This window comes from Microcystis sp. 49638_E5 (assembly GCF_021300285.1).
Taxonomy (GTDB): Bacteria; Cyanobacteriota; Cyanobacteriia; order Cyanobacteriales; family Microcystaceae; genus Microcystis; species Microcystis aeruginosa_C.
The window spans coordinates 1-48,775 of the sequence record NZ_JAJTDH010000060.1; the positions used below are offsets into that span (position 1 = coordinate 1).

Below are 48,775 nucleotides of genomic sequence, written 5' to 3' on the forward strand. Positions count from 1 at the left end.
ATTTTGGGATTATGAAGAAGATATTTAATCTTTTAATCAACCTTAAACTATTTACTTTTCCTAATCTCCACAATTACGATGCTTTTTCATGTCTTATTTGAAAACGCTATATAGGGTTTTTGAGCAAAGATAAGAGAGAAAAAAATAGACTCCAAAATCGGGTTGAGTAGGAAGAGGATAAAGGTATGAAGACAGAAAATTTCTCTCCCCGACAAGCATTAAACAAAGCATTCCTGAGTAGGGATAATTCATGAATTATCCCTACGGAATTATCCCTACGGAATTATCCCTACGGAATTATCCCTAAGAGGTGATTATAAAATCGGCTCGATTTTTTTTCTAAAAACCCTTGACAAATGGCAAGACTTGCTTTAGACTTTTTAGATAATGGGAATCCGTGCGCAAATATATATAGGGTTTTTGAGCGAAGATAAGAGAGAAAAAAATAGACTCCAAAACCGGGTTGAGTAGGAAGAGGATAAAGGTATGAAGACGGAAAATTTCTCTCCCCGACAAGCATTAAAGAAAGCATTCCTGAGTAGGGATAATTCATGAATTATCCCTACGGAATTATCCCTACGGAATTATCCCTACGGAATTATCCCTACGGAATTATCCCTACGGAATTATCCTTACGATCTGAATTGTTGTTACGGTGATTATAAAATCGGCTCGATTTTTTTCTAAAAACCCTTGACAAATGGCGAGACTTGCTTTAGACTTTTTAGATAATGGGAATCCGTGCGCAAATATATATATAGTTTTTGAGCGAAGATAAGAGAGAAAAAAATAGACCCCAAAACCGGGTTGAGTAGGAATAGGGATAAAGGTATGAAGACAGAAAATTTCTCTCCCCGACAAGCATTAAACAAAGCATTCCTGAGTAGGGATAATTCATGAATTATCCCTACTAAATTGTTGTTACGGTGATTTTTTCTGAAAACCCTTGACAAATGGCGAGACTTGCTTTAGACTTTTTAGATAATGGGAATCCGTGCGCAAATATATATAGGGTTTTTGAGCAAAGATAAGAAAGAAAAAAATAGACCCCAAAATCGGGTTGAGTAGGAAGAGGATATAAGGTATGAAGACAGAAAATTTCTCTCCCCGACAAGCATTAAACAAAGCATTCCTAAGAGTCAAACCGAGTCGTAGTCAGGTGGAGAAGTTTCAAACCCACCTAGAACAACTTTTGGGGAGTATAAACGAGACAGAATCAGAGGAGTTCCATAAAAACCTGCTTGCAGACTTTCTCAAACACAGCTACTATAGTCCCCAACATTTCATCAACACCAAGGGAAGGAATGATTTAGTCATCCATAATGGGAAAGAGTCGCGGGATTCCGTGGGGGTAATACTGGAAGTCAAGAAACCCAGCAATAAAAGCGAGATGCTGCGGAGAGACAAACTCAACTGTAAAGCATTACAAGAATTACTCCTCTACTTCCTTCGGGAAAGGATAACCGAGAAAAACCTAGAGATAAAACACCTGATTGCTACCAATATATATGAGTGGTTTATCTTCGATGGGAATATCTTCGAGAGACTATTCGCACAAAATCAGGAACTTGTCAGACAGTTTAATGACTTTGAGACGGGGAGACTAACGGGAAAAACCACCGACTTCTTCTATAAACAGATAGGAGAACCCTTCCTTAACTCCATACTCGATTCCCTGACATACACCTATTTTGACTTGCGGGAATACTCCCAAACCATCCTGGAGGACGAACATAACCTTATCAGTCTCTATAAAATCTTTTCTCCCGAACACCTGTTAAAACTCCCCTTTGCGAACGATAGCAACAGTCTCGACAAAAACTTTTATAGTGAACTGCTGCATATCATCGGATTGACAGAGAGAAAAGAGGGAGGAACAAAACTCATCCGACATCTGCAACCGGCAGCGCGACAACCCGGTTCGCTGCTAGAGAACGCTATCAGTCAAGTGGAGAGTTTAGATAAAATCTCTCGTTTACCCAATCCCGAGGAATTTGGGGAGACGGAAGAGGAGAGACTATTTAATATCGGTTTAGAGTTGGGGATAACCTGGATAAATAGAATCCTCTTCCTCAAACTATTAGAAGCGCAGATAATTAGGTATCATCGGGGGGATAAATCCCTAGGGTTTCTCAATTTAGGCAAAATTGCCAACTATGACGACTTAAATCGCTTATTTTTCAGCGTTTTGGCCAAAAAACAGACAGAAAGAAGCAAAGACATCCAGAATACCCATACTCAGGTTCCCTATCTCAACAGTTCCCTATTTGAACCGACGGAATTAGAACAATCAACCATAGTTATCAGTAACCTGCGTTCGGAGAATATAGAGATTTTTGCAGGAACAGTCTTAAAGGATAGTCAGGGGAAAAAGCGAACAGGAGAAATCAACGCTTTAGCATACCTATTTGAGTTTCTCAATGCCTACGATTTTAGCAGCGAAGGTGGGGAAGCGATACAGGAGGATAATAAGACTCTTATCAATGCGTCAGTGTTGGGATTAATCTTCGAGAAAATCAACGGATATAAGGATGGTTCCTTTTTCACCCCCGGTTTCATCACTATGTATATGTGTCGGGAAACGATTCGACGCGCAGTAATAGAGAAATTTAACCAGAGTCAGGGATGGGATTGTCAGACAATCGAGGATGTGTATAACCGCATCAAAGATAAAACGGCAGCCAATGCTATTATCAATAGTCTCAAAATTTGTGATCCTGCGGTGGGTTCGGGACATTTTCTTGTTTCTGCTTTGAACGAGATAATCGCGATTAAGAGTGAGTTACAGATTTTAGTGGATAAAGAGGGTAAAACTCTCAGGGATTATCGGGTTGAGGTGGTGAACGATGAGTTAATCGTCACCGATGATGACGGTAATCTGTTTGAATATAATCCCCGCAACCGAGAAAGTCAGCGAGTACAGGAGACTTTATTTCAGGAAAAACAGCGTCTGATTGAGGGGTGTCTCTTTGGAGTTGATATCAATCCCAACTCGGTGAAAATCTGTCGGTTGCGTTTATGGATTGAGTTACTCAAGAATGCTTACTACAAAGCAGATAATGAGTTAGAGACGTTACCGAATATCGATATTAATATCAAGGTTGGCAATTCTCTGATTAGTCGCTTTGGGTTATCCAATGATTTACAAGTCTTTTCCCGCAAAAATCGTTTAAGTATCGAGAGTTATAAGGATGCGGTGAGAGTCTATCGCAACGCGGAGGATAAATCGCAAAAGCGCGAGATGGAGAGATTGATAAGTGAGATTAAGAGTAGTTTTCGTCAGACTTTACAGGGAGATAATCCTCTGAAAAAGCGCTTGCGGGGTTTGGAAACGGATTTATATAGTCTAGAGAATCAAATTTTGTTATTTGAGGAGTCACCCAAGGAAAAGAAAGCGCGGGAAAGGAAGATTAGTCAGTTAAGGAATGAGATTGATAAGTTACGTCCGCAACTAGAGGAGATTGAAAGCGGTAAGATTTATCATAATGCTTTTGAATGGCGCTTCGAGTTCCCCGAAGTCCTAGATGATAAGGGGAATTTTATCGGTTTTGATGTGGTAATTGGCAATCCTCCTTGGGGAGCAAAAATAGATAATAAACATCTAACCAAAATAAAAGAGAAAAATTCCGATATTATCGTGAGAATGATAGATTCTTTCATGTTTTTTGTTAATTTGACATTCTCCATTAAATCGCAATATGGTCTTATCTGTCAAATTATCCCCGATGTTATTCTCTATCAAGTTGATAATGAAAAATTACGAGAGAAAATTTTTAAAACCCATCAATTAGAGATAGCTTTTAATCTGGGAGATAGAATTTTTGAAGATGTTGCTAGACCATGTTGTATTATACTTCTGACATCGAAATTTACTAATATATCTTGGGTGGGAGAATATCAAAAATCTTCTGATGATAGTGTTAATAGTCTCAGTCACAATTTATTAATACCAATAGAGACATCTTTTTTTAAAACAATTCCTAATCAAGTCATTACTACTAAAAACCTAATTGGATACAAAATTATCAATAGATATAATAAAATTAAACTTAGAGACTTAATAGATCAAGATGGAATTCAAAGAGGAGTCAGTCCTGATTTAAAAGAAGCTTTTATTGTTGATAAAAAAAATATCGATAAATTCCATCTGGAGCAAAATTTTATTTTTCCTACTATTACTGGTGGGAGGGATTTAAATAAATACTTGATCTCAGATATTGATAAAAAGATTATCTATACTAAAAAAACGGATGATCCTCAATTAATACCGCAAATAATTGAGTATTTAAAATCTTTTAAAGAGCGAATAACTTGTGTAGAAGTTAAAGAAAATAAACATCCTTTTTGGTCTTTGCACCGTCCCAGAAACCAAGAAATTTTTCTAAAACCAGAAAAAATTATTGGTGTGATTACTGGAGATAAAATTATTGTTGCTTTGGATAACAATCAAATATTTCCAACGGATGGACTATACTTAATGTCCAGTAGCGGAAGATTATCCAATAAATTTTTATTAGGAGTTTTAAACTCAAAAATCATTACTTATTTTTATCGATTATTGTCAATGGAAGTTAATCGTACTTTAGCTCAAATAAAGCCAACAATTTTAGAAGAAGTACCGATTGAAACACATCCTGAAACCTTAGTAAAAAAAATTGAAATTAAAGTCGATCAAATTCTCACGGCTAAAAAATCTAATCCCAAAGCTGACACCAGCGAGTTAGAAAAAGAGATTGACAAAATAGTGTATGAATTGTATGGATTAAGTGAGGAAGAAATCGGGATAATAGAGGGGGAAATAAAATAGCATCCCAACGCACCCAAAAGCATCCCAAAGGACTAAAAAAAATTTGATCCCCCTAAATCCCCCTTAAAAAATTTGATCCCCCTAAATCCCCCTTAAAAAGGGGGACTTAAATTTGATACATTAGTTCTGATGATAAATTCTGTTTTTAATAGTATGATGAACTCCCAATCGAACTTTAAAACCCATCTCCCCACTTCCCCATACCTATTACCTAGAATTATTAGTATTCTATAATACCAATGCTTAGGAAACTATAAAGAAAATCCCAAGATTGAGCGAGTACCTTGGCGAAAAACGCTATAATAGAATAAAATGCCTAATTTTTTCGACAAAATTGTTATGATAGTTACCAATAGACAAGAGCTAGAAGAACTGATACAACAGGTAAAAAAAGCTCAACAACAATTTGCCAACTATAACCAAGAACAAGTAGATCTTATCTTCAAAAAAGCCGCATTAGCAGCCAACAACGCGCGCATTCCTTTGGCTAAAATGGCAGTACAAGAGACAGGGATGGGAGTAATAGAAGATAAAGTGATTAAAAACCATTTTGCCTCAGAAATCATCTACAACAAATATAAACACAGCAAAACCTGCGGCATTATCGAAGAAGATAAATCCTTTGGATTGCAAAAAATCGCCGAACCAGTGGGCATTTTAGCGGGGATCGTACCCACCACAAATCCCACCTCCACAGCCATTTTTAAAGCCCTAATTGCCCTGAAAACCCGCAACGGCATCATTTTTTCCCCCCATCCGCGAGCCAAAGACTGCACCATCGCAGCGGCCAAAATAGTCTTAGAAGCGGCCGTCAAAGCGGGCGCACCGGCCGGTATTATTGGTTGGATAGATCAGCCATCGGTGGAACTTTCCCAAGCATTAATGCAACATCCCAGCATTAATTTAATCCTTGCTACCGGCGGCCCCGGTATGGTAAAAGCGGCCTATTCTTCCGGAAGACCTTCCCTAGGAGTCGGTGCCGGCAATACCCCCGCTTTAGTGGACGAAACTGCTCACATAAAAATGGCCGTTTCCTCGATTATTCTCAGTAAAACCTTTGATAACGGCATGATTTGCGCCTCCGAACAATCGGTAATCGTTGTCGATAGCATCTATGAAGAAGTTCGACAGGAATTTATTGCTCGCGGGGCCTATCTTCTTTCCCCCGAAGAAAGGGAAAAAGTCGTCGGGATTCTCCTAAAAGATGGTCATATCAACCCCGATATCGTCGGACAACCGGTAGAAAAATTAGCCACCATGGCCGGAATTTCCGTTCCCGAAGATACCCGCTTACTAATCGGAGAAGTGGAAAATATTGGCTTAGAGGAACCATTTTCCTACGAAAAACTCTCGCCAATTTTAGCCATGTACCGGGCCAAAGACTTTGAAGATGGGGTCAAAAAAGCCGAAAAACTGGTCTTATTTGCCGGTCGAGGTCATACGGCCGTGCTTTATACCGCACCCTCCAATCGGGAACATATTAAGCACTTTCAAGACAACGTACAAACGGCCCGGGTATTAATTAATACCCCTTCCTCCCAGGGTGCGATTGGTGATATCTATAACTTCCGTCTCGATCCTAGTTTAACCCTCGGTTGTGGCACTTGGGGCGGTAATTCCATCAGCGAAAACGTCGAACCTACCCACCTATTAAATATTAAAACCGTAGCCGAGCGCCGGGAAAATATGCTTTGGTTCCGAGTACCACCAAAAGTATATTTTAAATACGGAGCATTACCCGTCGCTATTCGGGAATTAGCCGGCAAAAAACGGGCCTTTATTGTCACCGATAAACCTCTTTTTGACCTAGGAGTTACCGCAGCTTTAGAGGAAGTTTTAGAAGAAATCGGCATCACGATTAATATCTTTTATGATGTGGAACCCGATCCTTCCCTAGAAACCGTCGAACGGGGGTTAAATGTAATTAATACCTTCAATCCCGATGTAATTATCGCTATCGGTGGTGGTTCCCCCATGGATGCGGCTAAAATCATGTGGCTACTCTACGAGCATCCAGAGATAGAATTCGAGAGCTTGGCCATGCGTTTTATGGATATCCGCAAACGAGTCTATGAATTGCCCCCTTTAGGCGAAAAAGCTCTGATGGTGTGTATTCCCACCACTTCGGGAACAGGATCGGAAGTGACTCCCTTCGCCGTCGTGACCGATCGCCGTAATAATATTAAGTATCCTTTGGCAGATTATGCTCTAACTCCCAGCATGGCCATCGTCGATCCGGAATTAGTGCTGAATATGCCGAAAAAATTGACAGCCTACGGCGGAATTGACGCTTTAACTCACGCTCTTGAGGCCTACGTCTCGGTTTTAGCCTCAGAATATACTAATGCTCTTGCTCAAGATGCCATCCGACTGCTGTTTAAATACTTGCCCAGTTCCTATCATAACGGAGCTAAAGACCCGAAAGCGCGGGAAAAAGTCCATTATGCGGCGACAATGGCAGGAATGGCCTTCGCTAATGGCTTTTTAGGCATCTGTCACTCCATGGCCCACCAATTAGGGGCAATTTTCCACATTCCCCACGGTCTAGCCAATGCCTTGATGATTTCCCACGTCATCCTCTATAATGCCACCGATGCCCCCTTTAAACAGGCCACTTTCTCTCAGTACAAATATCCTAACGTGAAGTGGCGCTATGCCAGGATCGCTCATTCCTTGGGATTGGGAGGAGAAAGCGAGACCGAAAGTGTGGAAAGATTGGTATTAGCGATCGAATGTTTAAAACGGGAAATCGGTATTCCGGCCAGTATTAAAGAGGTAATTCCCGAAACTGAAGCCGAATTTATGGCCAAATTAGACCATTTAGCCGAACAAGCTTTCGATGATCAGTGTACCGGAGCCAATCCCCGTTATCCCCTGATTGAGGACTTAAAAACCCTGTTAATCCAAGCTTATCACGGCAATTTGCCCCTAGAGGTGGCGGTAAATGGTCACGGTGATGTCAGTCTTGCCGATTTGAAGTTAGAGCCGCAACCGTTGAGCTTGTAGGGATAGATTTTGCCTTTGATTCCCCCTACCCCCTAGTAGGGTTGATTCATGAATCAACCCTACACCCCACACCCCACACCCCACACCCTACCCCCACACCCCACACCCCACACCCTACCCCCCACACCCCACACCCCACACGGATTTGAGAGTTTTTAACACCTACCTACTCAGCCACTGCTTAAAAATTATCCTTTTTCCCCCGCAGCCGCGCAAACACTTGTACTGGTTCGCTGCTATCCATGGTCATGGCCAAAGCGGGACTATCCCAACGCAAAAAAGGATTAGTCAGCTTTTCCGTCCCCAAAATTGCCGGAATCGTGGGAATATCTTCAGCGCGATGTTTTTCCACTTCCCGATAACGCTGTTGCAAAGCAGCATTATTAGGGTCAACTGTCAAGGCAAACTTTAAATTATTTAACGTATATTCGTGAGCGCACCAAACCCTAGTCTGGTCAGGCAGCGATCGCAATTTAGTTAAAGAAGCCACCATTTGGCCCGGTGTTCCCTCAAATAAACGACCACAACCCCCAGAAAACAGGGTATCACCACAGAATAACTCACCGTAATCTCCGGGGTTAACCGGGGGAAAATAATAGGCAATATGGCCGCGAGTGTGGCCGGGGACAAAGAAAACCTCGGCCCAGCGACCGGCAAATTCCACCCGATCCCCCTCCTCTAAAAACAGCTGCTGGCCCGGAATGCGACCGCGATCCTCCTTTCCCCCATAAACACAAAGATGGGGATAACGATTAATTAAAGCCTGATTAGCCCCCACATGGTCGCCGTGGTGATGGGTATTAAAAATAGCGACTAAATCCACCTGTAAAGCCTCTAATCGCCTGAAAACCGGTTCAGGTTCGGCCGGATCTACCACGGCCGCGATTTTTTGCGCTCGATCGTAGAGGAGGAAAATATAATTATCGGAAAGGGCGTTAAGACGTTCGATCTCCATGGTAGAATCTTGGGCTAAGGTTTAACTCGATCATATAGTGCTAACCTAACTCCCCGCAGCACAGGAATCGGCAAAAATTACGCAGGGAATCCCCACATGATTAATGGGAACAATATCGGGTTCTGTGGGGGGAAATAAAGCGACAACGTGGGGAACGGGACGGGGAGTATAATGCACTTGCGACTGGCCCCGATAAGCGAGGGAGGTGCTTGCTCCTGAATCCAACATCACCGCGTCCCGAAAACCTGCCTGTACTAATAATTCTCCCAAAGCCATGGAATCGATCGGGTCTCGGGAAACCCCGATTACTGGCTGTCCTGCCTGATTAATCCCCCAAAAAGCCCGGTGACGCAGGGCATCAAAACCGTAAAGTGTACCAAAGGACTCTCGCGATTGTGGTTGTCCATCTTTGACTAACCAAGCGGCCGCGACAAAAGCATCCGTCACCTTGAGATCATCTCCAGCCTCCGCTGCGATTCCTTCTAGGGTATTATGACGGGCAGGATCAAAAGGAAGATAACGCACCCATCGCTCAGTAATGATTACTAAAGGACGACCCTCTAACTTGCCGATTTCCCCTTCATATCCCGGTATAAAGCCGCCATTTTGGCTTAAAACCGGCCCGATCATCTGATTTGAGTCCAATTCCTTGAGAGAGAAAAAACCGCCATCTACAGCCGCGATCGCTTCTGTGCCGGCGATAATTTCCTCCACTTGATAACGACTATCAGCGTGGATGGTTTTGGGAATGCCGCCACTAATTAATACAAGTGTATTAGTTGGGAATTCCACTTCCCGTTTTTGGATGGTGGTGGCAAAGTTAAAACCGCCATCGGTACGGGGTAAGGGATCACCTCCCCAAGCTTGCGGGACAACTTCTCGCGTGCGCGATTGCCCAAAGCGTCCAATAGTGAGTAAATCGGGGGATTGTCCAGCAAAATGCTCATCGAGGTCATTCATCGATAAAGCCGCCCGATAACCCGCTTTTTTGACGAATTCCTTCACTCGATCGTCCGCCTTCCCTTCCGGATAGGTGAAATAATTAATCGGAATACCCAATTCTTTTTCTAAGATTTGTTTCGATTGCTTGACTTCTTGCTCTAAATCTGCATCGGATAATAACCTTAAATCCCGGGGATGACTGACACTATGGGAGACAATTTGTACTAGAGGATCGGCGGCCATTTCCTGGAGTTGTTGCCAAGTGACACTGGTTCGGCCGGTTTTTTGAGTCATTTTATTGATATAAATCGAGAAAACGGCGGGATAGTTATATTTTCTCAATAAAGGATAGACATACTGGTAATGTCCCCCATAACCATCATCAAAAGTTAATAAAACCGGTTTAGCGGGAAGGGGGATACCTGTCCGCAGATGGGAAATTAACCAATCGATACTGATAGGAGTTGCCCCGATTTCCTGCAAAAATTGAAAATGTGCCTCTAATTCGCCTGGAGTAACGTCAAAGAATACCTCTTTTTCTGGTAAAATGTCGTGATACATTAAAATCGGTACTTTTGCCCCTTGAGCGCGGAGATGAATTTCCGGCCAGGGTGCTAATTCGAGCGCTGTTGCCGAGTTATTTGGCCAATTATCGAGACTAATATCGTTTTTTTGGAGAGATAGGGGTAGAATCACGCGATCAGAGATGTTTTTATAGGTTTTACAATCAAAAACTCTCGATATATCCTTAAAGGAACTATTTTCTAGGACATAATCCGCGCATTCCGGTTGAAACTCCCTAAAAGGTGCGGGGAGAGAATCACCCCCCACCAGAGCATTAGAACGAGGATAGAGAGAAATTGCCCAAATAATCAGACAAACGACGATAAATGCCAAAAATCCGTATAGGGGAAGGAAGGGAAACGAAGATTTTTGCCGAGCTTGCCAACGCATAAGATCAAGTAATAAAGTAAAAAGTAAAAAGTAAAAAAGCAGATAGGCCCTGAGTTACCGAAAAAACTGCCTTTTATCTAGATTTTTGGCTTTTGTTTTCTCGTCAGCAAAGCCCACTGATTACAAGCTGAGTTTCCCTATAATCCGCTCCCTTGTCAAGTTTTCTAGAACACCCTCATCAGTTATCAGTTATCAGTTATCAGTTATCAGTTATCAGTTGTCAATAGACTACCTTTATTGATTCTCCCCATTTCCCCACACCCCACACCCCACACCCCACACCCCACACCCTACACCCCACACCCTACACCCCACACCCTACACCCCACACCCCGCTATATTCACGGGGATTAAACTGGTAAAGCGTGACACAAAACTGCTAGAGTTACCAAAGACGAGTATATAAACTTTACAGATATTGTATGAGAGTTTTGGTTATTGGCGGAGACGGCTATTGTGGTTGGGCAACGGCACTCCATCTATCAAATAGAGGTTACGAAGTAGGCATACTTGATAGTTTAGTTCGTCGCTATTGGGACTTACAATTAGGCTGCGATACCTTAACACCGATCGCACCCATATCTCATCGGATTCAACGCTGGCAAGATCTGACGGGAAAATCGATCGATCTTTTTGTCGGGGATATCAATAACTACGACTTTTTGATTCAATCCCTGCGACAGTTTCAACCGGATGCGATTGTTCACTTCGGAGAACAGAGATCTGCACCCTTCTCCATGATCGATCGCGAACACGCGGTTTTAACCCAAGTTAACAACGTTGTTGGCAATTTAAACATCCTCTACGCGATGAAAGAGGAATTTCCCGAAGCGCACCTAGTGAAACTGGGAACCATGGGTGAGTATGGCACACCTAATATAGATATTGAAGAAGGCTACATCACGATCGAACATAACGGTCGTAAGGATACTTTACCCTATCCCAAACAGCCAGGTAGTATGTACCATCTCAGCAAAGTCCACGATAGCCATAATATCCATTTTGCCTGTCGGATGTGGGGTTTAAAAGCCACGGATCTTAATCAAGGGGTGGTTTATGGAGTCCTCACCGAAGAAACGGGAATGGATGAGATGTTGATTAACCGTCTCGATTACGATGGGGTTTTTGGTACTGCTTTAAACCGTTTTTGTATTCAAGCGGCGATCGGTCATCCCCTAACAGTGTACGGTAAAGGTGGTCAAACGCGAGGATTTTTAGATATCCGCGATACCGTGCGTTGTTTGGAATTAGCGATCGCCAATCCTGCTCAATCCGGGGAATTCCGCGTTTTTAACCAATTTACCGAACTGTTTAGCGTCGGTGACTTGGCACTGATGGTGAAAAAAGCTGGTTCCGCGTTAGGGTTAAATGTGGAGATTAACAATCTTGACAACCCGCGCATCGAGTTAGAGGAACATTATTTTAACGCTAAAAACACGAAATTACTCGATCTAGGCCTACAACCTCACTATCTCTCCGATTCTCTCCTCGATTCCCTCTTGAACTTCGCCACCAAGTATAAAAATCGGGTAGATATGAATCATATCCTACCAAAAGTCACTTGGAAACGATAATTTATTAGTAAATGATAAGTTGAGGATGGGTTACTTGCCCATCCTTTCCGTTTTTCTAATGTATCGCCATCAAACTCGATCTTAATCCGCACTGATGGGAATTATGGTCGTCCGCAATTGGGGAAATTAGGGCAACGTTCCCGCATTAACTGGGAAAATTCGGTTCTTTGAGCAGGAGTTAGGACTTGGCGAATTTCCAAAAAACTTTCAAATTGCAGGTTACTCATTTCTTGGCGATTGCGGGAGATTTGCTGATGTTTAGCACGAATATCTCGATCGGAGGCATTATTCGATAATAAACTATTTAGTTCTTGTTCATTCTTTCTAATAGTTTCTTGCAATTTTTGGATTTGTCCTCGGTATTTCTGACGAATAGCGGCAACTTTTGACTTTTGGTCATCGGTAAGGTTTAATTGTTCGATTAGTCCTTCTCTAGAATTATTCATCCGACGGGGACGACTCTCAGGACGCTGGGGAGAGCTAGTTTGAGCAATAAATAGACGATCTTGGGGATAGGATAACACCGTGGCAGTTGGGGCCAGGTTAGCGGCCAGAGTTAAAGCCATGGTTGTGCCGAGAATCGAGACAGTAGAAAAGTACATAATTGACCTTGACAAAGAAATTAAGGATTATAGGTAGAATAGGTGAGTTGAGGCTCGTTTAAGCTCATCCAAGGGGAACTATAAACGCTAGAAGCAGCAATCGGTGGAGCGATGCTATGGTTCCAACTTTCCACTAAAAAAGCTTCTAACTGCTCGTCAGAAATTTGGCCTAGTTGTGGATGAGGATCAGACCAACGATAGGAAGCAACAATCAGCACAGATAAGGCAGTAATACCAGTTATCCACCCCAATAAAGGCAGGGATTTTGGCCAAGTTACCGGCCTTTCTCCCCTAATCATTTGCATTAACTGTTCTTCTTGATCTATCGGTCGAGGTGGCAGCGATGGACGATAGCGACGCAGAAAATTAACTACTTTCTCATCTTCCGGGGACATTAGAGAACTCCTTGTTTTTGCAAAAATTGACCCATGGTTTTACGCGCATAATGAAGACGTGATTTCACCGTACCGAGGGGAATTTCTAAGATTTGAGCGATTTCCTTTTGGGGTAAGTCCTCTAGATCGTGAAGGACAAGGACAGCGCGATGTTCTAAACTGAGAATTTCTAACCCTTGCTCGACCACCTCCTCATAATGCAATTGCATCAAATCGGGACTATCTTGGGGACGGGATTCGCTATCAAGGGAGTTTTCCTCATCAGTGCTTTTGGCCATCCTCATTTGTCTTTTGGCTAATTGTCGCCGACCATCGATCGCCACATTCCAGGTGATCCGATAAACCCAAGTGGAAAAGTATTCAGGTGAACGCAATTTCGGCAACCCGCGCCACAGTCTTAAAAATACCTCTTGGACAAAATCCTCTAGGAATTCCTGTCCACAGAGTTGATAGAGAGTAGAGCGGATTTTTGGTTGATAAAGACGGTAAAGGTGACGAAAAGCACCCCTATCACCCCTTTGACATTTCAAGATTAACTCTCGATCGCTCACACTTGTTTGCTTATCGGTTATCACCCTGATCATTACCCCCGCTGGATACCTGTCCGTTTAGACTGGGGGGTGTCAAGAATGGTTCATAACCAGTTATCAGTTATCAGTTATCAGTTATCAGTGATTCAGTGATTCAGTGAATCACTGAATCAGCTTTTTTCTTCCTGCTCCCCATCTCCCCTCTCCCTTCTCCCTTCTCCCCACACCCCACACCCCACACCCCATCACCGAGGGAGTAATTGTTGATAGAAATCCAATTGTTTTTGAGCGAGGGCTTTATTAGTATAATTGGTCATTACTCTCTGATAACCCCTCTGGCCTAATTCTTGAGCGAAGCTGGGATTATCTAAGAGAGTTTGTATCGATTTAGCCAGTGCCTCCCCATCTTTTTCGGGAAAAATTAAACCCGTATCGGCAATAACAAAGGGAATTTCTCCCGAATCAGAACCAATAACAGGAACCTGACAGGCCATGGCTTCAATTAAGACATGACCGAATTGTTCTTTCCAACCGACGGCCGTTAAAGTTTTGACCTGATAGGTGGTTTCTGACGGCAAAACTAAAGTGTTCATCAGGTTAAGATAATTAACTACTTGATCGTGGGGAACACTTTCCACTATCATCAAGCGATCGCTTATTCCTGCGGCTGTAGCTTCGCTGACTATTTTATCTTTCAGAATTCCCCGACCTAACAGTAATAATTTCCACTTACCTGTTAATTTAGATACGGCTTTAATCAGCGTTAGAATGCCTTTCTCTTCCACAAAACGACCGACAAAACCAATCACAAATTCATCGCTTTCAATACCTAAAGATCGGGCTAAATCGGGTTGCTTGCCCGGGGAAAAAAGAACTTCATCCACGCCTAATTGCGGTAAAACGGTGTATTTACCCCTGTAACCCCGTTCTTTTAAAACATCTACCCCGTCCTGATTACCGGCAATTAAACCATCGGTATTTTTCAGGTTATAAGCTTCTAACCAAGAGATGGGAAATTTAGGAGTATAGGGAAGATTCCACCAAGTAAAAAATACATTTTTAGCCCGGAGATTTAAGAGACGATTCAGAGTAATAAATTGTGCATAAGCGAGAGATTTAGAACCCTGTTCCACTTGAATAATATCAGGTTTAAACTTTTGCAATAAAGAAATTATATCAGTGCCAAAAGTTAATAAAGATTGGTTATTTTGGCTAAAATTAGAGATAGGAATAACTCGGAAATTATCAGCTATTTTCGGTTGACTTTCAATGATTTTATTTTGGACTCCTCCCGGTTGCCAACGTTGGGGAACAACAATAGTAACTTCAATACTGGGATTTAATCTTGTCAAGGCGCGCAGTTTCTCACAGTTGAGATCAACTATATATGTATGACTAGCGACTAAAATTCTCATAGATTATCTAGTTTTGTATAAATTTGACCATCATTCCAGAGGGACTTTACTTGAGTTTTCAGAGCATCCAGAAAACCTAAACTATAAAAAATTCCCCTAGAGAGGATTTTAATCGGGGAACCACCTTTATTACAGGGAGGATTGCCAAGAACGTGACAATCAAATAATTTAGCGTAGAGTCGCAATTGTTGAGCGGGAGTGAGATTTTTCAGGGCCATCAGAAAGTGATTATGATAAAAAGTCGTCTGATAACTCAGAGAACGAGTGCTAATATCATGACAGCCGCCGGTTTCTTCCCCTAAATGAACCAGATAAGCGGTGGGATCGTACCAGACATGATAGGGAGTCCGGCGTAACCTTAAGCAAAAATCCGATTCCTCGCGCACGGCACTGCCACGAAAGCGTTCATCGAACCAAATGCCGTATTTAGTAAATATATCCTTACGGAAAGACATATTACAGCCCCGGGCTGAGATTACCTGCTGGGGTTTAGTGGTGTGGACAAGATCGATGTAATACCAAGCAATGCCCGGATCCATCGCTTGGGGGGGTAAAAAGTCGATTTCGTAGGGTTTGCTGGTATCTGTCACCATTTTTTGGGAGTCACCCAATTTCATGCGATCAAATACCCGACCGGCCACTACACCTATCTTAGGGTTCTTGACAAAATTCTCACCATGTGCTTTGAGATAATTATCCGGTAGCCGCACATCATCATCGATAAAAAGAACAATATCGCCCTGGGCGCGACGGACTCCATAATTTCTGGCACCGGGTAAACTCGCCCAATCCAGTCGATACCAGCTAATTTTGTGCTGATTAGCCAGATTTTCCAGATAGGATTGTAGGGCGGGGCTGTGGGTAGCGGTCTGGTCGATAACTAACACCTCAAAATCGGGGTAATCTTGTCTGAGTAGGTCATCGAGAGTATCTTTAAGAGGCTCTTCGCGTCGATAGGTGGGTATGATGACAGAAATCGAGGGAAAATTCATAGCAGTAATCAGTAAACAGTAAACAGTAAACAGTAAACAGTAATGGCTCTTCGGTTTGTGTTATGCAATGGACGGGGGTTATAAGGGATGTAACCCTTATATAGAAAGGCATTTAGCGATTTTTGTTAATTTTTTTCGTCTAGAGCGAACTAATCAATTAAGTCTCTTGCCAGATAAGGATTTAGTCGATTTATGCCCCCCGATCAAACCAGACCAAGTAACGAAGAACCACAGTAATCAGTAAAAAGACAGTAAGTACCTAAGCAAAATTAATTACACACATCTAACCACCTCTTGCCTCTTGCCTCTTGCCTTTTGCCTTTCTTCACTAGGAAATTAATTTTGCACGACTACTTAGAAAACCGCACACTTAAAAACTCACATCTGATAACTGATAACTGATAACTGATAACTGAAAAGGCTTATAGTAATTTCAAGCTAAAGAAACACCTTTGCGTTTAAATTTTAAGCCCTTTTTGGAGGATTTTGTGGCGGTTTCCCCCGCCAGAATTTTTGCTTCTTTTTCCTGTTTTTCGATCACGGGTAATTTAAAAATTACGCCCGCAAATATCCAGTAATAAACGCCCACAGGATCCGTATCGAGGGCATACCAATAGGGAAGATAGGCAACAAAGAGCAGCAAAACCCAATAACTACCGGCAAAACCTCGCAGAGTGGGATCTTTGAGGGAACGATAGGTGCGGAAGGCCAGATAAACTAGATGGGTCATGAATATCATGTACAAGGCAAAACCAATGTATCCCAACTCGAATAAAACTTTACTGTGATAGGTTTCCACAAAAGAAATATCACCGAAAACCCTAGCAGAAGATGTGGCCACACCAAGTCCACGACCTAAAATACCGCCCTGATTACGGATAGCAAAATCCAACTGTTCTTGAAGAAAAGCGGTGGGGGGAGCCTGTTGCCAACGGCTGACGGCACTATCGTAGCGTTGTTGGACAAAATCGGGGTTAAGGAAAGAAAAACCGATAGCTAGAAGTAAAGCGGCGGCAAAAATGATCGGCAAAAATCTTTTTAAGTTAGCGATTTGTCCCGTAAGAATCGTCATCAGACCAATAATCATCGGTACGGCAAAGAAAGCTAATCTTTGCCCGGAGACCACTGCATTGATAAAAACTAGGGTTAAACCCACTAGGGCTGCTAGTCGCCATTTTTGGGAAGTTTCACTAAAGGCACTGGCATAACAAATTACGGCACTAGAGACCAAAAACCAGGCCCAGTGCCAGGGGGAAACAAAGGTACCCGGTAGGCGGATCATATTCACTTCCGGACTATAGACTAATCCCCCGCCAACCAAACACCTTGCCTCTAAGGTGGCTTTGAATAGTGCATCGGCCACATAGCCTCTAGTTCCTACACAACGACCGGTTTTCAGCATCCAGTATTGCATTAGTCCCAGGACACAACAAATAATCACTAAAGTTACTAAAAGACGACCAAAAAATAACAGGGTGGGTTTGTCTTTAATTAAGTAATAAGTGCAGAAGATCAAGGGGACATAACCTAGCAAAACTTTAAACCCTAATAGTCCTTGTAGAAAAGTCTCACTTTCCCGACAGGGAATTCCGAGCAAACGGCCATCCCTAAACACACTGATCCCAGCCACGGAATCGCAAGTAGGCAGAAATTGTCTCTGTAAATTGACGGCTAATAGACAGACTACACAGAAAACAAAGATTAATAATAGGGTTATACCTAATTGTTTCGGGACAATAATCGGTAATCGCTTTTTTCGACATTCTAAAACTAAGGCGATTAAAGCGGGTAGATAAAATATATCTTTACTAAGCTGGAGGATTTGACTACCTCCCAACCAATAGATAATAGTGCCAGTGAAGGGGACATAGATAATAAATGCCCAAAGAGCCGCACGGGGATAGCTAAAGGAGAAAACTCCTAAAATTAAGGCTAAACTTACTGCCGCTCCTATCTTGGCATCAAATAATAAGCTGAGGGGTAATCCGAGCAAAATTGCCACACAAATGGCAAAAATAATCAACCCCGTTAACTTTTGTTTCTTTTGCCTTTCTTCTTTTTTGAGGGCAAGTTTCTCTTTGATGTTAAGCGGGGGACTATCGGCTTTTGTTTGGCCTTTCTTATTCTTTTTTTTCTGGCGATCTATACTCAGTCCGGTCATAATTATCCCTTGCTAGGCTAGGCTAAGGGCATTATAATCCCTGTCCCCCTCGATCGACTACAAAAGATAGCTTCGCACCGCTTCCACTAGCCTTTCTGTCCAAAAATTGGCTAATTCTAGGGTTTCTGCTTCCACCATCACCCGAATTAAGGGTTCTGTCCCGGAAGCGCGCACCAAAATTCTACCTTTTTCTGCCATAGCTGTCTCAGCTTTGAGGATTTCCCGCCGCAAAGGTTCACATTGCTGCCAATTACGTCGCACTTCTCTATCTTCCACCCGCACGTTGCGTAAAATCTGCGGATAGGTGACAAAGCTATGATCGACTAAGTTAGCCAAGGAAACCGCCGATTTCCGCACTAAAACCGCTAAATGTAGGGCGGTTTGCATTCCATCCCCAGAAACTCCGTAATGATGGCAGAGAATATGACCGGATTGTTCGCCCCCTAGCATGGCTCCAGTTTCCCACATTTGCGCCTGAACGTGCTGATCGCCCACGGCAGTCCGCAAGAATTGACCCCCCAGTTTTTGCCAAGCGCGTTCAAAGCCTAAATTAGCCATCACCGTTGCCACTAATAACCCATCGGGTAGCTGTCCGGCTTCTAAGAGGGAACGACCCCAAAAATAGAGAATATAATCGCCATCTACTACTCTACCTTGACTATCCACGGCCAAGACTCGATCGGCATCGCCATCGAAGGCAAACCCCAAATCCGCTTGCTGATTAATCACCGCCGCCTGTAAGCTTTCTAAATGGGTAGAACCACAATTAACGTTAATGCGATCGCCATCGGCGCGATCATGTAAACAGATAACTTCCGCCCCCAAAGCTTGGAATACTAAAGGTGCTAGGTTAACGGCTGCCCCCCAAGCTAGATCTAAAACTATTTTTAATCCCGATAGGTTAATATCCGTCCCGACGGAATCAATCACAGCTTGATAATATTTTTGGATTAATTCGGGACAAAAAGTCGCTTTTCCCCAATTTATCGGTTTATCTGCTAATTCTAAATTGCCCCTTAAACCCGCTTCTATCTGTCCTGCTAAAGTGCCAGATAATTTTAAACCGCTACTGTCAAAAAATTTAATGCCGTTGTCTTCGGGAGGATTATGACTGGCAGAAATCATGATCCCACCCATCGCTTCGCTTTCTCTGGTTAAATAGGCGACGCAGGGAGTGGGACATAATCCCAGTTGCCAGACCTCTATTCCCGCCCAAGTTAAACCCGCAGTGATAGCATTGGCTAACATATCACTGGAATTACGCGAATCTTGACCGATAATTACCGGTTTGGTGACACCAGCTTGATTTTTTAATACCTGTCCCGCCCAAAATCCGATCTGTAGCGCTAGGGGGGCAGTTAATAATTCTCCCACTTGGCCGCGAATTCCGTCTGTGCCAAACAGGGGGGATGGCGGTAATTCGATCAAACCCCCTAAGGATAACAGGGGATGCGATCGAGCTTTCTGCCCATTTTGATACGATAGAGAAGCTACCATGGCCGATTCCTTTCCTCACACAACACACTCAGAGGATAACATGATCACCGATTTTTTAAAATTAATGTTCCCAGTTGACCTTAATCCTCCTCCCGGAGTTCCTGACACTGTAGGGTGTGGGGTGTAGGGTGTGGGGTGTGGGGTGTGGGGTGTGGGGTGTAGGGTGTGGGGTGTGGGGTGTAGGGAAATGGGGAGAATAAATAAAAATAATCTCCTGAATCCTGTCTCCTGAATCCTGTCTCCTGCCTCCTGAATCCTGTCTCCTGTCTCCTGAATTAAAGATTGTTGATTTTTGCCGGAGGTCTAAGCAAGGAACCCAGGTTATTTGATAAGCTAAAACGGTAATCTTGACCCCCGAATGCCCGTGCTGATCAGTGTTGTCATCCCCACCTACAATCGCCAAGCAATCTTAAAAAAATGTTTAATCGCTCTAGAAAATCAGCGTTTAACCGATAATAAGGTGGAAAACTACGAAATAGTCGTTGTCGATGATGGCTCTACCGATGGGACGATCGCCTGGCTAGAAAGTCAAAAAGCTAATTTACCCCATCTGCAACTGTGGCAACAGGATCACGGCGGACCGGCGATCGCTAGGAATCTGGGGGTAGAAAAAGCTCGTGGTGATACAATTATCTTTATCGATAGCGATCTGGTAGTGACAGAAAATTTTCTGCAAGCCCATGCCGAAGCTTTAACCGCCGGGGCAGCCAGTCTCGGCAGCGATCGCTTATTTACCTACGGCAGCGTCATTAACACCTGTAACTTCGATCATCCCACCAGTGAACCCTATAAAATCACCGATTTCTCCGCTGCCTATTTTGCCACGGGCAACGTAGCGATCGCCAAAAAATGGTTATTAGCGGCGGGATTATTCGACACCCAGTTTCAACTCTACGGTTGGGAAGACTTGGAATTAGGAGTGAGATTGAAACAATTAGGACTAAAATTAATCAAATGTCCTGAAGCCGTCGGTTATCATTGGCATCCCCCCTTTAATCTCGCCCAAATTCCCAATCTCATCGATAAGGAAATTCAACGGGGACGGATGGGAGTGATTTTTTATCAAAAACATCCCACCTGGGAAGTGCGGATGATGATTCAAATGACTTGGATTCATCGACTGTTGTGGGGTTTACTTTCCCTGGGGGGAACCCTGAATGAACGCAGCCTCTCCCCTCTGTTACAATGGTTGATCGATCGAGGTAAACCCCAATTAGCCCTAGAAATTGCCCGCATTTTTCTCAATTGGTACAACGTGCGCGGCGTTTATCAAGCTTATCGGGAAATGCAGCCTCAGTGAAATGTCTTGCCGAACACCGATGGGGTGTGACAGGATTTAGCATCGACAACCGACTCCCTAAAACCCGAGACTTTCTACCTCACCATCGAGATAACTGCCCTCAAGGTGAACATTTGCCGATAAAAAACTTAATATTTTCTTTCTTTTTCTGATAATTGCTGCCACAATCAAAAGCAATCGGCAGAGAGAGCGGCGGAAAACACTGACCACCTTTGCCCCTTGTCAATTATCGTCCGAGATTGGGCATATTTAGAAGTAAATTTTCCTAGAGGAGGAATCCCATAATGAGTATCGTCGATATTTTAATCGGTTTTGTCGGTGGAGGTGCGATCGGGGGTGGGGCTTTATATGCCCTGCAAGAGGGAAAAATCAGGGAAGCACTGCAAAAATATGAGAAAATTCGGGCGGCTTTAGGTGAAACCGAAGCGGAGTTAAAAGACACCCAAGGACAGTTTGGCAATATCGAAGCCACCTATAGAGAAGAATTGGCTAAATTGCAAAAAGAGTTAGAAGATAGCCAAGGACGTTTACCAGAGGCAGCCAGCGCAACTGCCGCTCCAGCCGTGGAAAATGCCCATACAACCGAAATTCAGGAACTTCAACGGCAATACGAAGCTAAAATCGAGGAATTGCGCCAAAGCTATCAAAGTCAAATAGAAGGGATTATAGAAGGCAAGCAAGCGGAAATAGAAGCCCTGCGTCAAAGTCAACAGGAGCAGATTCTAGAATTAGAAAATGGCTATCAGTGGCAAATTCAACTAGAACAGGGTTATCAAAGTCAACTGTTAGAACTAGAAAACGCCCGCCAAACGGTATTGGATGAGCGAACCCCTGAAATTGTCGAACCCTGGGATGATTTCCCCGATAACCCCAGTGCCGAAGAAATCAATCCTTTTGAGGGTTTTATCACGGAAGAAACCCTAGGATTAGAACCAGAATTTGCCCCCGAAACACCCCTAGAAACGCCCGTTTCCCCCTCAGAATTCACTGGGGAAATGAATCCCTTTGATGGTTTTATCACGGAAGAAAATCTAGAGTTAGCAGCGGAATTCACTCCTGAGATGGAGATGTTTGGCGAAGAGGAAGAAACTAGAATGATCGGTAGCCTAGAAGAATTATCGGGTAATTATGATCGAATATACAGTCAAGAAACCGTTGGCAGTGACACGGGTTTCTCTGATTTATTAGCCACCGACTCGGAAAAATTCGCCGATGCCCCAAATTCTCTAGATGACTTATTTGCCGATATTAATGACAGCAATAGCCCCGAATTATTCGAGCCTTTTGCTGAAGAAACCCCTAAAGTTGCATCTAACCGCCAAAATGTTGCTTCTGTTGCGAGTGACCAAGAAGAACTGGATTTCTTCAGTATGTGGGATGAAGAAGAAGTGAGCGATCCAGAATCCCTGCCTTCTGACGAAGAATTTCCCCTTGATGATCTATTTAGCGATGATTTATTCTCGGATTGGGACAATAGCAAAACCACGACGCCAGAATCTCATCAGTAGGCAGATTGCCCGCTATCAAGGCAGAAGACAGAATTTCTTCCCCACCCGATTTCTGGCTTCTGACTTTCTTAGTATATCGGCATAAGTACCTAAGCAAAATTAATTACACATATCTAACCACCTCTTGCCCCTTGCATGAGTGCCTATCTTCACTAGGAAATTTATTTTGCACGACCACTTATATCGGCCGTGTCCCCGTGTCCACCTATTCCCTTACCATAAAAAAATCAAAAAACTGTATCAAAAGTAACAGACACGGGTAAAAAAAACAAATAAGATATGTCAGGATGTCGTGCGCCCACTTGACTCTAGCTAAATCTTATTTTAAGGAGATTTCCCTGTGAAACTCGCTATTACACATCTTGTTTTATCCACCGCCACTTTCGGCCTAATGTTGGCTGTGCCGCAGAACGCCCAAGCCGCAGGCCTGATTCCCCGTGTCGAGGCCACAGCACCAGGTTTTACTACTAACTCCCAGGGGAGTCTAGCCGCTACTACCAACGGATTTGGGCTGCAGGGTCCGCCGCTTGACAGGCCAACTCTGACGGGAACTCACGCGCAGACAAATACTGGTATGACTAATCCCAATGCTTGGCGGACACCTCTACTGACCGCCAGTACCGTCGGAAACGTTACTATCGATTTTGCTTTCGGTCGTATCTATAATCTTGCTGGGTTTAGTTTCTGGAACCTTGGCGGTGATATGACATCAGCCGGTCAGGGGATTAACGGCGTGACGATTCAATACTCCAGCAACGGTGGAACAAATTGGACTACTCTGACTGACCCTGGCGTTCCAGCTTCCTTTAGCAAAGGCCCGGCTACAGGTGTTGTGTCCGCGCAACAGGTCAGTTTTAGCCCAGTCTATGCGACTAATGTTAGATTTATCAACATGAGTAACCATGGAATAACTGCTCCTACTAACTATCGTCTCGGCTTCAATGAGATTCAATTTACATCAATCCCCGAACCTTCCACCACCCTGGCTCTGTTAGCCTTGGGTTTAGCGGGTATGGGTCTTGGTCTGAGAAAAAGAATTTAATTTTTGGATGGTAGGTGGGGTTATGGGATAACACCGGGTAACCAATCTACTCACTTAGAGCAACCAACAGGGAGAAGTCTAAATCTTAGGTAGAGTTGCGTCAATGGTCGTTGGAGCAACAAGGGTGGCAGTGAAATTTTCGGATGGAGAATAAATCGTTAAGGTTTCACCACTGGAAGAAAACATCGCTCGTCCCTAGCAGATTTGACATTTTCCCAATCGGGACGCAAAGGATAAAGATTAGTAAGCCCCATAGTTGCCCCTTGCTAGGGGAATTTTTTTGCTGGAAAATAACGTTCGCCCCCAGCCCAGCCAAGACCCTCTAAATGGAACCCGTGGTCGAGAAAAATTAGAAAAACAGCCCTAGAGTTTCTGGCGAGTGCTATAAAGGTAAATAGTCATTTTGATCGCCTACTTGTCCTAACCATGCCACGCACCCAACGTAACGATAACTTTATTGATAAATCTTTTACCGTCATGGCGGATATCATTTTAAAGATCCTGCCCGCCAATAAAAAAGCCAAGGAAGCCTTTGTTTATTACCGTGATGGGATGTCTGCCCAAGCTGACGGCGAATACGCCGAAGCTCTAGATAACTACTATGAAGCGTTAACCTTAGAAGAGGATCCTAACGATCGCAGTTATATCCTCTACAATATCGGCATTATCCACGCTAGTAACGGCGAGCATGAAAAGGCTCTGGAATACTACGAAGAAGCTATCCAACTTAATCCTAGAATGCCCTCTGCCTTGAATAATATCGCTGTTATTTACCATTTTCAAGGGGAAAAAGCCAGAGAAGACGGCCGACAAGCGGAAGCGGAAGCACTCTACGACAAAGCGGCAGAATACTGGAAACAAGCCATCCGATTAGCCCCCAATAACTACATTGAAGCCCAAAACTGGCTGAAAATCACCGGGCGATCGGAAATTGATGTTTTCTTCTAAATTGAGGAGACAGGATTCAGGAGTCAGGAGTCAGGAAATTGCTTTTATTTATTCTCCCCAATTGATAATTCATAATTGATAATTCATAATTTCCACTCCCTCACTCCCCAATTGATCATTCATCATTCATAATTCCCCATTTCTCCCATGATCGATCGAGCAACAGTTGAAAAAATCGCCCATTTAGCCCGTTTAGAGATTGATAGCGGCGAAGAAGAACAATTTGCGGCGCAATTAAGCGGAATCCTCGATTATTTCGAGCAGTTAAGCGAATTAGACACGGAAAATGTGCCACCCACCACGCGAGCGATCGAAATTCAAAATATCACTCGCGCCGATAGTAATAGACTTTATCCCGATCACGAGGTCTTAGTGCAAGAATCGCCGGCCCCAGAAGGGGATTATTTCCGGGTTCCCCGTATTCTCAACACCGACGAAGACTAAATCAGTGACCACTATTTACTGTTTACTGATCACTGATTTAGATGCCATCTAGGGTTTTTGCTGCTATCTTGGACTAAGATCAGACCTAGCAATGGAGACATAATATAATGATCGCATCCCAAGATGTGGCACCATTTCAGCTTATTTCGACCGTAGAATCGGCAGCAACAGAATTTAGGCCTTGGGGTTCTTTCACCACCCTAGAAGAAGGTCCCGGTTATAAAATCAAGCGGATTGAAGTAAATCCGGGTCATCGTCTCAGTTTACAGATGCACTACCATCGCAGTGAACACTGGATTGTGGTTTCGGGGACGGCAAAAGTCACCTGTGGAGATAACGAAGAAATTCTCGGAGCCAATCAGTCCACTTATGTGCCGCAGTGTACCGCTCACCGTCTGGAAAACCCCGGGGTGATCAAATTGGTGTTAATTGAAGTGCAGAATGGGGAATATTTAGGAGAGGATGATATAGTCCGTTTTCAGGATGATTATGCTCGCCATCAGAGCTAAGACAGTGTTTAGGGGGACAGAAGGGCAAGAAACTATATTTTCGCCCCAAAAACCCTTTTAGGTTAGTCTGCCTGACTGTCTTCCCTGTTGTCAAGGCTACTCAAGTTATAGAACAATTTTCTTTTCCGTGCGGGTAGTGGTTTTCCTCCATGGCAGAAAAATAAACTTCCCCTAGACCTTGTGTGGGAAGCTTGAGGAAAGCTGGGCTAGGGGAAATAATTTATTCCTTTGCTGGATTAACTCTAGCATATAACTCTGATTTGTCAGGACTATAACAGCCAGATGTCAATTCTATGACAAAGAAAAGCCGCTCATAAGCTGCCCCCGCATCTAAATTGCTGGTTGAGATGAGGCACTCTTGCACTCTTGCAACAGGAAAGGGATTGGGGGAGATTCAGCTAATCTAAGGATAGGCCGTTAAAATGCGTCTTAGCTTATTCAGGAGATTATTTTTATTTGTTCTCCGCTCTCCCCTCTCCCCACCTGCCAATTCGTAATTTATGGTTCTTCGGTTTGTCTTATGCAATGTACAGGATTATAAGGAATGAAACTCTTATAGAGAAAGACATTTGGCGATTTTTGTCAATTGTTTTTGATCTAGAGCGAACTAATCAATTAAGTCTCTTGCCAGATAAGGATTTCTCCCGTCCACCTATTTTCTGAGAATTCTAGAGGTACTTGTAAATATTTGTTACAACGAGACGAGGAAAAATCTGAGGACAGGGACAGAAGAAAGGATTATCGACGGGGATCAAGGATTTCAGCAGGAAACTGCATTGGGGATCAAGAGAAACCGATTGTAAAGTTTTCGATACCTCTCGCCGATTCTTGTAATAGTTCGATACATATAACATAGATGATTAGCGATGATTGTAAATTTATATTGCGAATAGCTCATCTTCTTCGGTGTTTTCCCTATACTGGTTTTCATCAACTTTGAGCCGACGTGCAGAAAAGTTAGACCACCAAGTTTGTAAGAGGTCAGGAAGATGCAATTAACCGCAAGAAATAACTGGGGCTACGTTTCTTTAGCAATGCTAAAAAGCTTTCTTCTCTGGAGTTTCGTCCTCACTGTCTGTTTATTAGTAGTGGGATTTCCTTTAGTAGTATTAATGATGACAGTGGGAGCATTGTCGGCGATTATCTTACAGTCAGTTTTACCGATTAGTTCCGTGCTTTTAGTGGCGGGAATGATTATTGGTATCAATATTTTGGCTATCCTAATTAGTGCCGCTTTATTAACAGCAAAAGGTGTTCATCCCCATGAAGTTAGCTGGTTGCACTGGTTACACGGTGAGGTAAAAACCTCTCATCAAGCTGTTTATGCTTCTTGTCCCCTAACTTGCGGGGTAGTTCATTAAATCTGATTTTCTTACAGTGGAATTACTTACCTTTTTTCTATTTAGATTTATTTAAGTTTTCAACTGCTTTATCGGTTGATTATACACACTCCAAGCTAGTGCAACCCGGTTTTACCGGGTTTTTTCATCGTTATTGAGCTAAAGCAGTTATCTGAATAATGGGGAGTCGGTCTTCGCTCAAATTAGGTTAAACTTGATCTATTATCAGAAAGGCTGTAACTGAATATTAGAAGACAGGGAGATGAGAGCTTTTGATAACTGAAAACTCACATCTGATAACTGATAACTGATAACTGATAACTAACCGGTATAATGGGGGAGAAAACCGGAAAAAATCGATGTCTAGCCTTCCAGAAACCGACAATCCCAGCTACAAGGTCATCTTAGGGGCATTAAACCATTTAATCACCGTTGTTGCCCGTTTACGAGATCCAGAAAGCGGCTGTCCTTGGGATTTAGCCCAAACCCCAGAAACCCTGATTCCCTACGTTATCGAAGAAGCTTATGAGGTGGTAGCGGCGATTAAAAGCGGTGATAAAACTGCCATTGCCGAGGAATTAGGCGATTTACTGCTACAGGTGGTTTTACAAGCCCAAATTGCCAGTGATGAGGGTAATTTTAGCCTAGAAGAAGTGGCTAGAGGCATCACCGATAAATTAATTCGTCGTCATCCCCACGTTTTCGGGGAGCTATCCTTAGAAAATCCCGAACAGGTGCGTCAAAATTGGGAGAAAATCAAAGCTGAGGAAAAAAATGACCCGACTATTAGCGGCAAATTAACCCGTTATGCCCAAACTTTACCACCCTTAATGGGGGCGATGAAAATTTCTCGGCAAGCAGCGCGAGTCGGTTTTGAATGGGAAAATATCGCGGGAGTCTGGGAAAAATTTGGCGAAGAGTTAGCAGAATGGCAAGAGTCCCTAGAATCTAGCGATAAAGAGCATCAACAGGCAGAATTAGGCGATTTACTCTTTACTATTGTCAATCTTGCTCGCTGGTATAATTTAGACCCCAGTATCGCTTTACAAGAGACTAATCTGCGTTTTATTCAACGTTTTTCCCTAGTGGAATCTGTGGCGGAAAAGCCTCTCCATGACTATACACTAGAGGAATTAACAGTTTTTTGGCAGCAAGCGAAAGCTAAGTTAAGCTAAACGGCTTTTACTTCGAATCACCGATATAGACTCCAAAAGGGTTATAGCTATACCAACCATCATCTGGGCAATAATGCAAGAGCAAGAAATTAATAAGGACAAATCTAAGAGTTTTTGGGCTTCTATTCGAGAAAATCTGCAAATTATCGCTATAGCTTTAGTTTTAGCCCTATTGATCCGCACTTTTGTGGCTGAACCTCGTTTTATCCCCTCCGATTCTATGTTACCCACTTTAGAACAGGGCGATCGCTTAGTGGTGGAAAAACTTTCTTACGATTTCCATCCCCCTCGACGGGGGGATATCGTCGTCTTTGAACCGCCGGCACAATTACAATTACAGGGATATCAAAAGGACCAAGCTTTTATTAAAAGAGTGATTGCCACAGCAGGGGATGTGATTGCTGTCAAGGAGGGCAAAATTTACCTGAATAATCAACCCTTGGCAGAGGATTATATTCTCGAATCCCCTCAATATAATTTAATGCCTTTGCTTGTGCCGCAAAATAATTTATTTGTCATGGGAGATAATCGCAATAATAGCAATGACTCCCATATCTGGGGGTTTTTACCGGAAAATAACGTGATTGGTAGGGCGGTTTTTCGCTTTTTTCCTTTTAATCGTTTGGGGATTTTAGGGGGGAATAGCTAACAGGAATTTTTAGTCTTGATGATGTTGAACAATTAAGACGGAACAGGGGGCATGATGGAGAACATAATTACTCACACTACCTAAGAATAACTCTCCTAGACCCGATCGCCCACGCCGACCGATGACAATTAAATCAATATTTTCCTCTCGCGCCACTTTACAGATAGTTTTGGCGGCATGACCGTAAATTTGCCGGTATTCTCCCTTTACACCCATTTCTCCCGCCTGATTAGCCCTTTTTTGCAACATTGCCACCCCTTTCTGCTCAAATTCTTCCCATTGTTGCCGCCAAAAATCAAGAGTCAGATCATTGCCCTGGGCGGGGTAAATATCGGCTAAATTGGGTGGAATCGGTAAAGGGCTATAATCTTCTTCAGGAGAAAGGACGTGCAGTAGTAGGAGGTTAGCTTCGTACTTACTGGCTAAGGATACAGCCTCCTTAAAAACACTCTCCCCCATCTCCGACAAATCTACTGCTATCAAGATTTTTTGATACATTTTTCCACCTCTGCAACCATGCCTTATTTAACGGAATCCGACGCTATTAGGAATGCGATCGATCACTTTTCTCATTTTCCCATTCTTTGGTTAGATACGGAAGTAGCCGATTACGATAGCAAGACTCCCCGTTTGTCTCTGATTCAAATTCTGGCTGATTCCACGGACTTAACGGGGGAGCGGGTGACAATTTTGGATGTTCTTGATCGACCCGATCTTACTAACTATTTTATCACTAAAATCATGCTGGTTGACCGGATAGAAAAGGTTTTTCACAATGCTAGTTATGATTGTAAATTTTTGGGCGGTAAGGGCAAAGTTAAAAAAATCACCTGTACCCTAGAGTTAGCTAAAAAGGTTCCCTACTATATTGCTCCCTTACCCAATTATCAACTGAAAACCGTGGCTGAATGTCTTTGTCATTTTCCCGCTATCGATAAAAGTGAACAGGGGGGTAATTGGGGCAAAAGACCTTTAACCGCGGACCAGCTAGAATATGCACAAAAAGACCCCGTATATACAGCCCAAATCCACCATCGTCTTTTGCAGCTTTCCCATTTAATTACTCCTGATCCCGCGGGTGAGAATCTGGAAAGATTAACTAATCGTTATTGGGAAATTTACCAGCAATGGAAGATTTTAGATACAGAGATGGAACATCTCAAGGAACGTTTAAAGTCGGCAATGATTGAGCAACAAGCTGCGGAGATTAACGGGTTTTCGGTCAGTTATCAAAATCGCACTGGCAAAAAAGTTAAACTGGCCGAATTAGCCAAAGTTGTCTATTTATCGGGCCAGGATAGCCAAATATCTCTCTCCTTAACTAATGATTTTCTCAAAGAATTGGGGGATTTAGCCCAAGGGTTAACTATCGAGGAAACTCGCCAAAAAATCAGTCAATTGACCATTAAACAAAGTGAAGCTGACTTGAGATGATTATAGCAGAATAGGAGTCAATACCAAATTAGGTTATACTTGATGCGGATGAGAAAGGCTGTAATAGCTAGAAAAAATTGCTTGCGGGGATAATCTAAATGACTGTAAAGATCGCTTATCTGGGGCCGGTGGGAACCTATTCAGAAACAGCCGCTTTAGCATTTGCTAACAGTTTACCACCCCAGCCTCGTCAATTAATACCCTATCCTAGCATTGCCTTGGCCTTGCGATCAGTTGTCCAAAATCAGGCCGATTTAGCAGTGGTCCCGGTGGAAAATTCCACCGAAGGAAGTGTGGTAATGACTCTTGATGCTTTATGGCAATTACCCGGGTTACAGATTCAACAAGAATTAGTTTTACCGATTTCCCATGCACTTCTATCTCCCAGACAATCGCTAACAGAAATTAAAACCGTTTATTCTCATCCCCAAGCTTTAGCCCAATGTCAAAAGTGGCTAGAAAATAATTTACCTAACGTGCCGATTATTCCCACCAATTCTACCACAGAAGCGATTCAAATTCTCGATCGAGAGGCTAATTCGGCCGCTATTGCTTCCCCCCGGGCGGCAAAACTCTATAATGTACCAATATTAACACAACCAATTAATGATTATCCCGATAATTGTACCCGTTTTTGGGTAATGGCTGTAACTTCCCATCCTCAAGGTGAGCGGATGTCCCTCGCTTTTCAAGTTTTAGATCAACCTGGTGCTTTAGTCAAACCTTTAGAAGTTTTTGCCAAACGTCAGCTTAATTTATCTCGGATCGAATCGCGACCAACTAAACGATCTTTAGGGGAATACATATTTTTTATTGATCTAGAAATTAATCCAGATCAACAGCATTTAATCGGGGCAACTTTAGAAGAATTAACCAATTATACCGATGCGATCAAGGTTTTTGGTGCTTATCAGGTGGTTAATTTGCCTGTAGAGAGTTTAGAGGAATTATAAACTAAATTCCTCATAAATTACAGAAATTAAATAGAGATATTTTAGATTTTAAGAGAGGGAAGAATCGGCAAAGATGAGTTTTCCTCTGGGGTAGAATCAAGCTTTCTTTCCCCAACTAGAGGAAGAATAATTTCTACAGTTGTTCCTAAACCTTTACCTTGACTAGAGATAGTAATATCTCCCTCCATCATTTTCATAAAATTCTTAGAAATAGCTAATCCTAAACCCGTACCGCTAAATTTTCTAGTTGTGGAACCATCAATCATCACAAAAGGGCGAAATAATTTTAATTGCTGCCGGGGATCTATACCGATTCCTGTATCGATTATAGTCATAATAGCCTGTGGATGTTCTAAGTGAGTTATTAAAGAAATTGTGCCTCTATCAGTAAATTTAATTGAGTTAGAAATAACATTCAAAATTACCTGTTTTAATTTAGTGGGATCAGCATAAACTATCGGATTTTCTGGACAGAAAAGTAAATTTAATTTTAAGCACTTAAGTTGCAGCGATGCTGTTTGTAAATTAATAACTTCATTGATAATTTGGTGTAAATCTACTGGTTCAGGATTAACGGAAAGTTTGCCCGCTTCTATTTTAGCAATACTGAGAATATCATCAATAATTCCTAACAGATGTACGGCTGCATTATCCGCTTGTTGCAGATATTCTTTTTCTTCCTCCTCGCTATTACAAAATCCATCCATAACGCAACGAATTGAGCCAATAATACCATTAAGAGGGGTGCGTAATTCGTGGGAAGTATTCGCCAAAAATTGGTTTTTTAATTGATTGGCATTTTCCGCTTCTTGCCAACTCTTAACTATTTCCTCTCCCCAAAGGCGTAAACGTTCGAGCATTTCCTCTAAGGCCGAGGCTAACTGATTAATTTCTCGAATATCAAAGTTTTCTGGTCTAATCTTTTGGGAAGGAATTTTTTGAATATTTAAGGCATAATCTCGCAGTTTTTCTAAAGGTCTAGCTAAATCCCTGGCGATCAGTATAATAGCTACTAAATAAGCTAATAATAAACCAGAAATCAGATAAAAAATTGCCTCCCAAATTTGTTGCAGAGGAGCCAGAGCTTGGGAGAGGGGACTAATGGCTAAAACTATCCATTTTTGGGATGATTCTCCCGTAACTGGACTGGGGAGGGAACTATAACCAGCGACTAATTCTTTGCCATCTTTCTCGAAAGAAAATAAATGCAAGAAATTTTGTTTTCCTCGGATAGCATTATTGATAATACTATTTAAGCGTTCAGCATCAGCTTCTTGACTGATATGGCTACCAATGCGATCAAAATAGGGATGAGCGAGAATAATGCCATTTTCAGAAATAACCACGGGATAACCTGACAAAGAACCGGGTAAAACCTTCTCACGGTAAAGGAGAGAAGCTTGCAGAATCAGACTAGATTGTAATTGTCCTTGATTATCGTAGATGGGAACGGCAAAAACTAATTCTAATTGACGATTATTATTGGGAGATTTAATTAGAAATTTTCGGGGTAAACTTCTAACTAAAATATTTTCGATATTACCAGCAAAGCTAGTCCGTTTTTCTGTCCATCTTTCCAGGGACAAAACTTTGATAATTTCTGGTTCACAGGCTCGATTTAATAAAGGTTGCTTGGTCTTAATATCAATTAATTCCACACAGTTAATCTGATTAGGAAGTCGCGCCGTGAATTGTTGTAAAAAAGCTTCTTTTTCGGCTAAGGTTCCCTGTTTTAAACCCAGACTTTCGCTCGCAGTGATAAGATTGGCCTGCAAAAGTTGAATTGATTGCTCAATATTATCTGCTTTTCTGATGGCACTTTCGGTAAGATTTTGACGAGCCGTTTCCAAAAAAGCCGATCGCGCCTTACGATAGGTGACATAAACTCCCATTAGTAGTACAGGTACACTGACCAAGAGTAAGCGAGAGAGCAGAATACGACGAAAGGAGGATTGACCGATAGGCATAGGCAGAAATTGGTTTGATTCTTGCTATCAAACTCTAGACTATACTAGCCTATTCACCAATCGGACCGGGTGATATCCCCGAGCATTTGCCATGAATCGTCCTCACACCACCGTTATTTTAGCCATGAGTGCCGATGGTAAAATTGCCGACGCCTACCAGTCGGCGGCCAGGTTTGCCTCTGCTACCGATAAAATGCGTCTAGAACAACATTTATCCCGCATGGATGCCGCTTTATTCGGTGCCAACACCCTGCGCGCTTATCACACCAGTCTTCCTATCCGTCATGGCGATTTTCTCGCATACCGTCAACAACGGGGATTATCTCCGCAGCCGATACAGATCGTTTGTTCTCATTCAGGCCTGCTTGATCCCGGGATGAAATTTTTTCAGCAGCCTTTCCCTCGCTGGTTAATCACCGCAGCGGAAAAAGTGGCGGCATGGGAAAATCGGGGTTTATTTGAGCTTGTCTTAGTCTGCGGTGATTGGAAGGCTATTTTTAGGCAATTTACCGCCCTAGGTATCAAAAAGCTGGCGATTCTGGGAGGTGGTGAATTAATTGCCTCTCTTTTAGCTGAAGATTTAATCGATGAAATCCATCTAACCATTTGTCCGTTGCTGTTAGGAGGCAATAAAGCGGCAACTCCTCTGGCAGGAACTGGATTTATGGCTGATTCTGCCAGAAAATTACAACTTTTGAGCGTGGAAACCGTGGAAGAAGAAATTTTCTTACATTATTCCCTTGAACGGCAGTCCCATAAATCTCAAAACTAGATTACCTTAAATAGGGTCTGCTGAAAAAGTTTGTTGGTGGGGGCAGGGTGTGGGGTGTAGGGTGTAGGGTGTAGGGTTTTACTGATTTTGAGGTACTCAGTTACCTAATTTTCAGGGAAAAAGTCCCGGAATTTTACCCCTAATCACTCCCAGTCCGGTACTTTTTGATTGACAAAAAGTCTAAAAGTCTTACCCAACAAGGGTTTTAGATTTATTCAGCAAACCTTAAATAAAAAGGTTGACTTATCTTGTCCCATGGTAGAACAGCTTAAACCCCAATATTCTGTCGTTTGGATTGATAAAATGAGTGAGATTCCCCAACAAAAATGGGATGCTCTCGCTCAACCCCTAACTACTCCCTTTCTCGAGTGGGAATGGTTACATAATATCGAAACTTCCGGCAGCGCCACGGGACGCACGGGGTGGCAACCTGCTCATCTAACAGTTTGGTGCGGTGCTGAGTTAATTGCCGCCGCTCCTTTGTATATTAAAAGTCATAGTTACGGTGAATTTGTCTTTGACCATCAATGGGCAGATCTTTCCCATCGTTTAGGGATTAGATACTATCCGAAACTGTTAGGAATGACCCCTTTTACTCCGGCGGTGGGTTATCGTTTTTTAATTGCTCCGGGGGAAAATGAACTGGAGATTACTGCTTTAATGATAGCGGCAATCGATCATTTTTGTGACCAAAATAATCTGTCGGGTTGTCATTTTCTTTTTGTGGATCCCCAATGGCGAATTTTAATGGAAAATTTTGGCTTTACTCCCTGGTTACACCATAGTTATATTTGGAATAACAAAGGTTTTCAAAGTTTTGAAGATTATCTGACGGTTTTTAATGCTAATCAACGCCGCAACATTAAACGGGAACGGAAAGCGGTGACTAATGCGGGGTTAATTATTAAAACTCTGGCTGCCGAAGAAATTCCCCATCATTTATTCCCGTTAATTTATCGGTTTTATAGCAGTACCTGTGATAAATTTTATTGGGGAAGTAAATATCTGACACAGAAATTTTTTGAACAATTATATCCGAATTATCGTCAGCGAGTGGTTTTGATTACTGCCTACCAGAATGAAAAGGATACTAAACCGGTGGGTTTATCTTTTTGTATTCGCAAAGATACTAATCTTTATGGTCGTTACTGGGGAAGTTTTCAAGAGTACGACTGTTTACATTTTGAAGCTTGTTACTATCAACCGATCGATTGGGCAATTAGTCAAGGTATTACCATGTTTGACCCCGGCGCGGGAGGACAACATAAAAAAAGACGGGGTTTTCCCGCCACTGCCAATCACAGTTTACACCGTTTTTATCATGGTAAAATGACTCAAATTCTCCGCAACTATATCCAGGAAATTAATCAAATGGAACAGGAAGAAATTGAGGCAATCAATCAAGATTTACCCTTTTCTAAGAGAGAAATTGAGTTGAACGAGTAATTTAGATAGGGTTTGTCCTTGGGTGCAATCAACTATGAATACGAGGTTCCGGGTGCAGAGTAGTGAGAATTTCACTTTCGAGCGCCGCTAGGGTTTCTAAGCGTTGCTCGATCACTGTCCGTTCAAAATAATCCGCTGCTAATAGCCAATAAATACCATAATGACGCGCTTCGGAAGCCATTAAACCGCGATAAAATTGAGCTAATTGAGGATCGGGACAATATTCTGCCAATAAACCTAATCTTTCGTGGGAACGCGCCTCGATTAAAGCTGATATTAACAGCGAATCCAAAAGGCGATCAGGTTCTTGGTGACGAATCTGGGCCTTTAATTTAGCACCATAAGGGGGAGAATTCAAGGGAGCGAGGGGAATTCCCCATTTATCTAACCATTGATTGACCTGTTCAAAATGTTCTAATTCCTCTTGTGCGATCGCAGTTAATTTCCGCACGAGGGAAGCGTAGGAAGGATAACGAAACATGAGATTTAAGGCCACTCCTGCCGCTTTTCGCTCACAATGGGAATGATCGAGCAGAATAATCTCTAAATTATTAATTGCCTGTTCTATCCAATCCTCAGAGGTGGCACTGACTAATAAATTAATCTTTCCCATCGTCGCTGATTCCAATTTGCTGCCTCTTTCACCCTAACCCAAAAAGTCGAACAACACCAGTCAAAAACTAAGGACACGGCTTCTGTGATAGCCTAGATGATCGGTGAAGCATAAACACGGCCAATCAATCAGATGGATTTTTTACTGGAAGTCGGTACAGAAGAACTACCCGCAGATTTTGTCGATAGCGCGATCGCACAATTGCAGGAAAGAGTTAGCAAGAGTTTAGAGACGGAATCTCTGGACGCGACTGCTATTCAAGTTTACGCAACCCCGCGCCGTTTGGCCGTGTTAATCACAGGATTACCGAGGGAGCAAGAAGATCGCAGCGAGGAGATCAAAGGACCCCCAGTTAGTGCCGCCTACAAAAATGGTCAAATTACCCCCGCTGGTGAGGGTTTTGCTCGAAAACAGGGAGTTAGCACCGATGCTTTCTCAATTCGCACCACAGACAAAGGAGAATTTGTCTATATTGAAAAAACGATTCCGGGTCGTCAAACAGCCGAGATTTTAACTGAATTAATTCCCCAATGGATTACCCGTTTGGAAGGAAGACGTTTTATGCGTTGGGGAGATGGAGATTTAAGATTTCCCCGGCCAATTCGTTGGTTATTAACTTTAGTGGATGGGGAAGTTTTACCCCTAGAATTAATTAATGGCTCTACCACTTTAACCAGCGATCGCTTAACTTTTGGTCATCGCATTCTACACCCGCAATCCTTAGCCATTAGTCATCCCCAAGCATATTTAACCAGTTTGCGCTCGATTTTTGTGGAAGCGGATCCGCAAGTGCGTCAACAGATAATTACCGATCAGATTACCACCCTGGCCAAAACACTGGAGGGAGTGGCAGAAATTCCCGCAGATTTATTAGCAGAAGTGACTAACTTAGTCGAATATCCCACGGCAATTGTCGGCAAATTTGACGATGAATTTCTGGAATTACCCCCGGAAGTAATTATTACCGTGATGGTGACACATCAGCGTTATTTCCCAGTCAAGACTAAACAGGGTTTGTCACCCTATTTTATTACTATTTCCAATGGCGATCCCCAGAAATCTGAGATTATCTCCGCAGGAAATGAAAGGGTTATCCGCGCACGGTTAGCCGATGCCAGATTTTTCTATACTGCCGATTGTGATGAACCCTTAGATAGTTTCCTTCCCCAACTGGAAAACGTCACTTTCCAAGAAGAATTGGGAACCATGCGCGATAAAGTCGATCGGATTATGGAAATTGCCCAGATGATCGTCGAACAGTTAAATCTCGATGAACAAAGTCGCAGTGATATAGAGTCCACTGCCATGCTTTGTAAAGCGGATTTAGTTACCCAAATGGTTTATGAATTTCCTGAATTACAGGGAGTAATGGCCGAAAAATATGCTTTAATTAGTGGTGAATCGGCTGTAGTTGCCCGGGGCATTTTTGAACATTATCTGCCTCGCAATGCCGGGGATCTACTCCCGGAAACAATAACCGGTCAAGTGGTGGGAATTGCCGACAGATTGGATACTTTAGTCGGTATTTTTGGACTGGGAATGCTGCCCACTGGTTCTTCAGATCCCTTCGCTCTCCGTCGGGCTGCCAATGCAATAATTAGTATTATCTGGTCAGCCGATTTTAATATCAATCTTTTGGCATTAATTGAGCAAATAGCTCAGGATTTTGTCACCAGTCATCCCGATAAACCCAACCCAGTCAATCTGATTAAAGATTTTTTTTTACAACGTCTGCAAACTCTCTTAATTGATGATTTGAGCATAGATTACGATCTCGTTAATGCAGTTTTAGGGGAAAACGATCCGGAGTATAAGTCTCGCGCTTTAGAAAATTTATTAGATACCCGTGAACGCGCTCGCTTTTTATCCCAAATTCGTCAGGATGGTCAGTTAGCCAACATCTATGAAACCGTCAATCGCTCGACCCGTTTAGCACAAAAAGGAGATTTAGATACAACTACCCTAGAAGCCAAGGCAATCATCAATACGGAGTTATTTGAACAATCCTCCGAATCAGCATTTTATAACGCTTTAATTGCCCTAATTCCCGAAACTATCAGCGCAAGAGAGCAAAGAGATTATCAGCGTCTCCTCACTGCTTTAACGGCAATTTCTCCCCTGGTGGCTGACTTTTTTGATGGCGAAAATAGTGTGTTAGTGATGGCAGAAAAAGAATCTGTCCGTCGCAATCGTTTAAATCTGTTGGGTTTACTGCGAAATCACGCCCGAGTCCTAGCAGATTTTGGCGCAATTGTCAAGGGATAATTCAGTTATCAGTTATCAGTTATCAGTTATCAGTTATCAGTTATCAGTTATCAGTTATCAGTTATCAGTTATCAGTTATCAGTTATCAGTTATCAGTTATCAGTTATCAGTTATTCACTGAAAACACTTCCTAATTCATAATTCATAATTCCTAATTCATAATTCATAATTCATAATTCATAATTCATAATTTATAATTCCCCACTGATAAATGAAATGGCCGATTCTGAACTACAGCAACAAGTCCAAAGATTACATCGACTGACAGTATGGGGTCGTTGGTTATTCGTGTTGGGTTGTTGGTTAGGGATTGGTTCGGCGAGTTTATGGGTTTTATGGGATGATATAGCCTTAATGCGGCAATATTTTACTTGGACAGCCCTAAGATACGCTTTAGCTTTCAATTACTGGCCTTCTATCGGTCTAGCCTTTTGTCTTGCCATTACAGGAGCAGTGTTAGTCTGGCAAAGTCGCAACATTATTTTAGGACTTTCCCCCAGAGAAAAACTGCGCTTAGAGCAACGGGTGCGGAAAATTCGGGACGAAGGGTCGCGTCATCCCCTCTGGCGCTGGATCTTAAAAAGCAGGGAAAAAGACTTACAATGATAAAGCTTTGCTGAAAGCTGACGGCTAGAACCCCCACTAGATATAATTCTTTACGCAACAACTATTGACTTTTGAATCCACTTATGACCGTGACTCCCCAAGCTCCTCCGAAAACTCGCCGCGTGGTTTTTCCCTTCACCGCTATTGTCGGCCAGGAAGAAATGAAATTATCCCTAATGCTCAACGTCATCGACCCCAAAATTGGCGGGGTGATGATTATGGGGGATCGAGGTACGGGAAAATCGACCACAATTAGGGCTTTAGCCGACCTTTTACCAGAAATTGACGTAGTTGCTAACGATCCCTTTAATTCTGACCCCAATGATCCCGATTTAATGAGCGATGAGGTGCGGCAAAGGGTGGACGAGGCCATCCCCTTGACCATTGCCAAGAAAAAAGTCACTATGGTAGATCTGCCCCTCGGTGCGACGGAGGATCGGGTCTGTGGCACGATTGACATCGAAAAAGCCCTGTCAGAAGGGGTAAAAGCTTTTGAACCAGGATTGCTGGCCAAAGCTAACCGCGGCATTCTCTATGTGGATGAAGTCAATTTACTTGACGATCACCTCGTCGATGTGCTATTGGATTCGGCCGCTAGTGGTTGGAATACGGTGGAACGGGAAGGAATTTCCATCCGTCACCCGGCCCGGTTTGTTTTGGTGGGATCGGGCAACCCAGAAGAGGGAGAATTGCGCCCACAACTGCTCGATCGCTTTGGAATGCACGCCGAGATTCACACCGTCAAAGAACCACCTCTACGGGTCAAAATCGTGGAACAGCGTGCGGAATTTGATGGCAATCCCCTCTCGTTTTTAGAGAAATATAACTTAGAACAGGAAGAACTGCAAAGAAAGCTAGTGGAGGCCCAAAATCTTTTGCCTTCCGTTGAGCTTGATTATGATCTGCGGGTGAAAATTTCCGAGGTTTGTTCCGAGTTGGACGTGGATGGATTGCGCGGCGATATCGTTACCAATCGCGCCGCTAAAGCTCTGGCCGCTTTAGAAGGACGGACAACTGTGACGGTAGATGATATCCGTCGGGTAATTGTTCTCTGTTTACGTCACCGTTTGCGGAAAGATCCCTTAGAATCGATCGATTCTGGTTATAAAGTCTTGAAAGCTTTTAATCGCGTCTTTGGATTAGAAGAAAATTCCTAAACCCCACTTCACCCTCTCCCCGAAGAGAGGGTTTTTGACTGGATTTAGAGATGAAGGCCAAAAAGGGCTAGATGTGGCCAAATAAGCTAGAATTTTATCGATCGCTGTTATTCTCTGGGGGAATGTCCATGTGGGTTGAAAGTATAAAACTCGAAAACATTAAATGCTTCCAGAATCAAGAGATTAAATTTATTAGTAATCCCAAGAATCAACGTCATTGGCGTGCTAAACCTTGTCGTTGGATCACTTTATTAGGAGAAAATGGAGTAGGAAAAAGCACGATTTTACAGGCTTTGGCTTTGCTGCTCGCAGGACCAGAAGCAGCCAAAGAATTATTACCACGTCCGACCGGTTGGATATGTAATCCTAAAACACCGGGTAAATTAACCGCAGTGCTTCATCAAGAAGATGGAGATGCGGGAAAATTTGGTACGGATAAAACTCGAAAAACTTTTGCTTATTCCTATTTTGTTACAGGCAAGGAAAGGTTAGAGTTAGGAGGCAGTAAGGACAAACAAACCTATACAGAACCAGCATTAATCGAAGAAAATACTAAAATTTTAAGTTGGTTGCGAGCCAATGCTTTTGCCTCCGATAATCATGGTTGGTTTGCCGTCGGTTATGGAGCTTTCCGTCGTTTGACACGAGTGAGTCAAGTGATCATTCCTAGTCTTGAACCTCCGAAACGCTCTAGCAACTTTTTCAGCCAATTTAATGAGGATACATCTTTAAGTTCTTTTGAGAGATGGATGGTGTATTTAGATTATCGAATAGCCAAAAATCCTGAAGATAGTCAAGCCAAACAAATGAAAAAAATCGGCGAAGAAGCAATTACTAAACTGTTACCCGGTAATGTAGAAATTGCTGAAGTAACTGCCGATGCCTTGATTCAGTTTCTAGTTAACGGTCAAAAAGTTCCAACCATTAGTTTATCCGATGGTTTTCGGAGTATGATTGCTTTAGCTGGGGATTTAATTTGGCGATTATTACAATCCTTCCCCAATCTAGATGACCCCACAAAGGCTTCTGGAGTCGTCTTAATCGATGAGTTAGATATTCATTTACATCCTTCTTGGCAAAGGGAAATTGCTGGATGGTTACAGGAAGTTTTTCCCAACCTTCAATTCTTTGTCGCTACTCATAGTCCTTTAATCGCTGCCGGTGCGGGGGAAAAGTCTTTAACCCTACGAATCGATCTGGTAGCGGGTGAATCAGAGATTGTAGAAATTCCTTATTTAGAATTAGCGGCTAATGTTGATCGTACTTTAACAAGTGCTGCTTTTGGTTTGAAATCAACCTTTCCCACTGAGACAGAAAATAAAATTAAGCGTTACCACCAACTAAATCGTAAAAATAAAAATCTGGCAGCAGAAGAAAAGCAAGAATATGAACAACTGTCATTATTTGTTCAAGACGTTAAACCCTTTGGCGAAATTAGTCAACCTAATAGTTTAGAATCCCGAATTGATGCCTTACTAGAGGAGCGTTTGTCTTGATTCCTGTCACCAGAATATCAGAGCCACCCGTATTAGCTAAAAATGCCGCTCGTTGGCTAGAGGCTTTAGAATCAATAAAATCAAACAACAAGGCAACTAAAGCTCAAATTAACCAAGCACAAAATAAATACAGTCATCCGCAAGTTAAAGACGCATTAGTTAAAATGTTTAATGGGAAATGCGCTTACTGTGAAAGTAAGATTACAGTGGTAACTTACGGAGCGATCGAACATTTTTATCCAAAAAGCCAGTATCCTGATCTGACTTTTACTTGGGAGAATTTACTGCTTTCTTGTGATAAATGTAATGATGCCAATCACAAAGGCACAAATTTTCCTCTCGATGATATCACAGGAAATCCTCTGTTAATAGACCCCACGGATGGAGTAACCGATCCGAATACACATCTTGAATTTGTTTGGGATGAAATGGCAAAATTGGCCAGTGTTTATGGTCGGGATCGACGTGGTCAAATTGTTGAAGATTTGTTCGATCTCAATGGTATGCGTGGACGAAAAGAATTAATTAACTATCGTAGTCAATATATTAAAAGGTTGTTAGCATTATTACGTTTAGCAAAACAAGGAGACTCGGAGGCTTTATCTTTACTGCAAGAAGCTTGTCAATCGGGAGCGGAATATTATGCTTTTGCTAGTATTTATATACTGCCTCATTTGCCTCCCTAAAATCAGGGGTAATTATTATCTACAGTCTGAAAAACAAAATTTCTCGCTTATTATTCTCACCCTACTTGATATTTATGTCTCGTCCTGTTGTTTATTTTGCCGTTACTAATCATGGTTTTGGCCATGCTGTCCGCAGTGCTTCGGTAGTAGCTAATATTATTGAACTTAATCCCGAAATTTTGCCGATATTAGTCACCACGGCCCCGCGCTGGTTATTAGATTCCTATATATCCGGAGAATATATTCAAAGACCCCGGGGGTTTGATGTGGGGGTAATCCAATCGGATAGTTTAACGATGGATAAATTAGCTACCAAAGAAAAACTAGAACAAATAATTGCTCAATCAAGGGCAATTATTGCCAGTGAAGTTAATTTTATTAAAACTAATCGTGTGGGTTTAGTTGTGGCCGATTTACCGCCTTTAGCGGCACTAATTGCCAAAAGTGCGGGGCTTCCTTGTTGGATGATTGGTAACTTTGGCTGGGATTTTATCTATCGTGATTGGGGTGAAGAATTCGCCAGTATTAGTGATTGGATCAGTCGTTGTTATAATCAATGTGATCGCTTGTTTAAACTGCCTTTAGCAGAAGCAATGACAGCATTTCCTCACATTACAGAAGCAAATTTAACCGGGGGGACACCCCGCTACAGTGAAGAACAATTGCGACAGGAATTTAAGCTAAATGCCCCTAAAGAAAAAACTATTTTATTGAGTTTTGGGGGGTTAGGATTAGAAGCAATTCCATATAATAACCTCGCCAGTTTTCCCGATTGGCAATTTATCACTTTTGAAAAAAACGCGCCCGAATTGCCCAATTTAATCCGCCTACAGGATAAACCAGAGCGGAGCTATCGTCCCGTGGATTTTATGCCCCTATGCGATCGAATTATTTCCAAACCAGGATATAGTACCTTTGCCGAGGCTTTAAAATTAGAGGTTCCGATTGTTTCCCTGATGCGAGAAGGTTTCGCCGAATCAGCGATTTTATTGGCCGGAATTCAAGATTATAGTTATCATCAAATTATTAGCAGTGAAGAATTTTTTCAAGGTAATTGGGACTTTTTACGCCAAGCTCCCCAACCGCCCAGATTAAAGGTTAAACTGGCTAAAGATGGTGCAGAATCGATAGCGAGAGCTATCGTAGAATACTTTGAGAGGCAATAACCCTCCAGGGTAAAGTTGACGGCCAACCTGAACATAGAACTAGGGAGACAGAAACAAGATCGGGCAGCAAGCCGATACTTGTTACAATAGTTTACAAATCACCCTGCCCCGTCACCGAACTATGTCCGAACAGATGATCTCCCCAGAGACGCAAAACCCAGAAGCGATTACCGTTGAAGTGCAGCCCGTGCATATTCCCGAAGAGCATCGGGAAGATATCGGCCCCATGGATGACAACGTAGCCGAGAGTTGGCGCTACAATCCCCAAGTTATTAACGACTATTACCGTGGGCGACCTCTAGACGTTGTGGGGAGATTAATCGAAATTGCCCTGCCGGTTTTATCTTTTGTCATCGGTATCTGGTGGGATAAACTGCGGGGAAAATCGCCAAAAAATGAAATTAGACGGGCCGTACAATTGCGGGAAATGTTGACCAAATTGGGACCGACCTATATTAAAATCGGTCAAGCTCTCTCTACCCGGCCTGATTTAGTACCACCTTTATATTTAGAAGAATTAACCACTCTACAGGATCAAATACCCTCTTTTCCTAACGAAATTGCCTATCGTTTTATCGAGGAAGAATTAGGTTATTCTCCCGAGGAAATTTACGCAGAATTATCCCCCAATCCCATAGCGGCCGCTTCCCTAGGACAAGTTTACAAAGGTAAATTAAAAACCGGAGAGAAAGTCGCCGTTAAAGTACAGCGTCCCGATTTGATTCGCTGTATAACTTTAGATGTGTATATCATGCGTAGTTTGGCGACTTGGGTGAAAGGTAATATTAAAAGACTTCGCTCCGATTTAGTGGCAATTACCGACGAATTAGCCGCTCGTATTTTTGAAGAAATTAATTATCTTCACGAGGGACAAAACGCCGAAAAATTCGCTCAACTTTATGGTCACATTGCCGAAATTTACATCCCCAAAATCTACTGGAAATATACTGGGCGACGGGTTTTAACCATGGAGTGGGTGGACGGCACAAAATTAACTAATATCAAAGAAATTCAAGCTCAGGGTATTGATGCCACCCACTTAGTTAATGTGGGGGTGCAGTGTTCTTTGCGTCAATTACTTGAACACGGATTTTTCCATGCAGATCCCCATCCGGGTAATTTATTAGCGACTCCCGACGGTAAATTAGCTTATCTTGATTTCGGCATGATGAGCAATATTGAACCCTATCAACGCTACGGTTTAATCGAAGCGGTGGTGCATTTAGTCAACCGGGATTTTGAGTCTTTGGCCAAGGATTACGTTAAGTTAGACTTCCTGTCACCAACTACCAATTTAGAGCCAATTGTTCCCGCTTTTTCGGAAGTTTTCGGTAATGCTTTGGGCGCGAGTGTGGCAGAATTAAACTTTAAAAGTATCACCGATAAAATGTCGGCGATGATGTATGAGTTTCCCTTTCGAGTTCCTGCCTATTATGCCCTGATTATTCGCTCGATGGTGACTTTAGAGGGAATAGCGATTGGCATCGATCCTAATTTTAAGGTACTGAGTAAAGCCTATCCTTATATTGCTAAACGTCTGCTCACCGATCCTTCTACGGAGTTGCGAGATTCCCTGCGAGATTTATTGTTTAAAGACGGTACTTTTCGCTGGAATCGTTTAGAAAATCTCCTGCGTAATGCTAAAGATTCTAATGATTTTAACTTCGAGAAAGTCACCGATCAAGCGTTAGATTTTCTCCTTTCAGATAGGGGTATATTTATCCGCGAAAAATTAGTTAATGAGTTAGTAAATGCGCTAGATAACTTCGGTCGTCGCACTTGGTTTAATCTCACGGTTAATTTCCGGCAACAGGTGGGTTTAGCGGTACAAGAAACTCCCCCAGAATTGTTGGGTGATGCCAAGACTTTTGAGCATCTTCGCAACATCTTTAGTATTTTACAGGAAACAAAAGGATTCGATGCCATGGCTATGGTCCCAGTGATGACTAAACTAATCGCTAAACCGGAAACCCAACAGATGGGACAAAAAATTGCTGAAGGTTTGCTACAAAAATCCCTAGCGCGTTTGATTCGTTACCTAGTTCTCGAATTCGATACACCAAATCATCAGCAAAATGGAGAATTACCGAAAGCTTTACCCGCTGCTGATTAACCTCTGTTCGGTCAATAAATGCCGTGAAATAAATTTCACGGCTACGAGAAGAACGCTAAACTTTTTTAAAAGTTTTTTTATCCTAGCTGGTTAACGGGGTTTAAAGGTAACTTGTAAACCGTCCCGGGGGTGAGGAGTGGGGATAGAGGTGAGGGTGAGATCTTGATTGGGGAGTAATTGCCAATCGTACTTTTGTACTAAACGGACGGCTAAAATTTTCATCTCTAAACGAGCGAATTCCTTGCCGATACATTCGCGCAATCCCGCACCAAAAGGGATATATCCATAGGGTTTTTCCTCGGTTAAAAAGCGATCGGGATCAAAGGTTTCAGGATGGGAATAAATATTATTATCTTTATGGGTATTGGTGATTTGATACTGCACTGTCCATCCTTTCGGCAAATGATAACCGTTAAATTGACAGTCTTCTATTACCCGACGGAATCCTCCTCCCACGGGTGGAGTAAAACGTAAAACTTCTTTTAAAACGCGATCTAAATAGGTCATCTGTTTAAGGGTATCGACGCTTAAAGGACTGGATAGATCAAAATTAGTTATTTCCTCCAAGACAAGCTGAAAAATATCGGGATGCAGTGCCATTTGTAGGCAGAAAGTGGCGATAGCGGAGGTTAAAGTTTCATGACCAGCAAAGAGTAATAATAGCACTTGATCCTTTAATTCCACTAAGGATAAACTTTGACCGTTTTCGTCTTTAGCTTGTAAAAGGATAGCAAGAGCATCTTGGCCTAAGTCATCATTTTTTTGTCTTTCTAAAATGATAGTTTCGATCGCTTGCAGTAATTCTTCTCGACAGCGTAATGCTTTGCCAAAAGCTGTCCAGGGAAGGGGAATGGGAAGGGTAAATAGTCCCGCACACCAAGTATCAAAAGCTTCTCCTAATTTGGTAGCAGAACCCTGGTCAAGACCGACAAATAATTTACAGGCGATATCGAGGGTATAGTTTCTCAATTCAGGATACCATGACAGGGTTTTTGCATTTTGCCAACGCTCTAAATAGCGAGCGGTAATTGTTTCTACCGTAGGGATATAACTTGCTAGGGACCGGGGTTGAAAAGCTTGATAGATTAAGCGACGACGGGAAGCATGGACATCTCCCGTATGCACCGCTAAAGATGCGCTGCCGAGGAGAGTTTTGGTACTTTTGGGCCAAGTTGCTGCAAAGTATTTATTCTCGTTGCTGAGGAGAAACCGGTTAGCTTCGGCACCGGATAAAATAATCGTGGGACTGCCAAAAATATGAGTACGGAAAAGTTGACCATATTTATTATGACGTTTACTGGCAAAATCCCCATCGGTCAAAAAAGCGATTGTTTCTCCTAATAGGGGTAATCCGAAACTGCCGGGGGGTAAGGGTAAATCGTTGCTTATAGTCATCGCTGCCTCTAGGGTAAAACTAATCAGTTGCCGTCGATTAACCCTGTTTATTTTAACCTAAAGCGGCGGAGAATTGATCGCGTAATCTAGCCTAGCAATTAGCGATCGCACTTGACCAAGGCAAGTATCTAGGCAAAATTAATTACACATCTCACCAGTCAGTCAACAATAAGAATTGCCGCCAATTGACATTTTTTAAGATCGCCGCCATAATTAGCCATTGCTAATAATAATTCGCGGCAAACGATGCTTAAACCCGCAGAGAATTTCCCAGGATATTGTACCTAAATCCCGCGCCCAATCGTCGGCGGTGATGCACTGTGGGCCATCTTTACCGATAAGGGTGACGATTTCCCCTGTTTTTACCTCTGGAATCTCGCTCACGTCAATCATTAACTGATCCATGGTTATCGCGCCGATTTGGGGTACTAAACGTCCTCTCAGGGATACTTTTAAACGATTGGAGAGATTGCGGGGAATTCCATCGGCGTAACCGATACCGACCACAGCAATACGAGTATCTTTTGCGGCTATGTACTGATGACCATAACTCACTCCCGAACCGGCGGCAATGGTTTTGACTTGGGCAATGCGCGCTTTTACTTGCAGGACGGGTTGCAAAGGGACTTTATCGGTGAGATGATCGGCGGGATAAAGACCGTAGAGAGCTAATCCCACTCTAACTCGATCGTAGTGCAGAGATCGATCGCTTAGGGTAGCGGCAGAGTTGGCTAAATGCAGACAGGGGGGATGATAACCTTTTGATCTTAACTCAGCGATCGCTTGTTGGAATCTTTGCCGTTGTAACTGCATGATCTCGGGATTGGGATCGTCAGCCGTGGCAAAATGGGAGTATATACTGGCAATTTTCAGGTTAGGAGCCTCTAAAACCTGTTCGACGAATTTTGTGCCGTTTTGCCATTGTGTACCTAAGCGAGACATCCCCGTATCTAGTTTGATATGAACCGGCAGCCGCTGTTCTAAGCGTCTCATCACGGTGGCAAAAATTTGTACCTGTTCGATTTGCACCAGGGTGGGTTGCAATTGCCAATGGGCTAAGGCTGCCACTTCTTCCAGGGTATTGACTGCCCCTAAAATCATAATTGGGGCAACGATTCCCGCTTCGCGTAGTTCGATACCTTCCCCGATAGTCGCGATGGCTAAAGATTGCGCCCCAGCTTCTAAAACGCTGTTAGCCACCTTAACTGCCCCGTGTCCGTAAGCATCGGCTTTAATTACCGCCATTAATTCCGTTTTTGGGGCTAACAGGGCTTTGACTTTTCGCACGTTTTGTTGTAGGGCAGATCGATCAATCTCTACCCAAGCACGATAGCGAATTACTTCCGACAATTGATAATCATGACGGTTTTTGGGCGGATTGATAATTTTTGGTTCGATGCTAAACGTCACTCGCTCACTCCTTTGCACGCATAACCCAATTTATACCAAAAGAAAACCGAGAGGGCTAGGAAAAAAGCCGGAAACTCCTCTGGATTTCCTCCTTTTTCCAGGCGGAATCTAGGCTTTAAGATGAATGGGATGTTAGGAAGTTCCCGAAAAAATTGGCAGTTAGGGTTTTTTCCTAGAGAATGAACAGTAACGGGTAATCAGTGACAAGAAAGTAGCGAAGTTTTCACCTAACACTATCTCAGTGGTTGGACAGAAGTGAAGTTAACTATAGGGTAAGGAATGCCAAAAAGCCTAGACTAAGATAAAATTATTATATCCAACCAGATGCAGTACAGGAGTTTAGCCAATGTCTAACGAAACTGTTACTTATTCCCTAGAAGCTGTCCTCACAAGGATTGAGGGAAAGATCGATAAGATTGATGAGCGCTTGACAAAAGTAGAAATAGGATTAACCGATCTCAAAGGGGATATTAAAGTATTAGACGAGAAAATCGAAGGCATCGACAATCGGCTAATATCGGTAGAGGGAACCCAAAAAAATCAGGTCTGGA

38 protein-coding genes are annotated in these 48,775 nt (G+C 42.8%); 24 read left to right on the forward strand and 14 right to left on the reverse strand.

The genetic code is table 11. The annotated features are described in order from the left end of the window. The first annotated feature begins 1,084 nt into the window (after positions 1-1,084). Both LW728_RS16000 and adhE read left to right on the forward strand, forming a co-directional pair. Complete coding sequence (locus LW728_RS16000; protein ID WP_287767256.1) at positions 1,085-4,807, forward strand: DUF7149 domain-containing protein; 3,723 nt, start codon at positions 1,085-1,087, stop codon at positions 4,805-4,807. A 339-nt stretch (positions 4,808-5,146) separates the two neighbouring features. After that, positions 5,147-7,813, forward strand: coding sequence for a bifunctional acetaldehyde-CoA/alcohol dehydrogenase (gene adhE / locus LW728_RS16005; protein WP_150975786.1), 2,667 nt, complete (start codon positions 5,147-5,149; stop codon positions 7,811-7,813). Positions 7,814-7,994: 181 nt separating this feature from the next. Here adhE and gloB read toward each other — a convergent pair whose 3' ends face one another. Further along, positions 7,995-8,768: a hydroxyacylglutathione hydrolase gene (gloB, locus tag LW728_RS16010; RefSeq protein ID WP_287667979.1), complete on the reverse strand. Its 774-nt coding sequence runs from the start codon at positions 8,766-8,768 to the stop codon at positions 7,995-7,997. Positions 8,769-8,813: 45 nt separating this feature from the next. Beyond that, complete coding sequence (locus LW728_RS16015; RefSeq protein ID WP_287667976.1) at positions 8,814-10,664, reverse strand: polysaccharide deacetylase family protein; 1,851 nt, start codon at positions 10,662-10,664, stop codon at positions 8,814-8,816. Between the two features lie 422 nt (positions 10,665-11,086). Here LW728_RS16015 and LW728_RS16020 point away from each other — a divergent pair, with 422 nt between their 5' ends. Beyond that, entirely contained in the window at positions 11,087-12,238 is a 1,152-nt protein-coding gene (locus LW728_RS16020; RefSeq protein ID WP_110543523.1) for an NAD-dependent epimerase/dehydratase family protein, read from the forward strand. 101 nt (positions 12,239-12,339) lie between these two features. Here LW728_RS16020 and LW728_RS16025 read toward each other — a convergent pair whose 3' ends face one another. From LW728_RS16025 to glmM, 7 genes are all read right to left on the reverse strand, one after another. Beyond that, positions 12,340-12,840, reverse strand: a complete 501-nt coding sequence (locus LW728_RS16025; protein WP_287667971.1) for a Spy/CpxP family protein refolding chaperone — start codon at positions 12,838-12,840, stop codon at positions 12,340-12,342. Positions 12,841-12,860: 20 nt separating this feature from the next. Next, positions 12,861-13,235, reverse strand: coding sequence for a hypothetical protein (locus tag LW728_RS16030; protein WP_287667968.1), 375 nt, complete (start codon positions 13,233-13,235; stop codon positions 12,861-12,863). Next, on the reverse strand, positions 13,235-13,819 hold the full coding sequence (locus LW728_RS16035; RefSeq protein ID WP_287667966.1) for a sigma-70 family RNA polymerase sigma factor: 585 nt from the start codon (positions 13,817-13,819) through the stop codon (positions 13,235-13,237). Before LW728_RS16035 ends, LW728_RS16030 begins: the two co-directional genes overlap by 1 nt. A gap of 191 nt (positions 13,820-14,010) precedes the next feature. Beyond that, complete coding sequence (hpsO, locus tag LW728_RS16040) at positions 14,011-15,180, reverse strand: hormogonium polysaccharide biosynthesis glycosyltransferase HpsO (RefSeq protein ID WP_287667964.1); 1,170 nt, start codon at positions 15,178-15,180, stop codon at positions 14,011-14,013. Then, positions 15,177-16,172, reverse strand: coding sequence for a hormogonium polysaccharide biosynthesis glycosyltransferase HpsN (gene hpsN, locus LW728_RS16045; protein ID WP_002803342.1), 996 nt, complete (start codon positions 16,170-16,172; stop codon positions 15,177-15,179). The genes hpsO and hpsN overlap by 4 nt, the downstream gene beginning before the upstream one ends. Before the next feature lie 433 nt (positions 16,173-16,605). Next, on the reverse strand, positions 16,606-18,333 hold the full coding sequence (gene hpsL / locus LW728_RS16050; protein WP_287767257.1) for a hormogonium polysaccharide biosynthesis protein HpsL: 1,728 nt from the start codon (positions 18,331-18,333) through the stop codon (positions 16,606-16,608). A gap of 57 nt (positions 18,334-18,390) precedes the next feature. Beyond that, complete coding sequence (gene glmM, locus LW728_RS16055) at positions 18,391-19,830, reverse strand: phosphoglucosamine mutase (RefSeq protein WP_287767258.1); 1,440 nt, start codon at positions 19,828-19,830, stop codon at positions 18,391-18,393. Positions 19,831-20,188: 358 nt separating this feature from the next. On the opposite strand from glmM, the gene LW728_RS16060 reads away from it, so the two are divergent. The 9 genes from LW728_RS16060 (at position 20,189) to lepB (ending at position 28,745) form a co-directional block, all read left to right on the forward strand. Further along, complete coding sequence (locus tag LW728_RS16060) at positions 20,189-21,130, forward strand: glycosyltransferase family 2 protein (RefSeq protein WP_287667954.1); 942 nt, start codon at positions 20,189-20,191, stop codon at positions 21,128-21,130. Positions 21,131-21,414: 284 nt separating this feature from the next. Continuing rightward, the gene (locus tag LW728_RS16065; RefSeq protein ID WP_287767259.1) at positions 21,415-22,638 is read left to right on the forward strand and encodes a GumC domain-containing protein; all 1,224 of its coding nucleotides are present in this window, start codon (positions 21,415-21,417) and stop codon (positions 22,636-22,638) included. Between the two features lie 391 nt (positions 22,639-23,029). After that, positions 23,030-23,680, forward strand: coding sequence for a PEP-CTERM sorting domain-containing protein (locus tag LW728_RS16070; RefSeq protein WP_353845709.1), 651 nt, complete (start codon positions 23,030-23,032; stop codon positions 23,678-23,680). A 426-nt stretch (positions 23,681-24,106) separates the two neighbouring features. Further along, positions 24,107-24,628 (forward strand): photosystem I assembly protein Ycf3, encoded by a 522-nt coding sequence (locus LW728_RS16075; protein WP_002803355.1) that lies wholly within the window; start codon positions 24,107-24,109, stop codon positions 24,626-24,628. A gap of 147 nt (positions 24,629-24,775) precedes the next feature. Beyond that, on the forward strand, positions 24,776-25,072 hold the full coding sequence (gatC, locus tag LW728_RS16080; RefSeq protein WP_149989327.1) for an Asp-tRNA(Asn)/Glu-tRNA(Gln) amidotransferase subunit GatC: 297 nt from the start codon (positions 24,776-24,778) through the stop codon (positions 25,070-25,072). A 107-nt stretch (positions 25,073-25,179) separates the two neighbouring features. Next, positions 25,180-25,581, forward strand: a complete 402-nt coding sequence (locus LW728_RS16085) for a phosphomannose isomerase type II C-terminal cupin domain (RefSeq protein ID WP_002803359.1) — start codon at positions 25,180-25,182, stop codon at positions 25,579-25,581. A 989-nt stretch (positions 25,582-26,570) separates the two neighbouring features. Next, on the forward strand, positions 26,571-26,942 hold the full coding sequence (locus LW728_RS16090; RefSeq protein ID WP_106908523.1) for a hypothetical protein: 372 nt from the start codon (positions 26,571-26,573) through the stop codon (positions 26,940-26,942). 338 nt (positions 26,943-27,280) lie between these two features. Then, on the forward strand, positions 27,281-28,096 hold the full coding sequence (gene mazG / locus LW728_RS16095; protein ID WP_002803370.1) for a nucleoside triphosphate pyrophosphohydrolase: 816 nt from the start codon (positions 27,281-27,283) through the stop codon (positions 28,094-28,096). 73 nt (positions 28,097-28,169) lie between these two features. Beyond that, positions 28,170-28,745 carry a signal peptidase I gene (gene lepB / locus LW728_RS16100; protein WP_287666412.1) on the forward strand — a complete coding sequence of 192 codons (576 nt, stop codon included), beginning with the start codon at positions 28,170-28,172 and terminating at the stop codon, positions 28,743-28,745. A gap of 9 nt (positions 28,746-28,754) precedes the next feature. On the opposite strand, the gene LW728_RS16105 is transcribed toward lepB, so the two are convergent. Further along, entirely contained in the window at positions 28,755-29,243 is a 489-nt protein-coding gene (locus LW728_RS16105; protein WP_061430996.1) for a universal stress protein, read from the reverse strand. Positions 29,244-29,261: 18 nt separating this feature from the next. On the opposite strand from LW728_RS16105, the gene LW728_RS16110 reads away from it, so the two are divergent. Together LW728_RS16110 and pheA are read left to right on the forward strand one after the other, a co-directional pair. Beyond that, complete coding sequence (locus LW728_RS16110) at positions 29,262-30,179, forward strand: ribonuclease D (protein ID WP_287767262.1); 918 nt, start codon at positions 29,262-29,264, stop codon at positions 30,177-30,179. 98 nt (positions 30,180-30,277) lie between these two features. Next, positions 30,278-31,132, forward strand: coding sequence for a prephenate dehydratase (gene pheA / locus LW728_RS16115; protein ID WP_002803374.1), 855 nt, complete (start codon positions 30,278-30,280; stop codon positions 31,130-31,132). A gap of 41 nt (positions 31,133-31,173) precedes the next feature. Here the strand turns inward: pheA and LW728_RS16120 are convergent, their stop codons facing one another. Beyond that, entirely contained in the window at positions 31,174-33,099 is a 1,926-nt protein-coding gene (locus tag LW728_RS16120) for a sensor histidine kinase (RefSeq protein ID WP_287767264.1), read from the reverse strand. 91 nt (positions 33,100-33,190) lie between these two features. Between LW728_RS16120 and LW728_RS16125 the strand changes: the two genes are divergently transcribed. Together LW728_RS16125 and LW728_RS16135 are read left to right on the forward strand one after the other, a co-directional pair. Further along, positions 33,191-33,871 (forward strand): RibD family protein, encoded by a 681-nt coding sequence (locus LW728_RS16125; RefSeq protein WP_002803376.1) that lies wholly within the window; start codon positions 33,191-33,193, stop codon positions 33,869-33,871. A gap of 255 nt (positions 33,872-34,126) precedes the next feature. Then, on the forward strand, positions 34,127-35,317 hold the full coding sequence (locus tag LW728_RS16135) for a GNAT family N-acetyltransferase (RefSeq protein WP_287767266.1): 1,191 nt from the start codon (positions 34,127-34,129) through the stop codon (positions 35,315-35,317). 28 nt (positions 35,318-35,345) lie between these two features. Here the strand turns inward: LW728_RS16135 and LW728_RS16140 are convergent, their stop codons facing one another. After that, positions 35,346-35,930, reverse strand: a complete 585-nt coding sequence (locus LW728_RS16140) for a MiaE family protein (protein WP_002803378.1) — start codon at positions 35,928-35,930, stop codon at positions 35,346-35,348. A 132-nt stretch (positions 35,931-36,062) separates the two neighbouring features. Here LW728_RS16140 and glyS point away from each other — a divergent pair, with 132 nt between their 5' ends. The 7 genes from glyS to LW728_RS16175 all read left to right on the forward strand — a co-directional run bounded on the left by glyS (position 36,063) and on the right by LW728_RS16175 (position 45,419). Continuing rightward, positions 36,063-38,195 carry a glycine--tRNA ligase subunit beta gene (glyS, locus tag LW728_RS16145; protein WP_287767267.1) on the forward strand — a complete coding sequence of 711 codons (2,133 nt, stop codon included), beginning with the start codon at positions 36,063-36,065 and terminating at the stop codon, positions 38,193-38,195. Positions 38,196-38,411: 216 nt separating this feature from the next. Next, positions 38,412-38,801: a hypothetical protein gene (locus LW728_RS16150; RefSeq protein ID WP_002803382.1), complete on the forward strand. Its 390-nt coding sequence runs from the start codon at positions 38,412-38,414 to the stop codon at positions 38,799-38,801. 83 nt (positions 38,802-38,884) lie between these two features. Continuing rightward, the gene (bchI, locus tag LW728_RS16155) at positions 38,885-39,958 is read left to right on the forward strand and encodes a magnesium chelatase ATPase subunit I (protein ID WP_002803387.1); all 1,074 of its coding nucleotides are present in this window, start codon (positions 38,885-38,887) and stop codon (positions 39,956-39,958) included. A 71-nt stretch (positions 39,959-40,029) separates the two neighbouring features. Next, complete coding sequence (locus tag LW728_RS16160) at positions 40,030-41,454, forward strand: AAA family ATPase (RefSeq protein WP_287767269.1); 1,425 nt, start codon at positions 40,030-40,032, stop codon at positions 41,452-41,454. Next, entirely contained in the window at positions 41,451-42,140 is a 690-nt protein-coding gene (locus tag LW728_RS16165; RefSeq protein ID WP_072924024.1) for a retron system putative HNH endonuclease, read from the forward strand. Before LW728_RS16160 ends, LW728_RS16165 begins: the two co-directional genes overlap by 4 nt. A gap of 74 nt (positions 42,141-42,214) precedes the next feature. Further along, positions 42,215-43,306, forward strand: coding sequence for a glycosyltransferase family protein (locus LW728_RS16170; protein ID WP_287767272.1), 1,092 nt, complete (start codon positions 42,215-42,217; stop codon positions 43,304-43,306). A 121-nt stretch (positions 43,307-43,427) separates the two neighbouring features. Then, entirely contained in the window at positions 43,428-45,419 is a 1,992-nt protein-coding gene (locus LW728_RS16175; RefSeq protein ID WP_002803392.1) for an ABC1 kinase family protein, read from the forward strand. A gap of 90 nt (positions 45,420-45,509) precedes the next feature. On the opposite strand, the gene LW728_RS16180 is transcribed toward LW728_RS16175, so the two are convergent. Further along, positions 45,510-46,814: a cytochrome P450 gene (locus LW728_RS16180; RefSeq protein ID WP_287767274.1), complete on the reverse strand. Its 1,305-nt coding sequence runs from the start codon at positions 46,812-46,814 to the stop codon at positions 45,510-45,512. 213 nt (positions 46,815-47,027) lie between these two features. Continuing rightward, a complete protein-coding gene (gene alr, locus LW728_RS16185; RefSeq protein ID WP_287767276.1) occupies positions 47,028-48,224 on the reverse strand; it encodes an alanine racemase in 1,197 nt (398 codons plus the stop codon). Between the two features lie 346 nt (positions 48,225-48,570). Between alr and LW728_RS16190 the strand changes: the two genes are divergently transcribed. Beyond that, on the forward strand, positions 48,571-48,775 hold a 205-nt coding region (locus LW728_RS16190), incomplete at its 3' end, for a polyhydroxyalkanoate biosynthesis repressor PhaR (RefSeq protein ID WP_287767278.1).

Coding starts and splice junctions, on each gene's coding strand:
- LW728_RS16000 (WP_287767256.1), top strand. CDS start 1,085: ATGAAGACAGAAAATTTCTCTCCCCGACAAGCATTAAACAAAGCATTC.
- adhE (WP_150975786.1), top strand. CDS start 5,147: ATGATAGTTACCAATAGACAAGAGCTAGAAGAACTGATACAACAGGTA.
- gloB (WP_287667979.1), bottom strand. CDS start 8,768: ATGGAGATCGAACGTCTTAACGCCCTTTCCGATAATTATATTTTCCTC.
- LW728_RS16015 (WP_287667976.1), bottom strand. CDS start 10,664: ATGCGTTGGCAAGCTCGGCAAAAATCTTCGTTTCCCTTCCTTCCCCTA.
- LW728_RS16020 (WP_110543523.1), top strand. CDS start 11,087: ATGAGAGTTTTGGTTATTGGCGGAGACGGCTATTGTGGTTGGGCAACG.
- LW728_RS16025 (WP_287667971.1), bottom strand. CDS start 12,840: ATGTACTTTTCTACTGTCTCGATTCTCGGCACAACCATGGCTTTAACT.
- LW728_RS16030 (WP_287667968.1), bottom strand. CDS start 13,235: ATGTCCCCGGAAGATGAGAAAGTAGTTAATTTTCTGCGTCGCTATCGT.
- LW728_RS16035 (WP_287667966.1), bottom strand. CDS start 13,819: ATGATCAGGGTGATAACCGATAAGCAAACAAGTGTGAGCGATCGAGAG.
- hpsO (WP_287667964.1), bottom strand. CDS start 15,180: ATGAGAATTTTAGTCGCTAGTCATACATATATAGTTGATCTCAACTGT.
- hpsN (WP_002803342.1), bottom strand. CDS start 16,172: ATGAATTTTCCCTCGATTTCTGTCATCATACCCACCTATCGACGCGAA.
- hpsL (WP_287767257.1), bottom strand. CDS start 18,333: ATGACCGGACTGAGTATAGATCGCCAGAAAAAAAAGAATAAGAAAGGC.
- glmM (WP_287767258.1), bottom strand. CDS start 19,830: ATGGTAGCTTCTCTATCGTATCAAAATGGGCAGAAAGCTCGATCGCAT.
- LW728_RS16060 (WP_287667954.1), top strand. CDS start 20,189: ATGCCCGTGCTGATCAGTGTTGTCATCCCCACCTACAATCGCCAAGCA.
- LW728_RS16065 (WP_287767259.1), top strand. CDS start 21,415: ATGAGTATCGTCGATATTTTAATCGGTTTTGTCGGTGGAGGTGCGATC.
- LW728_RS16070 (WP_353845709.1), top strand. CDS start 23,030: ATGTTGGCTGTGCCGCAGAACGCCCAAGCCGCAGGCCTGATTCCCCGT.
- LW728_RS16075 (WP_002803355.1), top strand. CDS start 24,107: ATGCCACGCACCCAACGTAACGATAACTTTATTGATAAATCTTTTACC.
- gatC (WP_149989327.1), top strand. CDS start 24,776: ATGATCGATCGAGCAACAGTTGAAAAAATCGCCCATTTAGCCCGTTTA.
- LW728_RS16085 (WP_002803359.1), top strand. CDS start 25,180: ATGATCGCATCCCAAGATGTGGCACCATTTCAGCTTATTTCGACCGTA.
- LW728_RS16090 (WP_106908523.1), top strand. CDS start 26,571: ATGCAATTAACCGCAAGAAATAACTGGGGCTACGTTTCTTTAGCAATG.
- mazG (WP_002803370.1), top strand. CDS start 27,281: ATGTCTAGCCTTCCAGAAACCGACAATCCCAGCTACAAGGTCATCTTA.
- lepB (WP_287666412.1), top strand. CDS start 28,170: ATGCAAGAGCAAGAAATTAATAAGGACAAATCTAAGAGTTTTTGGGCT.
- LW728_RS16105 (WP_061430996.1), bottom strand. CDS start 29,243: ATGTATCAAAAAATCTTGATAGCAGTAGATTTGTCGGAGATGGGGGAG.
- LW728_RS16110 (WP_287767262.1), top strand. CDS start 29,262: ATGCCTTATTTAACGGAATCCGACGCTATTAGGAATGCGATCGATCAC.
- pheA (WP_002803374.1), top strand. CDS start 30,278: ATGACTGTAAAGATCGCTTATCTGGGGCCGGTGGGAACCTATTCAGAA.
- LW728_RS16120 (WP_287767264.1), bottom strand. CDS start 33,099: ATGCCTATCGGTCAATCCTCCTTTCGTCGTATTCTGCTCTCTCGCTTA.
- LW728_RS16125 (WP_002803376.1), top strand. CDS start 33,191: ATGAATCGTCCTCACACCACCGTTATTTTAGCCATGAGTGCCGATGGT.
- LW728_RS16135 (WP_287767266.1), top strand. CDS start 34,127: ATGGTAGAACAGCTTAAACCCCAATATTCTGTCGTTTGGATTGATAAA.
- LW728_RS16140 (WP_002803378.1), bottom strand. CDS start 35,930: ATGGGAAAGATTAATTTATTAGTCAGTGCCACCTCTGAGGATTGGATA.
- glyS (WP_287767267.1), top strand. CDS start 36,063: ATGGATTTTTTACTGGAAGTCGGTACAGAAGAACTACCCGCAGATTTT.
- LW728_RS16150 (WP_002803382.1), top strand. CDS start 38,412: ATGGCCGATTCTGAACTACAGCAACAAGTCCAAAGATTACATCGACTG.
- bchI (WP_002803387.1), top strand. CDS start 38,885: ATGACCGTGACTCCCCAAGCTCCTCCGAAAACTCGCCGCGTGGTTTTT.
- LW728_RS16160 (WP_287767269.1), top strand. CDS start 40,030: ATGTGGCCAAATAAGCTAGAATTTTATCGATCGCTGTTATTCTCTGGG.
- LW728_RS16170 (WP_287767272.1), top strand. CDS start 42,215: ATGTCTCGTCCTGTTGTTTATTTTGCCGTTACTAATCATGGTTTTGGC.
- LW728_RS16175 (WP_002803392.1), top strand. CDS start 43,428: ATGTCCGAACAGATGATCTCCCCAGAGACGCAAAACCCAGAAGCGATT.
- LW728_RS16180 (WP_287767274.1), bottom strand. CDS start 46,814: ATGACTATAAGCAACGATTTACCCTTACCCCCCGGCAGTTTCGGATTA.